44 protein-coding genes (1 of these 44 running past the window's edge) are annotated in these 57,671 nt (G+C 70.5%); 29 read left to right on the forward strand and 15 right to left on the reverse strand.

The window, feature by feature from the left end; genetic code table 11:
- Nucleotides 1–253 precede the first annotated feature (253 nt).
- The 4 genes from ACIA1L_RS26605 (at nt 254) to ACIA1L_RS26620 (ending at nt 5,711) form a co-directional block, all read left to right on the forward strand.
- A complete protein-coding gene (locus ACIA1L_RS26605) occupies nt 254–766 on the forward strand; it encodes a hypothetical protein (protein ID WP_396075680.1) in 513 nt (170 codons plus the stop codon).
- Between the two features lie 197 nt (nt 767–963).
- Nucleotides 964–4,317, forward strand: a complete 3,354-nt coding sequence (locus ACIA1L_RS26610) for an ALF repeat-containing protein (protein WP_396075682.1) — start codon at nt 964–966, stop codon at nt 4,315–4,317.
- A complete protein-coding gene (locus ACIA1L_RS26615) occupies nt 4,314–4,826 on the forward strand; it encodes a hypothetical protein (RefSeq protein WP_396075683.1) in 513 nt (170 codons plus the stop codon). Before ACIA1L_RS26610 ends, ACIA1L_RS26615 begins: the two co-directional genes overlap by 4 nt.
- A gap of 111 nt (nt 4,827–4,937) precedes the next feature.
- Nucleotides 4,938–5,711 (forward strand): alpha/beta hydrolase, encoded by a 774-nt coding sequence (locus ACIA1L_RS26620; protein WP_396075684.1) that lies wholly within the window; start codon nt 4,938–4,940, stop codon nt 5,709–5,711.
- Here the strand turns inward: ACIA1L_RS26620 and ACIA1L_RS26625 are convergent.
- From ACIA1L_RS26625 to ACIA1L_RS26640, 4 genes are all read right to left on the reverse strand, one after another.
- Nucleotides 5,708–7,228 (reverse strand): GAF domain-containing protein, encoded by a 1,521-nt coding sequence (locus ACIA1L_RS26625; RefSeq protein ID WP_396075685.1) that lies wholly within the window; start codon nt 7,226–7,228, stop codon nt 5,708–5,710. The two genes, ACIA1L_RS26620 and ACIA1L_RS26625, sit on opposite strands and share 4 nt — an antisense overlap.
- A gap of 160 nt (nt 7,229–7,388) precedes the next feature.
- Complete coding sequence (locus tag ACIA1L_RS26630) at nt 7,389–8,294, reverse strand: proteasome assembly chaperone family protein (RefSeq protein WP_396075687.1); 906 nt, start codon at nt 8,292–8,294, stop codon at nt 7,389–7,391.
- 89 nt (nt 8,295–8,383) lie between these two features.
- Complete coding sequence (locus ACIA1L_RS26635; protein ID WP_396075688.1) at nt 8,384–10,009, reverse strand: methyl-accepting chemotaxis protein; 1,626 nt, start codon at nt 10,007–10,009, stop codon at nt 8,384–8,386.
- Nucleotides 10,010–10,102: 93 nt separating this feature from the next.
- A complete protein-coding gene (locus tag ACIA1L_RS26640) occupies nt 10,103–12,469 on the reverse strand; it encodes an EAL domain-containing protein (RefSeq protein WP_396075690.1) in 2,367 nt (788 codons plus the stop codon).
- A gap of 188 nt (nt 12,470–12,657) precedes the next feature.
- Between ACIA1L_RS26640 and ACIA1L_RS26645 the strand changes: the two genes are divergently transcribed.
- Both ACIA1L_RS26645 and ACIA1L_RS26650 read left to right on the forward strand, forming a co-directional pair.
- Nucleotides 12,658–13,341: an EcsC family protein gene (locus tag ACIA1L_RS26645; RefSeq protein WP_396075691.1), complete on the forward strand. Its 684-nt coding sequence runs from the start codon at nt 12,658–12,660 to the stop codon at nt 13,339–13,341.
- Between the two features lie 67 nt (nt 13,342–13,408).
- Nucleotides 13,409–14,017, forward strand: a complete 609-nt coding sequence (locus ACIA1L_RS26650) for a hypothetical protein (protein ID WP_396075692.1) — start codon at nt 13,409–13,411, stop codon at nt 14,015–14,017.
- A 6-nt stretch (nt 14,018–14,023) separates the two neighbouring features.
- Here the strand turns inward: ACIA1L_RS26650 and ACIA1L_RS26655 are convergent, their stop codons facing one another.
- Genes ACIA1L_RS26655 through ACIA1L_RS26680 form a run of 6 tightly spaced genes read right to left on the reverse strand, consistent with a single transcriptional unit; the run spans nt 14,024 to nt 19,826 of the window.
- Nucleotides 14,024–14,857, reverse strand: coding sequence for an NAD-dependent epimerase/dehydratase family protein (locus ACIA1L_RS26655; RefSeq protein WP_396075693.1), 834 nt, complete (start codon nt 14,855–14,857; stop codon nt 14,024–14,026).
- Nucleotides 14,854–15,909, reverse strand: a complete 1,056-nt coding sequence (locus tag ACIA1L_RS26660) for a cytochrome P450 (RefSeq protein WP_396075694.1) — start codon at nt 15,907–15,909, stop codon at nt 14,854–14,856. Before ACIA1L_RS26660 ends, ACIA1L_RS26655 begins: the two co-directional genes overlap by 4 nt.
- Nucleotides 15,906–16,640, reverse strand: a complete 735-nt coding sequence (locus tag ACIA1L_RS26665; RefSeq protein WP_396075695.1) for a glycosyltransferase family A protein — start codon at nt 16,638–16,640, stop codon at nt 15,906–15,908. Before ACIA1L_RS26665 ends, ACIA1L_RS26660 begins: the two co-directional genes overlap by 4 nt.
- Entirely contained in the window at nt 16,637–18,088 is a 1,452-nt protein-coding gene (locus tag ACIA1L_RS26670) for a class I adenylate-forming enzyme family protein (RefSeq protein WP_396075696.1), read from the reverse strand. Before ACIA1L_RS26670 ends, ACIA1L_RS26665 begins: the two co-directional genes overlap by 4 nt.
- Nucleotides 18,088–18,819, reverse strand: coding sequence for a glycosyltransferase family 2 protein (locus tag ACIA1L_RS26675; RefSeq protein WP_396075697.1), 732 nt, complete (start codon nt 18,817–18,819; stop codon nt 18,088–18,090). Before ACIA1L_RS26675 ends, ACIA1L_RS26670 begins: the two co-directional genes overlap by 1 nt.
- Nucleotides 18,816–19,826, reverse strand: a complete 1,011-nt coding sequence (locus ACIA1L_RS26680) for a 3-oxoacyl-ACP synthase III family protein (protein ID WP_396075699.1) — start codon at nt 19,824–19,826, stop codon at nt 18,816–18,818. The genes ACIA1L_RS26675 and ACIA1L_RS26680 overlap by 4 nt, the downstream gene beginning before the upstream one ends.
- Before the next feature lie 73 nt (nt 19,827–19,899).
- On the opposite strand from ACIA1L_RS26680, the gene ACIA1L_RS26685 reads away from it, so the two are divergent.
- The 5 genes from ACIA1L_RS26685 to treZ all read left to right on the forward strand — a co-directional run bounded on the left by ACIA1L_RS26685 (nt 19,900) and on the right by treZ (nt 28,312).
- Complete coding sequence (locus tag ACIA1L_RS26685; protein ID WP_396075700.1) at nt 19,900–21,471, forward strand: Na+/H+ antiporter; 1,572 nt, start codon at nt 19,900–19,902, stop codon at nt 21,469–21,471.
- A complete protein-coding gene (locus ACIA1L_RS26690) occupies nt 21,468–21,734 on the forward strand; it encodes a UBP-type zinc finger domain-containing protein (protein WP_396075701.1) in 267 nt (88 codons plus the stop codon). Before ACIA1L_RS26685 ends, ACIA1L_RS26690 begins: the two co-directional genes overlap by 4 nt.
- A gap of 272 nt (nt 21,735–22,006) precedes the next feature.
- Nucleotides 22,007–24,118, forward strand: a complete 2,112-nt coding sequence (gene glgX / locus ACIA1L_RS26695; protein WP_396075702.1) for a glycogen debranching protein GlgX — start codon at nt 22,007–22,009, stop codon at nt 24,116–24,118.
- Nucleotides 24,118–26,403 carry a malto-oligosyltrehalose synthase gene (gene treY / locus ACIA1L_RS26700; RefSeq protein WP_396075703.1) on the forward strand — a complete coding sequence of 762 codons (2,286 nt, stop codon included), beginning with the start codon at nt 24,118–24,120 and terminating at the stop codon, nt 26,401–26,403. The genes glgX and treY overlap by 1 nt, the downstream gene beginning before the upstream one ends.
- A gap of 175 nt (nt 26,404–26,578) precedes the next feature.
- Nucleotides 26,579–28,312 (forward strand): malto-oligosyltrehalose trehalohydrolase, encoded by a 1,734-nt coding sequence (treZ, locus tag ACIA1L_RS26705; RefSeq protein ID WP_396075704.1) that lies wholly within the window; start codon nt 26,579–26,581, stop codon nt 28,310–28,312.
- Nucleotides 28,313–28,375: 63 nt separating this feature from the next.
- Here treZ and ACIA1L_RS26710 read toward each other — a convergent pair whose 3' ends face one another.
- On the reverse strand, nt 28,376–30,781 hold the full coding sequence (locus tag ACIA1L_RS26710; RefSeq protein WP_396075705.1) for a hypothetical protein: 2,406 nt from the start codon (nt 30,779–30,781) through the stop codon (nt 28,376–28,378).
- Nucleotides 30,782–30,926: 145 nt separating this feature from the next.
- Here ACIA1L_RS26710 and yidD point away from each other — a divergent pair, with 145 nt between their 5' ends.
- From yidD to ACIA1L_RS26735, 5 genes are all read left to right on the forward strand, one after another.
- Nucleotides 30,927–31,304, forward strand: coding sequence for a membrane protein insertion efficiency factor YidD (gene yidD / locus ACIA1L_RS26715; protein ID WP_396075707.1), 378 nt, complete (start codon nt 30,927–30,929; stop codon nt 31,302–31,304).
- Between the two features lie 43 nt (nt 31,305–31,347).
- Nucleotides 31,348–32,481, forward strand: a complete 1,134-nt coding sequence (locus ACIA1L_RS26720) for a transporter substrate-binding domain-containing protein (protein ID WP_396075708.1) — start codon at nt 31,348–31,350, stop codon at nt 32,479–32,481.
- Nucleotides 32,478–33,494, forward strand: coding sequence for a hypothetical protein (locus ACIA1L_RS26725; RefSeq protein ID WP_396075709.1), 1,017 nt, complete (start codon nt 32,478–32,480; stop codon nt 33,492–33,494). Before ACIA1L_RS26720 ends, ACIA1L_RS26725 begins: the two co-directional genes overlap by 4 nt.
- Nucleotides 33,495–33,587: 93 nt before the next feature.
- The gene (locus tag ACIA1L_RS26730) at nt 33,588–34,310 is read left to right on the forward strand and encodes a PP2C family protein-serine/threonine phosphatase (protein WP_396075711.1); all 723 of its coding nucleotides are present in this window, start codon (nt 33,588–33,590) and stop codon (nt 34,308–34,310) included.
- Between the two features lie 118 nt (nt 34,311–34,428).
- Nucleotides 34,429–36,807, forward strand: a complete 2,379-nt coding sequence (locus tag ACIA1L_RS26735; protein WP_396075712.1) for a putative bifunctional diguanylate cyclase/phosphodiesterase — start codon at nt 34,429–34,431, stop codon at nt 36,805–36,807.
- A gap of 62 nt (nt 36,808–36,869) precedes the next feature.
- Here ACIA1L_RS26735 and ACIA1L_RS26740 read toward each other — a convergent pair whose 3' ends face one another.
- Entirely contained in the window at nt 36,870–39,515 is a 2,646-nt protein-coding gene (locus tag ACIA1L_RS26740; RefSeq protein ID WP_396075878.1) for an ATP-dependent RNA helicase, read from the reverse strand.
- A 61-nt stretch (nt 39,516–39,576) separates the two neighbouring features.
- Between ACIA1L_RS26740 and uraD the strand changes: the two genes are divergently transcribed.
- The 9 genes from uraD to ACIA1L_RS26785 all read left to right on the forward strand — a co-directional run bounded on the left by uraD (nt 39,577) and on the right by ACIA1L_RS26785 (nt 49,526).
- Nucleotides 39,577–40,068 (forward strand): 2-oxo-4-hydroxy-4-carboxy-5-ureidoimidazoline decarboxylase, encoded by a 492-nt coding sequence (gene uraD, locus ACIA1L_RS26745; RefSeq protein WP_396075713.1) that lies wholly within the window; start codon nt 39,577–39,579, stop codon nt 40,066–40,068.
- Nucleotides 40,055–40,405 carry a hydroxyisourate hydrolase gene (gene uraH / locus ACIA1L_RS26750; RefSeq protein WP_396075714.1) on the forward strand — a complete coding sequence of 117 codons (351 nt, stop codon included), beginning with the start codon at nt 40,055–40,057 and terminating at the stop codon, nt 40,403–40,405. Before uraD ends, uraH begins: the two co-directional genes overlap by 14 nt.
- 3 nt (nt 40,406–40,408) lie before the next feature.
- Nucleotides 40,409–41,269, forward strand: coding sequence for a factor-independent urate hydroxylase (pucL, locus tag ACIA1L_RS26755; protein WP_396075715.1), 861 nt, complete (start codon nt 40,409–40,411; stop codon nt 41,267–41,269).
- 226 nt (nt 41,270–41,495) lie between these two features.
- A complete protein-coding gene (aceB, locus tag ACIA1L_RS26760; protein WP_396075716.1) occupies nt 41,496–43,043 on the forward strand; it encodes a malate synthase A in 1,548 nt (515 codons plus the stop codon).
- A gap of 2 nt (nt 43,044–43,045) precedes the next feature.
- Nucleotides 43,046–44,221 carry a DUF6986 family protein gene (locus tag ACIA1L_RS26765; RefSeq protein ID WP_396075717.1) on the forward strand — a complete coding sequence of 392 codons (1,176 nt, stop codon included), beginning with the start codon at nt 43,046–43,048 and terminating at the stop codon, nt 44,219–44,221.
- Between the two features lie 188 nt (nt 44,222–44,409).
- Nucleotides 44,410–45,723, forward strand: a complete 1,314-nt coding sequence (gene allB, locus ACIA1L_RS26770; RefSeq protein ID WP_396075718.1) for an allantoinase AllB — start codon at nt 44,410–44,412, stop codon at nt 45,721–45,723.
- The gene (gene alc / locus ACIA1L_RS26775) at nt 45,723–46,724 is read left to right on the forward strand and encodes an allantoicase (RefSeq protein WP_396075719.1); all 1,002 of its coding nucleotides are present in this window, start codon (nt 45,723–45,725) and stop codon (nt 46,722–46,724) included. Before allB ends, alc begins: the two co-directional genes overlap by 1 nt.
- 80 nt (nt 46,725–46,804) lie before the next feature.
- Complete coding sequence (locus ACIA1L_RS26780) at nt 46,805–48,136, forward strand: phosphotransferase (protein WP_396075720.1); 1,332 nt, start codon at nt 46,805–46,807, stop codon at nt 48,134–48,136.
- Between the two features lie 262 nt (nt 48,137–48,398).
- Nucleotides 48,399–49,526, forward strand: a complete 1,128-nt coding sequence (locus ACIA1L_RS26785) for a protein-L-isoaspartate O-methyltransferase (RefSeq protein WP_396075721.1) — start codon at nt 48,399–48,401, stop codon at nt 49,524–49,526.
- Between the two features lie 74 nt (nt 49,527–49,600).
- Here the strand turns inward: ACIA1L_RS26785 and ACIA1L_RS26790 are convergent, their stop codons facing one another.
- On the reverse strand, nt 49,601–51,178 hold the full coding sequence (locus tag ACIA1L_RS26790; RefSeq protein WP_396075722.1) for a phospholipase D family protein: 1,578 nt from the start codon (nt 51,176–51,178) through the stop codon (nt 49,601–49,603).
- Between the two features lie 93 nt (nt 51,179–51,271).
- Here ACIA1L_RS26790 and ACIA1L_RS26795 point away from each other — a divergent pair, with 93 nt between their 5' ends.
- From ACIA1L_RS26795 to ACIA1L_RS26805, 3 genes are all read left to right on the forward strand, one after another.
- On the forward strand, nt 51,272–51,397 hold the full coding sequence (locus tag ACIA1L_RS26795) for a hypothetical protein (protein WP_396075723.1): 126 nt from the start codon (nt 51,272–51,274) through the stop codon (nt 51,395–51,397).
- Nucleotides 51,398–51,483: 86 nt separating this feature from the next.
- The gene (locus tag ACIA1L_RS26800; protein ID WP_396075724.1) at nt 51,484–52,692 is read left to right on the forward strand and encodes a hypothetical protein; all 1,209 of its coding nucleotides are present in this window, start codon (nt 51,484–51,486) and stop codon (nt 52,690–52,692) included.
- A gap of 239 nt (nt 52,693–52,931) precedes the next feature.
- Complete coding sequence (locus tag ACIA1L_RS26805) at nt 52,932–54,029, forward strand: glycosyltransferase (RefSeq protein WP_396075726.1); 1,098 nt, start codon at nt 52,932–52,934, stop codon at nt 54,027–54,029.
- A gap of 76 nt (nt 54,030–54,105) precedes the next feature.
- Here the strand turns inward: ACIA1L_RS26805 and ACIA1L_RS26810 are convergent, their stop codons facing one another.
- A complete protein-coding gene (locus ACIA1L_RS26810) occupies nt 54,106–55,077 on the reverse strand; it encodes an LCP family protein (RefSeq protein WP_396075879.1) in 972 nt (323 codons plus the stop codon).
- Nucleotides 55,078–55,883: 806 nt separating this feature from the next.
- Here ACIA1L_RS26810 and ACIA1L_RS26815 point away from each other — a divergent pair.
- The gene (locus ACIA1L_RS26815; RefSeq protein ID WP_396075880.1) at nt 55,884–57,194 is read left to right on the forward strand and encodes a sugar transferase; all 1,311 of its coding nucleotides are present in this window, start codon (nt 55,884–55,886) and stop codon (nt 57,192–57,194) included.
- A gap of 28 nt (nt 57,195–57,222) precedes the next feature.
- Here the strand turns inward: ACIA1L_RS26815 and ACIA1L_RS26820 are convergent, their stop codons facing one another.
- Nucleotides 57,223–57,671: the 3' portion of a MarR family winged helix-turn-helix transcriptional regulator gene (locus ACIA1L_RS26820; protein WP_396075727.1), read on the reverse strand. Its footprint extends 25 nt past the window's final position; 449 of the gene's 474 nt are visible here — the last part of the coding sequence; its start codon lies beyond the right edge, outside the window — the gene reads right to left on this strand; the stop codon is at nt 57,223–57,225.

Here is a 57,671-nt window from a genome sequence, read left to right on the forward strand (position 1 = left end):
CCCCCGGATCATCCGTACGACAGGGGCAGTAAGTCATACCGGACCAGGCGACCGAGCAGTCCCCGGCTGGGGACCTGAAAAAGGTAACGGGGGCGTTGCCGGCGCATCGGGAACTCCGGGGGCCCGCGCTCGCGACGCCATGAGCGGTGCAACGTGGCCCGATGCTGCGGGTACCCGGCGATGGGTGTTCTCCGGTTATCATCTGGCACGGCTCGTCCATGTCGATGGATCAATCAGTACGGGGGAAACACTGGTGCGGAAGACAATCCTGGTGCTTGCGGTAGCCGCGGCAGGGGCTGTGGTGCTGAGCGGATCGGTGGCGGCGCTCGCCGGGGCGGCCGGGCCGGCCGCGGAAGGCGGGACGGCGTCGCTCGTGGAGGACTTCAGTTACCCGGGTGCCGCTGAGGTGGAGGCCGAGCGCAAGATCAAGCTGATCAAGGGTGACGGTCACATCATGCTGGCCGACTGCGGCGCGGACCCTAATCTGCCGCCGGTGGACCTGATTCTGGTGCAGACCTCGAAGCCCGGCAGTCCGGCGGAGACGAACCATTGCTTCAAGGCCACCGGCACCTCGGGTTTCCTCTCGATGGAGGTGGGCGACGTCTACTTCATCCGGGGCGAGGGTGCCCGGACGATCGGGGCGAAGGTCAAGGTCCAGGACGCCACTCCGGTGGAGGAGACCGAGAAGGTCGAGCCGGGTGAATGGCAGCCCGTGGGCATCGGCCAGAGCCGTGGCGCGGCGACCCTGCTGGAGCTGCGCTTCTAGCCGTAGGGCTCGGAGGAATGCTCGCCTGGCCGGCATTGCCGGCCAGGCGTTGCGTCGTGCCCGGGGGAGACGTTCCGCCGGCTCTTCCGGGACTGCGCGGCGCAGAACCGGCCACTTAGGATGTCCGGCACCAGATCGGCGTTCATCAAACGGGGAGACAGATGTTCAGAGCCCGGACAAGCACATTGGCAGCTGCGGTGGCCACCGTCCTCGCGGTCAGCGGGATGCTCGCTCCACCCGCCTCGGCAGCCGAACCGACCGGCGCGGACCGCGCCCGATGCGTCCAACTCCTGCTGACCGGCGGCCCGGCGGTCGCGCGTGCGGCCGAGTTCGCGCTGGTCGGCTCGGACGCCGAGCTGGCCGAATTCCTCACCACCGGTCTTGCCCAGGCGCAGGCCTGGGATGAGCGGGCCCGGCTGGAGGAGCTGCGGGCGCTCAGCGGGCCGGCGACGCGTACGGCCGCGCAGACCGCGCTCGACACCTCACCCGCGGCTGTGCACGCCTTCCTTGCCGGCGGCTATGACGCGCCGCTCGGAAAAGACATCCGCATCCGTACGGCCCAGCTGATGAATGTCGGCGGTGCACAGGTGCGGGCGGCGGCGCAGCAGGCGCTCAACGGCTCGACGGAGGACGTCCTCCAGTTCCTCGCCGTCGGCTGGGACAGCGCCCGATCCCTGGACGACCGGATCCGGGTCGCACAGATCCTGCACGGCGGGGGCCCTGAAGTGCAGGCGGCGGCGCAGCGGGCGTTGAACGGCACGCCGCAGGATCTCCGGGAATTCCTGATCTACGGGCAGGACGTGGCCCGGGCGCGGGATCAGGAGGTCAGCACGCTGGAGAAGCTGGTCGACCGGGCCCGTGAGGCGGGCGACATGGCGCGGGAGGAGACCGAGGCCGCCAAGGTGGCCACCGATCAGGCGGTGGAGGCCGCTCGCCTGGCCAAGGAGGCGGCGGCCCGTGCTGCCGCCGAGACAGCCGCGGCGAAGGGGTCGGCCGCGAAGGCCGCCACCGCCGCCGGCCGCGCCGCCGACTCGGCGCAGCGTGCCGCCGCCGCGGCCAGGACAGCGATCGGGGCGGCCAACGCGGCGTCCAACTCCGCCCGGCTCGCGGCCAACGCCGCGTCCCGGGCCGCCGCGGCCGCTTCCCGCGCCGAGCGGGAAGCCACCTCGGCATACAACGCGGCCGCGGCCGCGGCGGGCGACGCCACCAAGGCGGCCGCCGCCCGGCAGGCGGCCACGGTCGCTCGCGCCGCCGGACAGCAGGCACTCTGGGCGGCCGATGCCGCAGACGCGGCCGGTACCGCGGCCGAGCAGGCCAGCGGGGCGGCTGCGGCCGCGGCGAGCGCCGGTCAGAATGCCGCGGCCGCCGCCGACGCCTCTGCCAACGCCGCAGGCCAGTCCGATGTGGCCTCCGCCGAGGCGGCTCGCGCCCGAGCCGCCGCCGACCTGGCCCGCCGCCAGGCCGCCACGGCCACCCGCGCCGCAGCCACCGCGCAACGGCACGCCGCCGCTTCGGCGACCGCCGCGCGGCAGGCGTACCGGGCGGCCAAGGACGCTGCGGCCCACGCCAATGCCGCGGCGGCCGCCGCCGAGGATGCCGCGGATCACGCCGGCGACTCGGCCGGCGCGGCGAATCGTGCCACCGCTGCCGCGAACGCTGCCACGGTCGCGGCGAACACTGCCACGGAGGCCGCGAAGCAGGCGGCCGCGGTGGAGCAGGCGGCCCGGCAGGCCGACGCCGAGCGTTTGGCCGACTTCCGCCAGCAGGGCATCGACGATGCGACCGCGGCGCGGCGCGCCGAGAACGAGAAGCTGGCCGCAGCGGCGGCGGACGCCACCGAGCAGGCTCGCCTGGATGGCGAGACCCAGCAGTGGCTGGCCGAGGCGAGCGCTTCGGGTGCGAGCGATGAGACCGTGCTCCGCAGCGGCCGGAAAGCCGCGGCCCGGCTGATCCGCACGGGTGGCAGCTGGACCCAGACCGCTGCCGCAACCGCACTCGGCGGCGGAGTGGACGAGATGCGTGCCTTCCTGGCGACCGGGCGGGAGACCGCCGCTCTGGAGGATGACCGCGATCGGGTGATCGTTGCCGCCTCGACCACGACCAAGGACGCCCAGCGCGTCGCCGCCCAGGCGGTGCTGGACAAGCCGCACGCCGAGATCGTCGAGTGGCTCCGTACCCGTACCTATCCGGGGAAGGCCACCGATGACCGGATCCTGATCGCTCAGCTCATGGGCAGCGGGGGATCGGCTACCAAGTCGGCGGCGACGGCCGCACTGAACGGCACCGAAGCCGCCCGGCAGGCGTTCCTGACCACCGGCCGCTATGCGACCGAGGACCAGGACAACCGTGTCAAGATCGCTCAGCTCATCGCGGCGGGCGGCCCCGAGCTGAAGGCTGCCGGCGAGATCGCCCTCTCCGGCCCGCGCGCCGCCGTCCGCTACTTCCTCGATCGAGGTCAGTACGTGGCGGCCCAGCGTGACGCCGATTCCGCCACCCATGTCGCCCGGGTGACCGCGATGGTGCAGGAGGCCGCGAACATCGCCGCCACCGCCCGAAGCGATGCGGCGAAGGCGCAAAAGCTGGCGGCCGAGGCGCGCAAGGCTGCTGCTGAGGCTGCCAAGTACGCCAAACTGGCGGCCGACTCGGCCGACGAGGCGGCCGGCTATGCCCGGCAGGCGCAGAAATCGGCGCAGGATGCCGCGGCCTCCGCGGCCAAGGCGGCGCAGGCAGCCCAGGCGGCCCGCAACGCGGCGGCTGCTGCCAACGCCGCCGCGGCGTCGGCTAGCCGGTCCGCTGACCAGGCCGAGGCATCCGCGGCGCAGGCGAAGAATGCCGCGGACCGGGCGTATGTCTCCATGGTCAGTGCCTACACCTCGGCGCTTGCCGCCGGAATGAGCGCCGTGGCCGCGCGCGCCGAGGCCGATGGCGCGCTGCAACACGCGATCGATCTCAAGCGTCGTGAGGTTGCCGAGGAGCACGGACCGCTGGACGCCTCACCCCCGAACGGCAGGCCGCCGATCCGGTCACAGAACATGTTCAACAACATGCTTGCGAAGAACGCACTTCGGCTGTGGGGCGGCGAGTGTTTCGCCGGCACCAAGCAGATGATCTGCACCGGTGTGAACACGCCCAACGGCCGCCCGATCACGGTCGGCGACTACATGCTCTATCCGGGGAGCCGGGACGAGATGTCCAGTCAGCTCCAGGCGGAGGCCGGCCAGCGCGCGAAGCTTCGGCAGCGCGGCATCCGATCCGACATCTACGGCCCGGACCTGCTGGAACACGAATCCAACCACTCCGATCAGTGGGCCCAGTACCCGTACACGCCGAGCTTCCTGGTCACCTATTTCCACGGTACCCTCACCTCCTACTGGACGACCGGTACGGACGGTGACGGCAACCCGTGGGAGATCCAGGCAAATCCGTACCAGGGCGATTACTGGACGGTGCCGGACGGCGCGACCCCGCCGCCGTTCACCGTGCCTGAGCCGCCTGACATGCTGGACCCGATGCGGTCGTGCTACGTCGGATTCTGGTGCTGGACGAGATGACGCGGACACTCCGGGTGGCCGGGCGGGCGGCCGGCGTGTTGATGGTGCTGGCCGCACTGCCGGGTCTGTCCGCCTGCACCCCCGAGGCGAAACCGCTGACCGCGATCCGGGCGGTCGACGGCGAGCCGGTGATCCTGCTGGCGGGCTGTCCTGACTTCCAGATCGACAGTGTCTCGGTCTACACCGAGAGCGGTGACCCGACCGTGGCGGTCGACGGACCCGATCGGGTTCTGCGGCGTAACGGTGCGCCGCTGCCGGAGAGTCTGTCGCTGTTCGGTGCGTCGCCGGCCGGATGGACGGTGACTGACGAGCGGCTGACCGAACTGGCCGCCGGCAAGTCGTACGGCTTGTCGGCGTTCGGCGACGGCGGCAACGTCGTGCCGGTCACCTTCACCGCGGCGGATCTGGCCGCGCTCGGACCCGGCGACGTGCTGATCGGTAAGACGCCCAGCAGCCACGAGAAGGTGACCGAGAAGGAGTTCCGCAGGCAGGCGACCGAGGCCTGCTGATCGCGCCGGGCCCTGGTCCGGTCTCCCGAGCGCTGCCGGGGTCATCGCCGCTGAACGCCGCGGTGACCCCGGCGGCACGAGGCGCCGTGCCGGAAACCGGATACTGGTGCGATGGCTCTGATCCGTTGTGACTTCCCGTCCGAGGCGCTCGAGCTCGCCACGTCGATGACCGTCCTCCTGCCCCAGCAGGCAAGCTCGCAGATCGGGCTGGACGGCCAGTCGGGCGACGGACCGCCACCCGTCCTCTATTTGCTGCACGGCTTGACCGACGACGACACCGCGTGGACCCGCTACACCTCGCTCGAGCGGTACGCCGCCGCGAGGGGCATCGCAGTGGTCATGCCCCAGGTGCATCGCAGCTTCTACGCCGACGAGCGGTACGGCCTGAAGTTCTGGACGTTCCTCTCCGAGGAGCTGCCCGCGACGGTGGCGCGGTTCTTCCGCGTCTCGGCCCAGCCGGAGGACACCTTCGTGGCCGGCCTGTCGATGGGCGGGTACGGCGCGTTCAAATGGGCGTTGCGGCAGCCGGAGCGGTTCGCGGCGGCGGCGAGCCTGTCCGGTGCGCTGGACCTGGCCTACATCTACGAGTGGGACAAGCGGCCGCACATCACCGAGCTGGTGGCCCGGGTGTTCGGGGACCGGCCGGTGGCGGGCACGGACGACGACCTGCTGCACCTGCTGGCCCAGGCGGGTCCCGAGCTTCCGCGGCTGATGCTGCGCTGTGGCACCGAGGACCTCCTCGTCGCGCAGAACGAGCGGTTCGTCGAGACGTGCCGCAAGCACGCCGTGGAGATCGACGCCGGGTTCGGTCCGGGCGCCCACGAGTGGTCCTATTGGGACGCCCAGATCCAGGCTGTGCTGGATTGGCTGCCGCTGAAACGCTAGGCCTGCAACGCGGACGCCATCTGGGCCTGTTCTTCGAGGACGTCGTTCATCCGGGCTTGGACGGCGTCCATCTGGCCGATGGTTTCGCTGGTGGTGAGGATGCCGGCGGAGACCGTACGCGCGCTGTTCTGGATGCCGTTGATCTGTTCCGACACGCGTTGGGTGGCTTCGGCGGTCTCGCGGGCCAGGTCTTTGACCTCACCGGCGACCACCGCGAAGCCGCGACCGACCTCGCCGGCGCGGGCGGCTTCGATGGTGGCGTTGAGGGCGAGCAGGTTGGTCTGGTCGGCGATGGAGGAGATGATTTTGATGACGTCGCCGATGGCGGTGGAGGCCTGGCCCAGCGCCTCGACCTCCTGGGTCATCTCGGAGGCGCGGGAGACCGCGTCCTGGGCGACCCGGGTGGCGTCGTCGCTGGCGGCGCGCAGCCGGGAGACCGTGTCGAGCAGGTCGCGGGCGTTGGAGGCGGCGATTTCGTTGCCGCGGACGATGTCGAGGCGCTGCGACACGAGCTGGGAGACGTTGCGCAGGGCGTTGGCGCGGGACTCCGACAGCTCGATGTGGTCGGTGGTGAAGAAGTCCATGGTCCCGATGATCCGGCCGTGGCTGATCACGGGGAAGCACACGCCGGAGCGGACGCCGGCACGCGTTGCGGCCGGGGCACGGACGCAGTCGGTCAGTTCGCCGATGTCGCGGACGAAGACGAGGTCCTTGGAGCGCCAGGCCCGGCCGGAGAGGCCGACGCCCTCGGCGAAGGTCGCGGCCAGGGTCACCTTGCGGAACTCCTCGCCGGCCGAGCCGGACTCGACCGCGAACTTGAGGACGTGGTCCTGGTCGTCGATTTCCCAGAACGAGCCGTAGGCCCACTCGAAGGCCGTGCGGACAGAGTCGAGGGCGACTCGCAACGCCGTGGGGACGTCGGTGGCCTCGCCGAGCGCGGTGACCACGTTCGTCACGGCGAGCCGGTCGTCGGCGACCTGGCGCAGCTCAGCGGCGGCCAGGGCGGAGAACCGGGCACGCTCGGCGATGCGAGCGATGGCGGCCCATTTTTCGGTACGCGGCCCGTCGATGTACAGCGGTTCCGCCGAGTAGTACTCGAGGACGGCGATGACCTGGTTGTCGCGGAGGACCGGCGTGACAACGGCGGCTTCCATCGATGCCCGGGATGCCGCTTCGCAGCGCAGGCAGTCTTCGCACTGTTCGAGGTTGCCGACGTAGACCGGCTGTTTGGTGCGCACTGCCCGGCCGACCAGTCCCGCGTCCTGGGGCACCGGCTTGCCGGCGATCACGGCGTCCAGCTCGCGGATGATCGAGCCGGTCTCGTATTCGATGGCGACCTGGCCGTTGCCGCTGGGCAGCCACACCGCGCCGTAGCTGAAGTTGTGGGAGGCGACCGTGCTGTCGACGGTGACCTGCCAGGCGGAGTGCTCGTCGCGGATCGTTTCGAGGTCGGAGATGAGCCGCTCGAGACTTTCGACGTCGCGGGGGACCGGGCGCAGTGCCGCGGAATCTGCCACTGCCGCTGCCCGCGATCGGAATGAGACCACCGGGACACTCCTGTCACTCGTCGCCCGCCTGACTCGTCTCATTCTGGGACAAGTCAGGACCTGGGGGCGGCCGATTGACGGAACCGGACGGGGTGGTGCACAGGTCGCGCGCACCACCCCGGCTGCCGGCCTAGTCGGTGTCGCGGGCCTGCTCGGCGAGGAACCGTTCCAGCTCGGCCCCGAGCTCGTCGGCGCTGGGTAGGTCCCCGCCGGGCTCGGCGAGCAGGTTGCCGGTGCGGCCGCGGACGAACGAGTCGTACTGGCCTTCGAGCGAGGTGACGAGCCGGGTGGCCTGTTCGTCGTCGGCCACCTGCTTGTCGATCTCCGCGCGGATCTCGACGGCCGCCTCGTGCAGCGCCGCGGTCGGCAGCACCAGGCCGGTGGTGGTGGCTACCGACTCGACGAGCAGCTCGGCCGCGGCCGGGTACGACGTCTGGGCCAGGTAGTGCGGGACGTGGGCGGCGTACCCCATGGCGTCGAGGCCGGCTTCGCCGAGCCGGAACTCCAGCAGGTTGCCGACGCTGGCCGGCACCTGCACCCGCTGCAGCCACGACTCGCGTTCGCCGAGCAGGCGCTGGTCGGTGGCGTGCGCGGTGACACTCACCGGGCGGGTGTGCGGCACGGCCATCGGGATCGCGTTGAGGCCGACGGTCAGGCTGACGCCGAAGCGTTCGATGAGCCCGCGGACGGCCTTGATGAACCGTTCCCAGTGCAGGTCGGGCTCGGGGCCGGCGAGCAGCAGGAACGGGGTGCCGGTCAGGTCCTTCAGCAGGTGCAGCGCCAGTGTCGGCTGCTCGTAGCTTTCCCAGTGGTCTTCGACGAAGATCATCGTGGGTCGGCGGGAGCGGTAGTCGAGCAGCTGGTCGATGTCGAACGTCGCGAGCACGCGCCCGTCGAACTGCTCCAGCAGGTGTTCCCGGGAGAGCTGGATGGCGCTTCCCGCGTCGACGAACCCCGTGAGTGCCTGGACGAGAACCACGCCGTCCAGCTCAGGCAGGTCGTCGGCCAACTCGTAGAGCCCGTGTGGGTCGAGCACGCTGCGGACCTCCTCATGTACGTCGCCCGTGGACCCACGGGCGATAGGAGCACAACGCCGTGGTGCCGTCGTTCATTCCCGGCGACGGGTCAGACCCGGAACTGGCCGACCAGGGCCTGCAGCTCCTCGGCAAGCCGGGCCAGTTCGGCGGCGGTCCGCTTGGACTCGGTCACGCCCTCGTTGGTGCTCTGCGCCGCCTCGGCCACGCCGGAGATGGTGCGCGCGATCTCGGTCGATCCGCCGGCCGCCTCGGCCACGCTCCGGCCGATCTCGCTGGTGGTGGCGGTCTGCTCCTCCACCGCGGAGGCGATGGTGTCCGAGTACGAGTTGATCCGCTCGATGACCGAGGAAATCTCGCCGATGGCGTCGACGGCGGCGGACGTGTCGGTCTGGATGGCCTGGATCCGCTGGGAGATCTCCTCGGTGGCCTTGGCGGTCTCCTGCGCGAGGTCCTTGACTTCGCTGGCGACGACGGCGAAGCCCTTGCCCGCCTCGCCGGCCCGGGCGGCTTCGATGGTGGCGTTCAGCGCGAGCAGGTTGGTCTGCTCGGCGATCGAGGTGATCACCTTGACGATGTTGCCGACCTCGGCCGAGGACACGCCCAGCTTGGCGACCGTCGAGTTGGCGGACTGGGCGACCTCCACGGCTCCGCGCGCCACGCCGGCGGCATCGGCGGCACTGCTGGCGATCTCCCGGATCGAGGCGGTCATCTCCTCGCTGGCTGCCGCGACGGTGTCGACGTTGCTGCTCACCGAACCGGCGGCGTCCGACACGAGGTCGGCGCGCGAGCTGGTCTGCTCGGCGTTGACCGCGATGCGACTGCTCACCTCGGCCATCTCCTGCGCGGAGCCGGCCAGGGTGTGGCTGCTGCCGGTGATCCGCGAAATGGTATTCCGCAGTGTCGCGGTGGCCCGGTCCAGCTGGTCGGCCATCCGGCCGATCTCGTCCTTGGCGCGCAGGCCGGCCGACCGGGTCAGGTCGCCTTCCGCAATGCTGTCGATCACTGACGACACGGATCGCACCCGGCCCACGATGTTACGGGCGATGGCGAGGCCGAGCAGCGTCGCCAGCGCGAGACCCACCAGCAGGGTGACGATCACGAACAGGCGAGCCGAACTGTACGTGTCGGCGACGTCTTCGACCTGCTTCTTCGCGTCCGCGTCCTCCATCATCGTCAGCGCTTCGAGCCGCTTCTTGGCCTCCAGGATCGCCGGGGTCAGTTGGGTGTCCCGCGCGGCGACGGTGGCCCGGAAGTCGCCGGCTTCCGCGGTCTTCATGAAGGCGTCCCGAGTGGTCCGGTACTTGTCCCACAGCCCGAGCGCCTGATCTGTCAGGGCGGTGTCCACAGACTTCGCCCGGTACGCGGCGCTGCTGACGGTGATCCGCGCGTCGATGTCCTTGATCATGGCTGCCAGCTCGGGTGCGGGCGTCCACCCGTACGCGAGGACATAGCCGTGCATGGAACCGACGTCGGCGGTGACCTTGTTGAGCTGCTGCAGTCCGCTGTAGCTCTCGCTGTAGAGCTTCTGTCCCGCGTCGTTGACCTGGGAGAGGCGCACCAACGCCGTGACACCCACCGCGGCGGCGACGATCGTCATCGCGGCCACGATGATCAGGATCTTCGAGTGCAGCGACAGGTTGCCCACGACGGTGCGCAGGGGATTGCCACCGGCGGTCCGGCGGGACGACGATGCTGTCTTTCCAGCGGCAGGCATGTGGTGGCGACCTCGCGGTAGTGACGGCCGGGGACGGAGAGGTTCCCCTTTCCCACTATCGGTCTTCGCCAGCCTCCGCTGAGGTCGTATCGATCACATCGGGCTCAGACCGGCCACGACCGGCGCATGCTGCAGGTGCTCGTCCACCTGGGCGGCGGACAGCGGCCGCGAGAAGTGGTATCCCTGTGCGAAGCGGTAGCCGAGCCGGTAGAGCGTGTCGGCCTGCTCAGCCGTCTCCACGCCCTCGGCGATGGCCTGCAGGTGCAGACCGTTGGTGATCTGGATCATCGCGGTGGCGATGACCGCTTCCTCCGAGCGGCCGCCGATGCCGTCGACGAACGACTTGTCGACCTTGAGGGTGTCCGCGGGGCAGGTTCGCAGCAGACCGAGCGAGGAGTGGCCCGTACCGAAGTCGTCGAGCGCGATGCGGACGCCCAGGGTGACCAGGTTCTGCAGGGTGTCGAGCGCGAAACCGCCGTCGAAGACCGCGGTTTCGGTGACCTCGACGACCAGCTTCTCCGGGTCGAAGCCGGTGTCGACCAGTGCCGCACGTACGTCGGCGGCGAAGCTGGGCTCCCGCAGCTGACGGGCCGAGACGTTCACGCCGATCTCGCCCGGTGCCGCGGCGCCGTAGCGTTCCTGCCATTCGGCGGCCTGCTGCAGCGCGGTGCGCAGGATCCAGTCACCGAGCGGCACGATCAAGCCGGTGCGCTCAGCGATCGGGATGAAGATGTCGGGGCCGATGAAGCCGCGTTCCGGGTGCTTCCAGCGAATCAGGGTCTCCAGCGAGGTCCACTCGCCGCCGGGCAGCGCCACGATCGGCTGGTAGACCAGGGTGAAGTCGCCGTTGTCGAGGGCCTTACGCAGGTCGGCGCCGAGCTGGGCGTCGGCCGCCTGGTCCTGCTCGAGGCGGGAGTCGTAGACCGCGTGCCGGCCCTTGCCGCGCTCCTTGGCCGCGTACATGGCGAGGTCGGCGCGGCGCAGCAGTTCCTGCGGGCTGGCGTCCGGCCACACTTCGGCGAGGCCGATGCTCGCCTTGACCAGCAGGTCGTAGCCGAGGGCGTCGACCGGGCGGGTCAACGACTCGGCGATCCGGTCCAGGACCTCGGTCGCCTCGTCACTGCGCAGTCCGTGCAGCAGCAGGCCGAACTCGTCGCCGCCGAGGCGGGCCACCACGTCGTCGACGCGGACCGCCTCGCGCAGCCGGTCGGCGACGACGACGAGCAGGGCGTCACCCACGGCGTGGCCGAGCCGGTCGTTGATGGCCTTGAAGTCGTCCAGGTCGATCAGGGCGAGGCTGAGCGTGTCCGCCTCGGTGCCCGAGCCGTCCGCCGCGGCCAGCGCCTCGCGGGTCCGCTGCTCGAACAGGGTCCGGTTGGCGAGGTCGGTGAGGGCGTCGTGGGTCGCGCGGTGTTCGAGCTGGTCCTGGAAGCTGTTGAGCTCGATCAGGCTGGCGTCGACCCGGCGCAGCAGCCGGCCGTTCTCGGCGAGCGCGTTGATCTGGCGCGCCACCACCAGCGCCGTGAGAACGACGGCGGCCAATGCGACGGTCAGCACCACCTGTCCCGCGCCGCTGCCCACCACCAGCAGCAGTCCGTCGGTGCAGGCGACCGCGACGTAGGTCACGATGCTGAACGAGTCGCCCTGCGGGACCGGCACCTCGAGGTGGGCGGCCCGACGCTGCCGGTCGGCGGCGAACACGACGCACAGCAGCGTCGCCGGAACGAACATCATCGAGCCGCTGACGCCCGGCTGCGGGTCCGCGAAGATCGGGAACAGCGGCCCGCCGGCCGCGCTCACCGCGGCGCCGACCGCCAGCAGCCGCAGCGCGACCCGGTCCAGGCCGCCGAAGCCACTGACCGCCACCTTGACGAAGGCGAGCGAGCCGACCAGGCCGAGGGCGGTCACCGCGATGATGGGTACGGTCGTGCCGTCGCCATCACCCCAGGCGTCGAACACCTGCGTGATGAAGTACCAGGAGAAGATGCCCAGCGTGACTGTGACCGTCGCGGCGTCCAGCAGAAAACGCACGATCACCCGGTCCTCCCGGGCGCGGGTGCTCAGCGGCAACCACAGCAAGGTCCAGAGCAGCACCACCATCGCCAGGGCGTACGCGATCGAGGTCGGTACGTCGTGTTCCTGGTCGATCGTGCCGGGGTGCACCGCGTAGTGCCGAGTGTCGCCAGCCACACCGAGGATCACGAACACGCAGACCACGGCGAGGGAACGCCACACACGAGCGGTGACGGCGCCGAGGCCGGGGGCCTTCGCCGTACGCCAGCAGGCCCAGCCCGCCAGCCCGGTCGCGACGATGGCCGGCGCCCAGCCCCAGGCCGGCGCGCTGAGCGCACCGGCGTAGTTGACGGCGAAGAGCATGATGGAGACCACGAGGACCGCGGCCGCCGTCAGCAGCATCGGAGTCGGCCGCAACCGCTCCACCTGCTGTTCGTCGACCGTCATGCGGCTGTGCCTCCCCGACCATCGGTGCTTCTCAAAATCGCTAATCGGTCGGCGCCCGGGGGGCATGAGCAGAACATCCGGCCGGGAAGCGACGCCACGCGGGGAAACCGCGGGAATATCTGTCGTGCACGTGCAGATGCAAGGCACAATGACCACAGCGCCACCACGGAACCCCGGGGAGAGAATTGGTGAACGAACCCGCCGTACCCACCGCTGCGGCCACGTCCGACGACGGCGGCCTGCCCGGTTCCCTCTGGGCACGGATGAAAGCCGACCCGCAGTTCGCCCCGGAACACCTCGCCCTGGAAGCGGTCCGCCGGCTCGGACCGCAGGCCCGGGCGTGGGCCGAGCGGACCCGAGCCGACCAGCCCGGCATCACCGATGCAGCCCTGGCCGATCAGGCCGCCAAGCGCTTCCTGAATCACGCCCGCATCTCCGGCGCCGTCTCGGGCGCGGCCGGCCTGCCCGGAGCGGTGGCCGACGTGGGGGTTCTAGCCTGGACCCAGGCGCGGATGGTCCTGCACATCGCCGCGGCCTACGGCGTCGACCCGGTCAGCCCGGACCGCGCCACCGACCTGCTGGTTCTGCAGAAAGTGCACAAGGTCGCCGAGACCGCTCGGCTGGCCCTCGGCGTCGCCGCCGGCCGGGAGCGGGCGAGCCGCCTCTTCGCCGGGGCCGCCAACCGGCCGCTCGCCGGCGTCATGCTCAAGCTGGGCGTCAAACTCGCCCAGATGGCCGGCGTACGCGCCGCCAAGCGCATGTTCGCGAAGGTCATCCCCGGCGCGGCGATGATCCTCGGCACCTGGGTCAACTCCACCGCTACCAGAGACCTCGCCAAACGCACCCGGCAGATGTACGCGCCCGAGTCCTAAAGTCGCCACCCCCGCCCACCGATTTGTCCGAGGTATCGCTGGCAGACCGGCTGGGAGGGGAGGACGCGTGAGGCATAGCCGCTACTGGCTGCTGCTCGTGGCGCCCCTCGTGCTCGCCGGTTGCGGAACCCTCGGCGGTTCCGCGACCGGCACCGGCACGACCGAGACCACTGCCGAGACCGTGGCCGAGGGCGCCAACTCGTGGCTGGTGGTCACCCGAGGCAGCCCCACACCCACGCCGCGGCCCAGCAACGGCGTTCCGGCGTACCCGGTGCCGACCGCAACGGGCTTCATCAAACGGCCCACCGCCACGGCATCGGCCAAGCCGGTGGTCACCTGCACGCCGACCACCGTGCACTTCTCCCGGATCGGCGCGTTGGAAGCCGTCGCAGGCGCCACCACCGCGACCGCCACCTGGAACGACGTCAACGGCTACAACCTCGTGGAGTACCGGCTGACCGCGATCAGCCAGGACCCGCTGCCCGGCAAACAGCGCGAGATGGAATGGGTGACGATCAAGCCCAAGGAGAACTGCGGGAAGCTGTCGGCCACGGTGACGAAACTGGACCGCAAGACCGGCTACATCCTCAGCCTCGACGCCGTCGTCAGCCGCAAGAGCGGCGACGGCACCCACGCGGGCACCATCCTGCGATCCTCGGTCATCCGCACCGAGTAACGCCGCTCAGGCCAGGCTCAGGCGCGGTCGATAGCCCTGCGCATCGGCTCTGGTCAGGTCCAGCACCAGGCCCTCGGTGAGCTGGTCCACCGCGTAGCGGGTCACCGACGGCACGATGGCGGACAAACCCCGGACCAACCGTACGGGTACGTGGCGGACCGGCACCCCGAGCACCCGACTCAGCACCGCGTCGCGTCGGTAGGTCACCGCATCGGCAATGTTGTAGGCACCCGCCGGCCAGGCCAGCGCGGACAGGCACGCCTCGGCGAGGTTCTCCACCGCCGTGAGACTCATCGTCACATCAGCGCCGGGCAGCCAGGCGTACCCACCGCGGACGACGCGACGCAGGCGCGGCACCAGATGCCGGTCGCCCGCACCGTAGACGGCGCGCGGCCTGAGGACGACGCTGCCCGCGGCGAGGGCGAGACGTTCACCAGCGGCTTTGGTACGGCCGTACGCCCCCCGCTGGCCCTCGGTCGGATGGTCCTCGCGCACCGGCCCGGCGTAGGGGCCCGGCTGGTAGACGCTGGCACTGCTCACCCACACGACCGGCCTGCCCCGGGCTGCCGCCAGCAACCGGGCCGTACCGTCGACGTTGACCGCGCGGAAGGCCGCCTCCGCGTGGCGTCCCGGGGGCGGATCCCCGACCGCGGCCGCCAGGTGCACGACCGCGTCGGCGCCGGCCAGGTCGGGCAGTTCGCACGCGGCGTCCCACTGGACGTGCTCGCCCACCGGTCCCGGCCGCCGTCCGACGCACACCACCTCATGCCCCGCCGCCGCCGCAAGCCGGGCCACTGCCGCCCCGCAAAACCCGGAAGCCCCGGTCACCGCAAGCCTCATGACGCCCGCACCACCAGAGACCGCCAGGAGGGCAGGGCAGCGCGACGGTCGACGCGTGAGCGCACCACGACCGGTCGCAACGGTGCCAACGCCCGCAGCACATCGCCGAGCTGGGTACGGGCTAGTCGAGCGCCCGGGCAGGCGTGCGGCCCGACGCCGAACGCCAGCTGCGCCACCTGCGGGGGAGCGGGCCGCCGCGGATCGGGATCGTGCCGGTGCGCATCGAGCGCGTGGCGGGCGACCAGCAGCATCCGGTCCCCGGACCGCACCGGGCAGCCGGTGGGCAACTCGCCCGGCGCCGCCGCGACCCGGGGCAGCAGGGGCGTCGGGGCGGTCACCCGCAGCAGTTCGTCGGTCAGGGCCGGGCTGTCCGCGTACGCCCACAGGTTTGCGTCGCAGGCCCAGGCCACGGCGCGCGGCACCGCGGCGACCGTCGTGGTGATCGCGGCGACCGCGAGCATGGCATCCCGCGGGACCGCCCCCGGGCCGAGCAGTGCCATCAGTCGATCCGCAGCGGCTTGCGCGGCCCGGTCGGCGCTGCGACGCCGGAGGCCGGGCAGATGAACCCGGGCCGCCGTCGCTGCGGCGTCCTGAGCCGCGGCGGCGAGCAGCCGACCGTCGATGGTGAGGTCGAGCAGCGCGGCAGCCGTGGTCCCCGCCAGTTCGGCGGCGAGCGGCACCAGATCGAGCCCGCTGATGGCCTGCGCATTGATGCGCTCGTCCAGGAGGCGGGTCCAGACCGGCCGCAGCCGGGCGACTCCGGCGGCGCTCAGCGTGTCCGCCGTGTCGCGGCGGGCCTGGCGGTGTGCGGAGCCCTGCTGGTCGAAGAGCAGGTCGCCGCCGGACAGCCGGCCCGCCGCGCCGCCGGTGGTGCCCGGCGCGGAGCGGTCCAGCGGCACTGCCGTCAGGGCGGCGGTGAACGCGGCCCGGTCGTGCACGAGCAGCGTGCCACCCAGCCGTCGGACCGGCCGCCCACGGGTGGCCGTGAGCAGCGCGAACAGCAGCGGGTGACTGCCGAGATAGACCCGGCGGTCCCGGGTACGGGCGTTCATCGCACGTGCACCTCGTCGCCGGTCGGCCGGTAGCGTCGGTCCCAGTGCCACAGCAGCGTGCGGCGCGGACCCCAGCCGCGGAGCCGCCGCAGGCTCGACTCGACGATCAGCTGCTCGGCGCGGACGATCCGGGCGCTGTGCTGCCGGGCCCGGTTGAGCAGCGTCACGTCTTCGGCGCCGTCCTCGAGGGCCTCGCGTGGGGTGCCGCCGCAGCGGGCGTACAGGTCGGCGGTGATCGCCAGATTGTGGCCGTGGATCAGTACGAAGGGCGCCTGCGCGGTCGGGGAGCGGTGCTGCCACCGGGCGAGTTGTGCGGCGCCGCGCACCACGGCCGGATAGATCACCCGCTGTGCCCAGGTCGGTTGTTCATCGCGACGGGGCACGCTGCGGCCGCAGGCCACATCCACCCGGTCCAGCAGGGCGCGGCCGGTCGCGACCCAGGTCGGTGCGGGCAGGCAGTCGGCGTCCGTACGCAGCAACTTCGTGGCGCCTTCCGCGCTGGCGTACCGAAATCCGGTGTCGGCGGCGGTCCCCGCGCCCGGCCGCGGCTCGACGAGCACCCGGACGTCCCCGGGGAAGTCAGCTGCCAGCGCTGCCGTGGCGTCGGTGGAGGCGTTGTCGACCACGACCAGGGTGAAGTCGCGATCGGACTGGGCGGCGAGGGCGGCGAGTGCCCCGGGCAGCAGCCGTGCCTCGTTGTAGGCGGGAACCACCACCGCGAGGTCCCTCATGAGCCGGCTGCCAACCGGGCGGCGGCGGCCCGGTCCGGCTTGCGGGAGCGGCCGGACAGCGGGACGTCGGCGAGCACCACGGCGTCGGGCCGCGCGGCGCCCATCCGGGCGAGCGGTTCGCGCAGAGCGGCCCGGACAGCGTCGGGGGACGTCCCGGCTGACGGCTGGACCACTGCGACCACCCGCTCGTCGCCATCGGCGGCCGGCACGCCCACGATCACGGCCAGCTCCACGCCGGGCACGTGCAGCGCTGGCTCGTACAGTCCGGGATAGATGTTCTCGGCGCCCCGCAGGATCATGTCCTTGCAGCGCCCGCCGAGCACCACCTGGCCGTTCTCGACCCGGCCGACATCGCCCGTGGCGATCCACCCGCCCGGCTCGGCGCCGAGATACCGGTGCGCGGCGTTCGGCCCGGCGAGCAGCAGTTGGCCCCGGTCGTCGGTCCGTGCCCGGACGCCGGAGACGAGCGCACCCACCAGGTCGCCGCCGCCGGTGTACGCCGCCTTCGCGTTACCCTCCACCGCGGCGGCGGGGAATACTTCGGTAAGCGCGTAAATGCCCCACGCCTCGTCCGCACCCGCCCGCCGCACCCGGGCGAGCAGGTCGGCACTGACCGGAGCCGAGCCACTGTAGACCCGGCCGGTGCACCGCATTCCGGCCGCGAGAGCGGCACGCAGGTGGGGCGGCGTCAGATAGGTGGCCTGCGGTGCGAGCCGGGCGGACTGCCGGGCCAACGCGGCGGGACGCCGGGCCGGCAACGCCACCGGGGCATTTGCGGCGAGCGCCGGGACCAGCACGAAGAACGTGCCGCCCAGCACCGGCCGGTCCGGCGCGACGCGGACCAGGTCGTGCACGATCCGCAGTCCCGCGCTCAGCCCGGCCCGGGTGTGCACGACGGCCCGCGGACTGCTGGTCGTGCCCGACGTGAAGATCACTACGGCGTCGCCGTCAGCGTCATAGGCGCGGGGAACCGGCCCGGACCCGGGGTCGAGGGACTGAGCGCTCCCCGGCAGCCGCCGCCCGATCGTGACCACCGGGGCCAGGGCCGCAAGGTCGGGCAGCGCCAGCCGAGCTCGGTGGGCCAGCGGCGCCGCCCACCCCGCGACCGCCTGCGCCGCCGCGTCGGCAAGGACCAGCCGCGGCTCGGCCAGTGCGAGCCGGGCCAGCACGACATCCGGCCCGGCAGTCGGGTCCAGGACCGCGATCCGCAAGCCCAGGCGGTAGGCCGCCAGCAGGACGGCGAGCGAACGCGGCCCCGGGCGAACGGCCACGCCGATCGTGTCCCCGGCGGTCAGCCCGCGGGCGTGCAGAGCCACCGCATAGCCCTTGCTCAGCCGACTCAGCTCGGCGCGGGTCGCCCGCACCACCGGGCGCCCGCCGAGCCGGCAGCCCAGCAGGGCCGGGCGTGGGTCGTCGTCGCGCAGACTCGCGAGCAGGTCGTCGAGCATCAGCGCGGGTCCGTCGTGCGCGAGCCGCTGCCGCGGTCCAGGTACCACTTGGCGGTGCCCAGGATTCCGTACGCCGACAGCCGCCGCGTCGAGTTCTCCACGACCATCGCCCGGCTGTGCCGGATCGCCGCGGTGGTCCGGCGTACCCGATTGAGGAACGTCCGGTCCGTGGGCGACGGCCGCCGGGGCATCCCCCCACAGGCCAGGTACAACGCCGAGGTGATCGCCATGTTGTTGCCCGCATGCATCCGGTACGGCGCCAGATACCCCGCCTTCCGGTGCGCGGGCCGCAGCCGTCCGAACCCGGCCGCAATCGCCACCAAAGCCCGGAACACGGCGCGCCCGACCGGCCCGTGCTCGTCGCGCCGCGCGGTGATCCGGCCGCACATGAGCCCCGCGCCGCCGGTCAGCCCGGCCCGCGCCGCCGCCAGCCAACCCGGCCGGGGCACACAGTCCGCGTCCGTCCGCGCCAGCAGCGTGGCACCCTGCGCGATGGCATGCCGGAACCCGGTGTCCACCGCGCAGCCGACGCCCTTCTCCGGCTCGACCAGGACGTGCACGGGGAACGGCGCCGGAAACGACCGGGCGATGTCCGCCGTACCGTCGGTGGAATTGTTGTCCACCACCAGCAGCGTGAAATCCGTGTCGGTCTGTGCGGCCAGGGCGTCGAGGGTCTGCCGGATCCGCGCCGCCTCCTCGTACGCGGGCACGATCACCCAGAGCGCGGTCACGACACCTCCCAGACCATGGTCATCAGGCTGACGCCGCCACCCAGCCCGACCAGCAGCACCCGGTCGCCGGGCCGCAGCCGGTCACGCACCCGGGCCAACTGCACACCCAGCGAGGCGCTGGCCATGTTGCCCAGCTCGGGCACGGTCACCTCCAGCTTCTCGGCCGGCACCCCCGCCACCTCGGCGAACCGGCGCAGATAGGGCACGGTCACCTGATGCACCAGCACCTTGGCGTAGTCGTCCCACCCGAGCCCCGTGCGGTACGCGACCCGCTCCAGCAGCCCCGGCCCGATCTTCTCGAACACCGTGCGCAGCTTGTGCCCGTCGCCGGTGAAGTAGGTGTGCTCGTCTCCACGCGGATGCCGCGACCCGCCGCCGAAGATCCCGCCGACCGCCCAGTGCTCGGAGTGCGTCTCGCTGTCGACGTCCAGGATGCCCCCGGCGGCGACCGGCTCGACCAGCACCGCCGCACCCGCATCGCCGAACGTGTAGCCGGCGAGTGCCGACCGGGCCTGTGCCATCCCGTCCAGCGTCGGGCGCATCGCCCGGGTGGGCGTCTCGCCGGTGACGACCAGCGCCCGCTGGGCCCGGCCCGCCAGGATCATCGAGCGGGCCAGGTCGATGCCGTTCAGGAAGCTGTTGCACGCGTTCGTCACGTCCAGGGCGTGCGCCCGACTGCCCAGCGCCGCCTGCACCACATGTGCGGTGGCCGGCTCCACCATGTCCCGGCTGGCCGAGGCAAACAACAGCAGGTCGACGTCGAGCGCGTCGCACCCGGCCCGCTCCAGCACCCGGCGCGCCGCACGGACGGCCAGATCGGAGGCGTATTCGTCGTCGGCGGCGATCCGGCGCCGCGCGATGCCGGTCGCCTGGACGAACATTCCGGCCGGCAACGGCAACCCGCTCGCGGCGGCAACGCGTTGCTGCAGGTCGGCGGTGGTCACCTCCCGGTCGGGCAGGGCACTGGCCGCGGCGGTGATGCCCACCCGGGCAACGGTCGAGGTCATGCCGTCCAGCCTCCAACATCGCCGGGCGTACGGCCTGAGTAGGCCGGCTCAGTCTTTCTCTAAGCTTCCGGGCATGGAACCCATCGTCGACACCGTCGTGATCGTGGCGATCTGCGTGCTCGGCGCGGCCCTCGCCCGGCGCCTCGGCTTCATCGCCCCGCTGGTGCTGCTGGTGGCCGGTCTGGGCCTGTCCTTCGTGCCGGGCCTCCCCGAGGTCCACGTCGAACCCGAGCTGGTGCTGATCGGCATCCTCCCCCCGCTGCTGTACGTGGCCGCGTTGCAGACGAACCTCGTCGCTTTCCGTCGGGCGCTGCGACCCATCCTGCTCCTGGCAGTCGGGCTGGTCGTCTTCACCGGGTTCCTCACCGGCTTCGTGCTGCACGCCCTGCTGCCGGAAGTGCCGCTCGCGGCCTGCGTCGCCCTCGGTGCGGTGGTCGCCCCACCAGACGCGGTCTCGGCGACGGCGATCGCCCGGCGCATCGGCCTGCCCCGCCGCGTCGTGGTCATCCTCGAGGGCGAAAGCCTCCTCAACGACGCCACCGCCCTGGTCATGGTCCGGATCGCCGCCGGGGCGCTCGCCGGCTCGGCGGTCGGCTTCTGGGAGATCACCGGCGAGATCGCCCTGAAAGCGGGCGGCGGTGTCCTGCTCGGTCTGCTCTTCGCGCTGGGCGCGGCTTGGCTGCACAAGAAGATCGTCGACCCGCTGCTGGACGACGCGGTCTCCCTGCTCACCCCGTTCGTGGTGGTGATCGTCGCCGAAGAGGTGCACTCGTCCAGCGTCGTCGCCGTCGTGGTGGCCGGCCTCTACCTCGGGCACCGGATCCCGTACCTGCTGTCGCCCACGTCGCGGCTGCAGATGGACGCGGTCTGGCGGCTGATCACGTTCCTGCTCGAAGGAGTGGTGTTCCTCCTCGTCGGGCTGCAACTGCGCGAGCTGATCGGCCACCTCGAAACCGACCTGGCGACCACCGTACGGGTCACCGGCTTCGTCTTCCTCACCCTGGTGGTGTCCCGCTTCGTGTGGATGTACCCGGCCACCTACCTGGCCCGGCTCGTCCCCCGCATCCGGGCCCGCGAAGAACGCCCCCCGGCCGCCGTCCCCACCGTCGTCGCCTGGGCCGGCATGCGCGGCGTCGTCACCCTCGCCGCCGTGCTCACCCTCCCCGAGGTCGACGAGGTGCCCGGCGGCTACCCCCGCGACCTGTTCGTCTTCGTCGCCTTCGCGATCATCGTGCTGACCCTGCTCGTCCAAGGCACCACCCTGCCCTTCGTCGCCCGCCGCCTCGGCGTGTACGAGGACACCAGCGCCGCCGACGCGCTCGCCGAAGCCAACGTTCAACACGCCGCCAGCCGCGCCGCCCGCGAACGGCTGGAAGAACACGCGGGCGGCGCCCCCGACTCGGTGGTGGACCGGCTCCGCGCACTCACCGACAGCCGGGCCAACGTGGCCTGGGAACGCCTCGGCAACCAGGAACAGGAAACCCCCTCGGCCGCGTACAGCCGCCTCCGCCGCGAGATGATCACCGCGGAGCGGCACGTCTTCAAGATCGCCCGCAACGAGGGCCGCATCTCCGAAGAGGTCCTCAACCGCGCCCAGCGCGAGCTCGACCTGGAAGAATCCCAGCTCACCCGGAGTGACGATTGATCTGCGAACACCTCAAGGAAGCCACCGAACCGATCCCGGCCACCCCGTACGACGCGGGCTGCCCGGAATGCGTACCGGCCGGCTTCGACGACTGGGTCCACGTCCGCCTCTGCCTGCAATGCGGGTACGTCGGCTGCTGCGACTCCTCCCCCCGGAAGCACATGTCCCGACACCACGAGGAGACCGGGCACCCGGTGATGCGCTCCTACGAACCGGGCGAGACGTGGCGCTGGTGTTTCGTCCACGAAGTCCTCGGCGCCTGACCTGCGCCTGACCGTCAGCTCCTCGCTCGGCTCCGAACCCAGATCGACCCGAACGCCGGCCTTGTCCAGGAAGGAACGTGGCGGGGGTGGCGGAGTCTAGGTATCTGGGTGTAACCGGACAGTCGCGCAGACGACATCTGGTTGCTCGGGGAGAATGGCCGCAGACGTGGCCGTACAGGATTGAACCGCGCTTCGGCTGGGCATACGTGGCCCGCCCCGGTGTGGTGCCCTCGCGGCCGCGGGCACCGACGGGTCGAGGGTGGGAGCAGCACATGCAGGTGTGGCCGGGGCACCGGTATCCGCTGGGCGCGACGTACGACGGGACGGGCACCAACTTCGCGATCTTCTCGGAGGTTGCCGAGGCCGTGGAGCTGTGCCTGTTCGACGCGTCGGGCAATGAGCGCAAGGTGCAGTTGCACGAGCAGGACGCGTTCGTGTGGCACGCCTACCTGCCCGGGATCGAGCCGGGTCAGCGGTACGGCTACCGGGTGTACGGGCCGTACGACCCGTCGCGGGGGCTGCGCTGCAATCCGCACAAGTTGCTGCTGGACCCGTATGCGCGGGCCGTGGACTCCGACATCAGGTGGGATCCGAGCCTGTACGCGTACGACTTCGAGAACCCGGATCAGATGTCCGATCTCGACTCGGCGCCGCACATGGCGAAGGGTGTGGTCGTCAATCCGTACTTCGACTGGGGTAACGACCGGCGGCCGGACATTCCGTACCACCATTCGGTGATCTACGAGGCGCACGTCAAGGGTCTGACGGAGCGGCATCCGGATGTGCCGAAGGACATGCGCGGCACCTATGCGGCGATCGGGCATCCGGCGATCATCGAGCACTTGGCGAAGCTGGGCGTCACCGCGCTGGAGCTGATGCCGGTGCACCAGTTCGTGCACGACAACCGGCTCGACGACCTGGGGCTGCGGAACTACTGGGGCTACAACACGCTGGGGTTCTTCGCGCCGTACCACGGGTATTCGGCGATGGGCTCGCTCGGCCAGCAGACCCAGGAGTTCCGGGGGATGGTGAAGGCGCTGCACGCGGCGGGCATGGAAGTCATCCTCGACGTGGTCTACAACCACACCGCCGAGGGCAATCACCTCGGTCCGACGATGAGCTTGAAGGGCATCGACAACCGGACCTACTACCGGCTGGTCGACAACCAACCGCATTTCTACATGGATTACACGGGTACGGGTAACAGCCTCAACGTGCGCAGCCCGCAGAGCCTCCAGCTGATCATGGACTCGTTGCGCTACTGGGTGACCGACATGCACGTCGACGGGTTCCGGTTCGATCTGGCGTCCACGCTGGCCCGGGAGTTCTACGACGTGGACCGGCTGTCCACCTTCTTCGAGGTCGTGCAGCAGGACCCGGTGGTGGGCCAGGTGAAGCTGATCGCCGAGCCGTGGGACGTGGGGCCGGGCGGCTACCAGGTGGGCAATTTCCCGCCGAACTGGACGGAGTGGAACGGCAAGTACCGGGACACCGTCCGCGACTTCTGGCGGGGGGAGCCGGCGACGCTGGCCGAGTTCGCGAGCCGGATCACCGGGTCGGCCGACCTGTATCAGGACGACGGGCGCAAGCCGTTCCACTCGATCAACTTCGTGACCGCGCACGACGGGTTCACGCTCAACGACCTGGTCTCCTACAACGACAAGCACAACGAGGCGAACGGCGAGGAGAACCGGGACGGGGAGAGTCACAACCGGTCCTGGAACTGCGGCACCGAGGGTCCGACCGAGGACGCGCACGTGTTGCAGCTGCGGGCCAAGCAGCGGCGCAACTTCCTGGCGACGCTGATGCTCAGCCAGGGCGTGCCGATGATCTCGCACGGTGACGAGTTGGGCCGCACCCAGCAGGGCAACAACAACGCGTACTGCCAGGACAGCGCGCTGGCCTGGATCGACTGGGACAACGCCGACGAGACGCTGTTGGAGTTCACCCGCAAGCTGACCGCGTTCCGGCACCGGCACCAGGTGTTCCAGCGGCGCCGCTTCTTCACCGGTCTGCCGGTGACCGCCCGCGGCGGCGGCGACCCGCTGCCGGACCTGGAGTGGTTCACCCCGGACGGCCGGCAGATGGCCGGCGACGACTGGGGCAACGACTTCGGCCGGGCGGTCGCCCTGTTCGTCAACGGCGAGGGCATCCGCGAGCGCGGCCAGTACGGCCAGCGTCACGTCGACAGCTCGTTCCTGCTCTTCTTCAACGCCCACGACGCGCCGATCGAGTTCTCCACGCCGCCCGCCGAGTACGGCGAGAAGTGGGAGAAGGTCATCGAGACGGCCGAGCCTTCGCCCGACAGCCCGAAGGTTGTCGAGGCGGGCAACACGATCCTCGTTCCGGACCGCTCGCTCATCGTGTTGGACAGGACGGTGTAATGCCCCCCACGGACCACCCCACCGGGACCTACCGCGTGCAGATCCGGCCCGAGTTCGGCTTCAAGGACACCGCGGAACTCACCGACTACCTCGCCGACCTGGGCGTCAGTCATCTCTACACGGCGCCGATACTCACCGCCGGTCCCGGCTCCGAGCACGGCTACGACGTCGTCGACCACGCTCAGGTCAGTCCGGCGCTCGGCGGGGAGGCGGGCCGGCAGGCGCTTCGGAAAGCCCTGGACGCGGCCGGGCTGGGCCTGGTCGTCGACATCGTCCCCAACCACGCGGGAGTCGGTGCACCGATCGCCAACCCGTCGTGGTGGGACGTGCTGAAGAGCGGCGAGTCGTCACCGTACGCACACTGGTATGACGTCGATTGGTCCCGCGGCCGGCTGCTCATCCCGGTGTTGGCCGACGACCCGACCGCGCTGGACGACCTGCGGGTCGCGGACGGCGAGCTGCGCTACTTTGACAAGCGCTTCCCGATCGCGGACGGCACGGGCGAGGGTTCGCCGCAGGAGGTGCACGACCGGCAGCATTACGAGCTGGTCAACTGGACGCGGGGCGACGCCGAGCTGACCTACCGGCGCTTCTTCGCGATCGTGGACCTCGCCGGGCTGCGGGTCGAAGATCCGGACGTCTTCGACGCGACCCACCAGGAGATCCTGCGTTGGTACGCCGAAGGCGCCGTCCAAGGCATTCGCGTCGACCACCCGGACGGCCTCCGCGACCCGGGCGAGTATCTGCGCCGGCTGCACGAGGCCGCCCCGGACGCCTGGCTGGTCGTGGAGAAGATCCTCGAACCGGGGGAGCAGCTGCCCGACTGGCCGGTCGCGGGCACCACCGGATACGACGCGCTGGCCGAAGTCTGCGGCGTGTTCGTCGACCCGGCCACCGAGCGGTTCTTCGACACGCTCGACCACCACCTCACCGGCGGCGAGACGACCTGGCAGAACCTGGTCCACGAGACCAAGTACACCCTCGCGACCACCCAGCTCGCCGCCGAGTTGGCCCGGATGGCCCGGCTCGCGCCGGAGATCGAGGGTGCCGGTCCGGCGCTGGCCGAGCTGGCCGCCTGCTTCCCGGTCTACCGCTCGTACCTGCCGGGCGGGTCACGGCACCTGGCCGCGGCGCGGGCCGAGGCAGGCCGCCGCAAACCCGGCCTGATCGCCACCTTCGACCGGCTGCTCGCCCGGCTGCGCAACCCCGACGACGAGTTGGCGCAGCGCTTCCAGCAGTACACCGGTGCCGTGATGGCCAAAGGCGTCGAGGACACCGCGTTCTACCGCTGGACCCGGTTCACCGCCCGCAACGAGGTCGGCAATGATCCGGCCAAGTTCGGGGTGAGCCTGGACGAGTTCCACGGCTTCGCCGAGGACCGGCAGCGGCACTGGCCGGAGGGGATGACCACGCTCTCCACGCACGACACCAAGCGCAGCGAGGACGTTCGGGCGCGGCTAGCCGTGCTCGCCGAGCTGCCCGGGGACTGGACCGAGGTGGTCCGCCGCTGGGTCCGCGTCGCGCCGCTGCCCGATCCCGCGCTGGCCCACCTGATCTGGCAGGCCGCGGTCGGCGCCTGGCCGATCGACCGGGAACGACTGCAGGCGTACGCGCTGAAAGCCGCCCGGGAAGGCGGCGTCGGCACGAGCTGGACCCGGCAGAACGCGGAGTTCGAGACCGCACTGCGGGGCATGGTCGACCGGATGTACGACGACCCGGCCCTGCACGCAGAGATCGACGACTTCGCCCGCTCGCTCACCGCCCCCGGCTGGTCGAACTCGCTCGGCCAGAAAGTCGTGCAGCTCGCCATGCCCGGCGTTCCGGACGTCTACCAGGGCACCGAGCTGTGGGACTATTCGCTGGTCGACCCGGACAACCGGCGGCCGGTCGACTTTGGTCGCCGCCGGGAGCTGCTGGCCCGGCTCGACGACGGCTGGCAGCCGCCGGTCGACGCTGACGGCGCGGCCAAGCTGCTGGTCACCAGCCGGACGCTGCGCCTGCGGCGGCAGCGGCCCGAGCTCTTCACCCGCTACCAGCCCGTGTACGCCGAAGGACGGGTCGCCGACCACGTGCTCGCCTTCGACCGCGGCGGTGTCGTAGTGGTCGCCACCCGGCTGCCGGTGGGATTGTCACGGCACGGTGGCTGGCATGACACCACTCTGTCACTCGACGGCCACACCTGGACAGAAGTCTTTACCAGCACCAGCTACGGCGGCAACCGCCTCTCGGTGGCTGATCTGCTGCATACGTACCCGGTGGCTTTGCTGGTGAAGGAGAAGCCGTGATCGACTGCACCGCAGCGAAGCAAGGGCCGGGAGAGCACGGCCGGGAGACTCGAGCCGTGATCGACTGCACCGCAGCGAAGCAAGGGCCAGGAGAGCACGGCCGGGAGACTCGAGCCGTGATCGACTGCACCGCAGCGAAGCAAGGGCCAGGAGAGCACGGCCGGGAGACTCGAGCATGACGCTTTTCGAAGTGTGGGTGCCGGAGAAAACCGTCAAACTGCGCCTCGGCGGGGCCGAGCGGGACATGGAACGCGGCGAGGACGGCTGGTGGCGCCTGGACGTGCCGGAGGCCGCTCCCGGCACCGACTATGCGTACGTTCTGACAGAACATGACAGCCCGCTTCCCGACCCGCGGTCCAGGTGGCAGCCTGAGGGCGTGCACGGCCCCAGCCGGGTGTACGACCACGCGGCCTTCGCCTGGACGGACAGCGCCTGGACCGGGCGTCAGCTCCCGGGCTCCGTCCTCTACGAACTGCACGTCGGCACCTTCACCCCGCAAGGCACGTTCGATGCTGCCGTCGAACGCCTGGACCACCTCGTCGAGCTCGGCGTCGACCTGGTGGAACTGCTGCCTGTCAACGCCTTCAACGGCGAGTACAACTGGGGCTACGACGGCGTCTGCTGGTTCGCGCCGCATGAGGCGTACGGCGGGCCGGACGGGCTGAAGCGGTTCGTCGACGCGGCGCACGCCAAGGGTCTCGGCGTGGTGCTGGACGTCGTCTACAACCACTTCGGACCCAGCGGCGCGTACGCGCCCATGTTCGCGCCGTATCTCAGTGCGGCGGGCGCCAACCCGTGGGGCGCCTCGGTCAACCTGGACGGGCCGTTCTCCGACGAAGTGCGCCGCTACATCGTGGACAGTGTGCTGTCGTGGCTGCGGGACTACCACGTCGATGGGCTGCGGCTCGACGCCGTGCATGCCCTGGTCGACCACAACGCGATCCACCTGCTGGAACAGATGGCTGCCGAGGTGGAGAGCCTGTCGGTGCACCTGGGCCGACCGCTGTCGCTGATCGCCGAGTCCGACCTCAACGACCCGACGCTCATCACGCCGCGGGAGGCGGGCGGGCGCGGGTTGCAGGCCCAGTGGGACGACGACGTGCACCACGCGCTGCACACGTTGCTCACCGGCGAGCGGCAGGGCTACTACGGCGACTTCGGCTCACTGGACTGTCTGGAAGCGGTGCTGACCGGGGCGTTCTTCCACGCGAACACGTGGTCGAGCTTCCGCCGCCGGCAGCACGGGCGGCCAGTCGACCGGGCTCGGACGCCGGGACATCGCTTCGTCGCGTACCTGCAGAACCATGACCAGATCGGCAACCGTGCGGTCGGCGACCGGCTGTCGACGCTGCTGTCGCCGGGGTTGTTGAAGGTCGGCGCGACCTTGCTGCTGACCTCGCCGTTCACGCCCATGCTGTTCATGGGCGAGGAATGGGCGGCGAGCAACCCGTGGCAGTTCTTCACCAGCCACCCCGAGCCGGAGCTGGCGGCGGCGGTGCAGACCGGGCGGCGCCGCGAGTTCGCCGAGCACGGCTGGGCCGAGGCCGAGGTGCCCGACCCGCAGGACCCGGCGACCTTCGAGCGCTCGAAGCTGGACTGGTCAGAACGCACCGAGCCGGGCCACGCGGAAATCCTGGACCTGCACAAGCGCCTCATCGCGCTGCGCCGCGAGCACGCTGACCTGTCCGATCCACGGCTCGACCGGGTCGAGGTGTGGCACGGCGACCAACACCTGGTAATGCGCCGGGGCCGCTGCATCGTGGCCGTCAACCTGGCGCCGGTGCCGCAGACGGTCAGCCTGCGCGCGGTGCCCAGCAAGGTGCTGCTCGCCACCGAGCCCGGCGTAGTCCTGCAACGCGACCGGGTGGAGCTGCCGCCCGAGACGGCCGTGGTCGTCTACGCCCGCTGACCCACGGAGACATCCCCGCCGAACCGACCGGTTCGGCGGGGACTCGTCCGCGTTACCGCTGGATCAGCGGTTGACGACCGTGCTGGCCGTGGTGGAGTTGTCCTGCGCGGTGTAGGCCACCACGTGGTAGACGGACGTGCCCGCGGGCGGGTTCGCCTCGCTCCACTGCTCGGTCCGCGCACCGGCGACCAAGCCGATCCGGTCCACCAGGTGCTTCTCGCCGGCGACCGTGCCCTCGATCAGGTACCAGGCCTGCACCGACACCGCGTCGGCCGGAGCCGTGTAGATGTAGTTGCTGGTCATCCAGCCGGTAGTGGCGTCCACGGTGGCCCGGTTGCTGGTCGCCAGGTTGGTGACCTTGCCCGCGGCGTTGGTGAACTTCAGGCCGGCGCGCACCCAGCGGCCCGCGCCCTGCGCCTGCGCCGAGATGACCGAGGTGTAGACCTGGCCCGGCGTGGCGGCCATCTTCTTGCCGATGATGCTGACCTCGCCGGTGCCGCTGGAGGTCAGCGACATCGCGCCCGTGCCGACCGCGCCGGTATCGACCCGGGCCAGCGTGGTGCGGCTGCCCGCGGTCCAGCCCGCGGTGCCCGCGGCCGGGTTCTCGAAGCTGGACTCGTCGGCGGTGAGCAGGTTGCCCGGGACGGCGGCACTGCCGACCGGCATGTCTCCGACGACCTCGCCGTTGCGGAAGATCTTGTAACCGGCGACCGGGCGGCCGTCCAGCGGGTAGCTCTCCTCCCAGCTCAGGTTGCCCGAGGTGGCGGTGAGGTTCACCGGCGGGTCCGGGGTCAGGGCCACCTTGTGCAGCGGCGCCGCGATCAGGTTGGCGGTGGTGTTGGTCTCGCCGGCCGGGCCGGTGAGCACGGTGCCCGTGGGCGTGGTGGGGCCGCGGCGGGCGCCCAGGTTGACGCCGTACCAGGTGGTCTTCTTGGCCGGGTCGTCGGCGATCGTGTTGCCGTAGATCTTGTCGCCGGAGCCGATGGACAGGGAGATGCCGGAGGTGTCGACGATGCCCGCGCCGGTGTCGTACGCGGTGGAGCCGCCCCAGCCGGAGTTGCTCACGGTGTTGCCGGTGATCGTGTCGGCGGCGTTCTTGGCGTAGGTCTGGCTGCCGATCACCATGATGCCGCTCCGGCCGCTGTACTGCACGACGTTGTCGCGGATGACGTTGTTGCCGCCCGGACGGACCCAGTGGTCGTCTTTCAGGTCCTCCGGCCGCTCCCAAGTGTTGAGGATGGCGCCACCGGTGCCGTCGGCGTCCTTGTAGTCGTCGTAGGCGATGACGATGCCCGCGAAGCCGGCGTAGTTGATCTGGTTGCCCGACACCACGGTGTTCCGCGGGTTGGTGATGTCCTTGTTCTCCCCCACGTGGGTGTAGCCGCTGTTGCTCTTGAGGGTGATCTGGGCGCCGTGCAGCAGGTTGTCGCTGACCGTGGCGTCGACCAGGCCCTCGAGGTACATGTTGCCGTACAGCGAGTTGCTGCCCCGGGCGGTGGCGATCGTGCCGTCCGAGCGCACCGTGTTGTTGCGTACGGTGGTCCGGATCGCGTTGGTGAAGTCGAAGCTGTTGCCGCGGATGGTCTTGTCGAACTGGTTGTACTCGACGACGACGTTGTCGTTGCGGCTGCCGCCACCCACGTTGTCCTCGTCGCCGGACTCGGCGCCACCCCAGTTGTCGAAGCGGTTGTCGACGATCCGGACGTCCTTGGCGCCGTCGCCGATCCACACCTTGAAGTACTCCAGGTTGGTGAACCGCACCTGGCGGACCGTCCACCGGTCGCTGACCGCGATGCCACCCCCGGCGTTGGTGCCGACGGTCGAGCTCCGGAAGTCACAGTTCTGACCCGGGCGGCCCGGCATGTCCTGCGGGACCGGGGCGCCCGCGCCCTCCCGGCAGTTGCCGTTCACGGTGAGGTCCGAGACGAGGTTGCTGCTGCCCTTGAGCTTGGTGCCGTAGTCCCAGCTGATCAGGTAGCCGTAGTTGAAGATCGACGCGTTCGCCGTGATCATCGACACGGTGGTGGCGGTGATGCCCCGGCCGCGCAGGTTGACGTTCGGCGGCAGCTTCAGCGGCTCGCTCAGCTTGTAGGTGCCCGAGTCCAGCAGCACGGTCGCCGGGACGGCCGGGGTCACGACCTCACCGGCCGCGTCCAGCACTGCCGGTACGACCTTGGCCTTGGCCTGGTTCACCAGGGCCTCGAGCGTCGAGTGGTCGTCGCTGCCGGAGGGTGCCGCAGCGCGGATACATGCGGGGTCGGCGAGGCACTCGGCCAGCGTCATCGCCGCCGGAGCGACAGTTGCCGCCAGCGAGTACACCGGCGGCGTCGGCGCGGCGGCCTGCGCGGGTGAACCCACGAACATTGGCACGGAGATCAGTGGGAGTAGAGCGGCAGCGGCGATGCGCGTGGCGGCCGTAATGCGGGAGTGATCGCGGGCGAACGGGACGCGTCCGGCGAAGTCGGTCATTCGTACTCTTCCGTCAGGGGCAGCAGCGCGAGGACCCGGCTGCTCTGGCGGCGCAACCCATCGGCAACCGACTCGGCAATCCTGAGAACTTCCTGGGACGGCGTGTTGCCCGCCGAGGTCGCGGGCGTCAGTCACCATGGTCGTCATGTGGGGGGCGAAGCGGCGCCGCAAACGGCGCAAGAAGAATTCCGGCGACTGCGGGGACTGTGACTGCGACGTCTGCGACATTCCGGGCTGTGACTTCGGCCTGCTGAGTACGAGCATGCTGGCCTTCGCGCGCCTCGGTGGCGGGCGGCGCGGGCCGGGCTCCGGCACCGACCGGGCCGTGACGGCGGCCATTCGCGGATATCGGAAGGTGTCCCCGCGGCTGCCCACCCGCTGCCGGTTCACGCCGTCGTGCAGCGCCTACGGGCTCGAGGCCGTGCAGCGCTACGGCACCCGCCGTGGCCTGCGCCTCACCGCTGCCCGGCTGCGCCGTTGTCGCCCCGGCGTCACGTTCGGTACCGCGGATCCCGTTCCGTGACCTTCGTCCGGGACGATGGTCGCTTCGGTACGGGGGGAGCGCGGTGGCGATCAGGGACGGCGAACGGGCACCGGTCCGCAAGATCGTGGTACGCCGTCCGCCGCGGCAACGGGGGCTGCCTCAGCGCGGCGGCGGCGCCCGGCAACGGCGTGGCGACCGGGCGCTGACCGGGCTGCGCCGCGGCTTCGCCCGACCGGAGATCACGGTCCGCAGTTTCGGCGCATCCCTGGCCCCCTGGCGGCTGTGTGCCGTCGGCGTGGTCCTGACCCTGGTGCTCGGGTTCTCCTGGGTCCGGCTGTTCCACATGGGGCCGCCGTCTGTGGAGGACCTGCGCCGGGCGGCCGGCGTCGACGAGTGGCGCACCTTGGCGATCGGCGTCAAGGACGATCAGCCCGGCGTCGCCTACCGGGATCCCGCAGACGGCCGGTGGAGCGGGTTCGACATCGACATCGCGTACCTGATTGCCGAAGATCTCGGTTTCCGCCGTGACGACGTGCGCTTCTTCGGCATCGAAAGCGAGGACCGAGCCCGGATGGAGGGCACCGACCTGAACGACAACCCGGTGCCGGTGAAGATGGTCATCGCGAGCTACAGCATCACGGCCGATCGTGAGGACATGCCGAACGTCATGTTCTCGGCGTCCTACCTGCACACCGAGCAGTCGGTCATCACCCTGCGGGGGCACAAGCAGGTCGCCAGCCTCGAAGAGTTCAAGGGCAAGAAGGTCTGCACGCTGTCCGCCTCCACCAGCGCCGTCACCGCGTCTTCGTCCGGCGCCACCCTCGTCCGCCGCAACCGGGCCTCGGAATGCTTCGCGGAACTGAACGGCGGGAAGGTCGACGCGGTCAGCACCGACGCCGCCATCCTCGGCGGTTACAAGGCCCGCGAGCCCGACCGCTACGACCACTGGGACCTCGGCGACGACAAGACCGAGGCCTGGGGTGTCAGCGTCGGCGACAACGAAGCGCTGCGCGACCTGGTCGACCTCAGCCTCTACCGCTCCTACACCGATCCCAAGGACGCCCGCTGGGAACGTGCCTACGAGCAGCACATCGCGCCCGAGATCCGCGCCAACGTCGAGCCGGGCGGGGCACCCGTGCCGCTGGCCCGCCCGCAGCAGCCGCTAGCCCGTCGCCCCGACGTCCGCGAGCTGCCCTGGGAAGAGATCGCCCGGTGACCGTCCGCAGTGTCGAACGTCCCCGGCTGCGTCGCGCCCAGCTGAACTGGCTGTTCACCGCGCTGCCCGCGTTCCCGCTGGTGCTGCTCGTGCTGCGGCTCTGGTATCTGAGCCGGCAGGACCTCCCCACGATGCTGCTGCTGGTGCAGTACATCAGCCCGCTGGGCATGCTCAGTGCCCTGGTGGTCACCCTGATCTGGACGCTGCCGGCGGTGGTGCTCGTGGTGCGTACCCTGGGCGGGATCTTGCTGGTCAGCACCCCGGACGTGGAGGAGGCAGCCCGCCGGTCCCTGCTCGCGCTCACCGCCCTGCGCATGCCCGACTGGGTGGTGGTGCTCGCCGTGGCCCTGGCCGGGTTCACGTGGGAGATGCGGATGCTGCCCACGCTGCTCATGCTCGTCGTCGCCATCCTCGGGCTGACCGCGGTGCAGCGCTACCCCCACGAGCGCCGAATGCTCGTCGTTGCCACGCTGGTCGTTCCGGTCGTGCTCGGTATTCTGGAGCTCATCTGGCTGCGGCCCGGCATCAGCGCAGCCCTCGCCACGTCAGACACCGGCACGGCGGTTCTGCTCGTCACCCCACCGCTGCTGGGCTGGCTGCTCACCGGGCCGGTGCCGGCGCGCGCTGCCCGACTCGTCACCCACTGGCCGGCTGTCGCCGCGGCGCTCATCGCCCCCTTCGTCATCGGCGTGGTCTTCCTCCGGGCACCGGTCCTGCCCAACAGCGCCGTGGAGGTCCGTGCTGCGGACGAGCCGACCCGGGTGCTCCGGGGTCAGCTCATCACCGTCGATGACACCGCAACGACGATCCTGGGCCGCGGCGGCGACGTCGTCTTCGTCCCCAACGATCAGGTCCGCTCCAAGACGCTGTGCCCGGAACCGGTCCGTATCCAGCACAGCCGGCTCACCGTCCGCGGCTGGCCGGTGGACGAGTCGGCGCTCGAATGGGCCGCACCCACCAGGCCGGTCGCCGACGTCGACCCGCGCTGCCTCGGCCGCCCGCTCGAGCCGTAAGGCCTGCCCCTTTCCGCAGTTCGCGGACGGTTGTCGCGGCGCGCCGCCGACCGCGTGCAGACAGGGTGGACCCGACCTGGCAGGCTGCACGCCATGACCTTGCACCTGCGGTGGGCGGCCGTCACCGACAAAGGCCACGTGCGAAGCAGCAATCAGGACTGCTATTACGCCGGTGACCGGCTCCTGGTCGTCGCGGACGGCATGGGCGGAATGGCCGCCGGTGACGTGGCGAGCCGGATCGCCGTCGAGGCCATGCTGTCGCTCGACGTGGGCATCGACAACGAGCACCAGATGGACGCGCTCCACAAGGCCCTCGAGGTCGCCAACGGGCGGATCGCCGAGACCGTGGCAGCCGACGTCGCGCTGCAGGGCATGGGCACCACGCTGACCGCCGTGATCTTCTCCGGCGATCGCGCGGCCATGGCCCACGTCGGCGACAGCCGGGCCTACCTGCTGCGCGACGGCCGGCTCAACCAGCTCACCAAAGACGACACGTACGTGCAGATGCTCGTCGACCAGGGGCTGATCCGGCCGGAGGAGGCGGACAACCATCCCCGCCGCGCGGTGGTCACCCAGGCACTCCAGGGCGAACCGGTCAGCCCGGCGTACGTGATCGTCGAGCCGGAACCCGGCGACCGGTGGCTGCTGTGCAGCGACGGCCTCACCGTGGTCGTGCCCACCGCCCAGATCGAGGCCGAAATGCTCGCCAGCGAGGCGCCCCAGGCCTGCGCCGAGCGCCTCCTCGACCTCGCCCTGCACGGCGGTGGCCCCGACAACATCACGGTGATTGTCGCCGATCTGACAGTCGGTCCCTGACTGTCGACGGCCCTTCCCGGCCGCGAGCCTCGTGCAAGCGGCCGGCGCTGCGGTACGTTACTCGCGGCCAGTGACCGGTCGTCACTGGTTCGTTCCTCACGGGCGCTGCGGGTGGTGTATGACAACGGGACGGCTGCCGGCGCGGTTGCCCGTGACGCTGCTCGCTATCGCCGCCGTCACCATCCTCGGCACCTACGCCATCCCGGCCGGCTCCGCCCAGCGCCTCTACAACGACGTCGCCCAATGCGCCGCCGGCGCGATCGCCACCGTCGTCTGCTTCGCGGCGGCCCGCGACCACTCCGGCGCCCGCGCCCGCTGGCGAGTGCTCCTCGGTGCCGGCCTCGCCGCCTGGACACTGGTCCGGCTGTGCTGGACGGTGCGCGACCTGCTCGACCCGGACCGGCCACCCACCCTCGCCGGCACCGTCGCCGACATCGGCCCGCTGGCCCTGCCCATCCTCGCCTTCGTCTCGCTCGTCGCCGGCTCGCTGGCGCTGCCCCGGCCCGTGCAAGCCTCCATGCGCCGCGACCGCACCGTCCTCGTCATCGACAGCGTGCTCATCGGCGGCTCCCTGCTCGCCGTGCTCCGCCCCGCACTGCCGGAAAGCCTGCTAGCCGCCGCCAACCACGACCCTTGGGCCGCCGGATTCGCGGCAGCGTACCCGGTAGCCGACCTACTCCTCGTCGTCATGGGCCTGCTGTTGCTCGTCAGCCGGCCGTCGTCACGACCCGGCCGGGGACCGCTGCGACTCATGGTCGCGGCCATGCTCGCCCTCGGCTACTCCGACACCCTGCGGCTGCTCCACCTCGGCGACCAGGCGCTCACCCCGCTCGAATCCGCCGGCTGGCTCCTTGGCCCCGCGCTGCTGGCACTCGCGGCCGTCAGCAACCGGGGCGTCGATGGGCTCACCGTCGCCGAACGGATCGACGGAGAGTGGCTGCACCTCCTGCTGCCGTACGTGCCCGTCGTCGCCACCGGCGTTTTTCTCGCCGTCCGCACCGGCAGCGGCGGACAGCTCACCTCCTCCGAGGCGTACCTGGGGTGGCTCGTGCTGGGGTTGGTGGTGGCCCGGCAGATGTTCACCATCGTGGACAACACGGTGCTGCTCGTCCGGGTCTCCGAGGGGCAACGCGAGCTGCACCATCAGGCGTACCACGACCCGCTGACCGGGCTCGCCAACCGGGCGCTGTTTCGGGAGCGGCTGGTGCTCGCCCTTGATGCGTACCACCAACGTCGAGTGCCGCTCGCGCTCATCTTCGCCGACCTCGATGACTTCAAGCTCATCAACGACGGCTTCGGTCACGCCGTGGGGGACAAGCTGCTGCGGCTCATCGCCGACCGCCTCGCCGCCGCGGTGGGCCCGGGCGACCTGGTGGCGCGGCTCGGCGGCGACGAATTCGCGGTGCTGCTGGAACGGCCCGATGGTGAAGCCGAGGCCACCGGCCAGCGGATCCTGACGGCGTTGCGCGAGCCGTATGTGATCGACGGCCACACTGTCGGCATCAGCGCCAGCCTCGGCCTGGTCCTGCCTGAGCCCGCTTCCCCGCCGTCCCTGGGGGAGTCGGCTCGGGTCGACGAGGAATTGACCGCTGACGTCCTGCTGCGTCGGGCCGACGCGGCGATGTATGTCAGTAAGCGCCGCGGCAAGAACGCGATGGCTCGCTACTCGGCGGGCGCCAACGGCAGTCCGAATCCGGACCTGCCGGCGCTGCTGGCCCGCGCGGTCATCGTCCCGCCAGACTTCGGATTCGAGGTGTACTACCAGCCGATCGTGCGCTTCGCAGACGGCGCGGTCGTGGCCGTCGAGGCGCTGGCGCGTTGGACGGACCCCGTCGCCGGGCCGGTCGACCCGGATGTGTTCGTCACGGTTGCCGAACGCACCGGACTGGTCGCGGCCATCGACGACTTCGTGCTCGACCGCGCCTGCGCGGAGGCGGGCGCACTTGCCGCCGCGTACGGCCGCCCGGTCGACGTGCACGTGAACGTGTCCGCGGCGCGGCTGGGTCGCCAGGGACTGGAAGATGCGGTGCTGTTCGCGCTGCGCCGGCACGGCGTCCCGGCCGCCCGGCTGGTCGTGGAGATTACCGAGACCCGCCGCATCCCCGACCTGCCCCGCGCGGTCGAGATGCTGCACCGCCTGCGCGAGTACGGCGTCCGGGTCGCCCTCGACGACTTCGGCAGCGGTTACAACGCGCTCGCGCAGTTGCACTCGCTGCCGGTCGACATCGTGAAGCTCGACTCCACTCTGACCGATGTGGACGTCAGCCCGGACCGCGCAGGTGCCCTGTGCCGGTCAGTCCTGCGCATCTGCGCGGACCTGAACGTGACGGTGGTCGCCGAAGGTGTGGAAACGCCGGAACGCTCCCAAGCCCTCGCCGCGTTGGGCTGCGACCTCGGCCAGGGCTATCTCTTCGGCCAGCCCACCCCCGCCCACCGCCTGACCGCCACCATCCCGACCCAAGCCGACCCCTCCTCGGCCGCACACCTAGCCTCCTAGGACGCTTGAGGGGTGGTGCCTTGCGCCTCTGTGGTCCAGCTAGACGTCCTTGGGGTGGTGCCTTACGACCTTCGGGGGTTAGCTCGGCGAGTCGGCGTGGCGGCCGTCGGATCCTCCGGCCACGGATGGCGCGGATAGCGGCCTCGCATCTCCGCACGGACACCGGGGTAGGCATTGCGCCAGAACGAAGCCAGATCGCTCGTCACCGCCAGCGGACGACCCGCCGGCGACAGCAGATGCAGCACTACCGGCACACCGCCCACCCGCGGAGTGTCCAGCCAGCCAAACGTCTCTTGCAGCTTCACGGCCAGGACGGGCGCCGTCGGATCCGAGTAGTCGACTCGGATCGCAGATCCGCTCGGCACCAGCAGACGCTCGGGCACAAGCTCGTCGAGGCGCCCGGCCACCGTCCACGGCACCATCCGGCGCAACGCCCCGGCTACATCGATCCGGGTCAGATCCGCCCGACGCCGGGCCGTACCCACGTCGAGCCAGTCGGTGGTGGCGAGCGCCTGGTCGGACACATCGGGCCAGAGTGCGCCCAGGGTCGCGTACGCAAAGGACAACCGTGCCCGCAGCTCGACCGCGGCCCGCGACCAGGTCAGCAGGCCCAGCCCCGCGCGGGCCAGTCCGTCGCGCAACGCGGCCTCGACCAGCGCCGGATCCGGGTCGTCGATCCGACGCTCGGTCAACACGATCGCGCCGAGCCGCTCCACCCGCCGTGCCACCACGTCACCGTCGACCCAGCCGATCTCGGTCTCCGGCCCCGCCAACGTCCCGGCCGCAATTCGGGCAGTCGCCTCATCGAGCGGGGCAGCGCTGCGGATGCGCGCGGTCCGGGCTCCTGGCGTGCGGTCAGCATCCGCGATGGCGATCCACGTCGTTCCCGCCAGCCCACTGCCGCCGCTCAACTCCGCGGCGGTCCCGCCGGCCATCAGGTACGCGCGGGAGCCCGCTTCCCGCACCCGCGCAACCCGTTCGGGGTGCGCAAGCCCGATGATCAGCCCGGCTGCGATGTCGTCGCTCCACTGCTCGCTGGACGAGTCATCGCCGGTCCTTCGTGCGGCCTCGGTGCTGCGGTTTCGGTGCGTGGATCCGCTCGAGCCGGGCCTTCTGGTGGCGTCGGCGTGGCTGGTGGGCTGGTTCGGGTCGGGCCAGGCTGTCTGGTCGTCGGCTTGACCGAGTGGGTCGCGGTCGAGGGCTGCGGTCAGGCGACGGACCTCTGCTGTCCAGGCGCCATCCCGGTTAGCGCGGGCCAGGCGCCAGGCGGCGACCACATCGTCCGCGGTGCGGTCCGCGTCGAGGAGCGCCACAATCTCGGCCGCGCGTCTTGCGCCCACGAGCGGTGCGCCGTCGAGCAACGCCCGGGCCAGGCGTGGGTGCAGGCCGGCGTCCGAGAGACGACGTCCACGTGTGGTTATCCGGCCGTCCGGATCGGTCGCGCCGAGGACGCTGAGGGTGTTCATCGCCGCCCGCAGCGGACCGGGGGGTGGCTGGTCGGGCAAGGCAAGTCCGCTGCCGTCCGGGTGCCCCCACCGGGCGAGGTCCAGGGCGAAGCTGGTCAGATCGGCCGCCGCTACCTCCGGTTCCGGCTGGGGCGGGAGCCGGTCGTGTTGCGCCTCTGACCAGCAGCGATACACGCGACCGGGGGCTTCCCGCCCGGCCCGCCCGGCTCGTTGCGTGGCCGCTGCCCGGGACACCGGCACGGTCACCAAGGCGCCGAGGCCGCGGGCGTGGTCCATCCGCGGTACCCGGCTCAGGCCGGCGTCGACGACAGCGCGGACGCCGGGAACGGTCAGGCTGCTCTCCGCCACCGCCGTTGCCAGCACAACTCGCCGGCCCGTACCCGGTCGCAGAGCCGCGTCCTGAGCCGCACCGCTCTGCCGGCCATGCAGTGCCACCACATCGGCGCCGATTCCGTGCAGCTTGCTCGTGACCGTCTGGATCTCGCGGGCGCCCGGCAGGAACACGAGGACATCGCCGTCGCTGTCCGTCAGGGCCCGGCGGACCGTGGCCGCCACCTGGTCGAGCAGCCGCGGATCGACCCGTAGCCCGAGCGGCGGGGCGACCTGTTGCGACGGCGGGCACCACCGCACCTCGACCGGGTGCAGCGCGGCGGCGGCGGTCACGATCGGCGCCGCTGTCGGACCAGCCTCCGTGCTTCGACCGAGGAGTTCGGCGAAGCGGTCGGCTTCGGCGGTTGCTGAGGTAGCCAGGACGAACAGGTCAGGCCGGAGCGCGGCGCGGACTTCGATGAGGAAGGCCAGGGCGAGGTCGGAGTCGAGGTGGCGTTCGTGGCATTCGTCGAGGACGACCACGGCCGTGTCAGACAGCTCGGGGTCGCGGTGCAACCGCCGAACCAGAACGCCGGTGGTCACCACCTCGATGCGAGTGCGCGCCGACACCCGGCGGTCACCCCGCACGGTGTAGCCGACCCGTCCGCCTACCTCCTCGCCGAGCAGGGCAGCCATCCGCCGGGCCGCGGCGCGCGCGGCTACCCGCCGCGGCTCGGCCACCACCACCCGCCCACCGTTCTCCGACGTCAGATTCCCGTGTCCCCACGCGGCGGCCAGGGCGAGGGGGACGACAGTGGTCTTACCTGTCCCGGGTGGGGCGACCAGAACCGCCGTGCCTGCGGTGCCGAGGGCGTCAATGACCTCGGCAAGGACCGCGCGAATGGGGAGATCCGGGAGGGCGTCGGGGGCGATCAGCACCGGACAAGTCTCGCCTACGCCGTGCCGGAAGCGGGCAACGTGGTAAATACATCAGGTGGAGGCGTTCAACTCACTGCCGCAGGCCGCGCTCGAAGCGGATCTGCTCGCCGTCTGCGCCGCGCCCGGATGGGTGGCGGCGGTCGCGGCCGGCCGACCGTACGCGTCAAAGAACGAGGTGTTGGCGACGGCGGACGCCGCAGCTCGCGCACTGAGCTGGGCTGACGTCCGGGCGGGGCTGTCCGCGCATCCGCGGATCGGGGAGCGCGCGCAGGGCGACTCGAAGGAAGCCGCCTGGTCGCGTCGGGAGCAGTCCATGGCGGCCAGCAGCGGTCCCTCGCCGGAGCTCGTGGCGGCGAATCGGGCGTACGAAGAAAAGTTTGGTCAGGTGTTCTTGATCTTCGCTTCCGGCAAGTCGCAGGACGAGATTCTGGCGGCAGCGCGGGAACGGCTGCGCCACGACGAGGAGACCGAGCGTCCGATCGTTGCCGAGGAGCTGCGCAAGATCGCGATGCTGCGGCTGGAGAGGTTGCTGGATGGGCTCGGCTGACGGTTTCGTCGCGAAGATCTCGACGCACGTCCTGGACACGGTCACCGGCGACCCGGCGCGTGCGGTTGCGGTCCGGCTGGAACGCCGAGACGACGGCGGGTGGCGGCTGCTCGCCGAGGGGCGTACGGATGCTGACGGCCGGTGGAAACCGCAGCTGCCGGCGGACGACTGGGTTTCCGGGGGCTTTCGCCTGGTCTTCGAGGTCGAGCCCTACCTGGGTGGCGAGGTGTTCTTTCCGGAGATCACGATCGCCTTTCATGTGCACGACACGCAGCGGCACTACCACGTGCCGTTGCTGCTGAGCCGTTACGGCTATACCACCTATCGAGGGAGCTGACGCGTGGCGATCGTGCTGGGACCGAACCGATATGGCAAGGCGGAGACCCGGCTCGTGCACGTCACGCGGGACGGCGACACGCATGGACTGTCCGACCTGAACGTCAGCGTCGCGCTCGCCGGCGATCTGGCAGCCACGCACCTCACCGGCGACAACGCGGGCGTTCTGCCGACCGACACCATGAAGAACACGGTGTACGCGTTTGCCCGTGAGCACGGCGTCGGTCAGCCGGAGGCGTTCGCGTTGCGGCTGGGCCGGCATTTCGTCGCCACTCAGCCGCAGGTCCACCAAGCCCGGATCAGCATCGAGGCGTACAGCTGGGAGCGGCTGGGTCCGCACTCGTTCCGGCGCAAGGGCGACTTCACCCGGCTGTGCGTGGTCACGGTCGGCGAGGGCGTCACGCAGGTCGTGTCCGGGTTGAAGGATTTCGTGGTGCTGAACTCCACGGCCTCGGAGTTCCACGGCTTCCCGCGCGATCGTTACACGACGTTGCCGGAGGCGACCGACCGGATCCTGGCCACGGCCGTCGATGCCCGCTGGCGGCACCTCTCGGATGTGGCGGCCTGGGGCGAGTCGTTCGAGAAGGCCAAGGACGCGCTGGTGAACGCGTTTGTGAACACCTACAGCTATTCGTTGCAGCAGACGCTGTTCTCGATGGGCGCGCGGGTGCTGGACAGTCGGCCGGAGATCGCCGAGATCCGGCTTGCGCTGCCGAACAAGCATCATTACCTGGTCGATCTGTCGCCGTTCGACCTGGAGAATCCGGGTGAGGTGTTCATCGCGGGTGACCGCCCCTACGGGCTGATCGAGGGCACGGTGACGCGCGACGACGTCCCGCCGGCCGCCGCCGATTGGTACCTCTGAGCCGTTTCGTGGGTGCATGCTGCCGTTGTACCCGAACGCGTTCGGTGGGGCGGGAGTTATCCACAGCCGGCGATTTCTCACGGTGGCGTTGTCCACAGCCCGGGCACAAACAACGGTCAAGACCGATACGGTACGGGGGTCAGGCGCCGCGTCGTCCGGTGTCCGATCACCGTGTCATCAGCACGTCGAGCTCGACCTCGGCGTGCGCTGAAGGGAGTTCCCGCCCGTGACCGAGATCCTCTCCGCTGAGGCCGTGGCGTTCGTCGAGGACCTGAATCGTAGGTTCCGGCCGCGCCGGGACGAGCTGCTCGCCCGCCGGGCCCAGCGTCGGGCCGAGATCGCCGCCGGCGGGTCGCTGGGCTTCCTGCCCGAGACCGCCGAGATTCGTGCCGGCGACTGGACGGTGCCGGCAGCGCCCGCCGACCTCACCGACCGGCGGGTGGAGATCACGGGTCCGACCGAGCGCAAGATGACCATCAACGCGCTCAACTCCGGCGCCAAGGTGTGGCTCGCTGACCTCGAGGATGCGAACACCCCGCACTGGGCCAACGTCGTGGACGGTCAGCAGAACCTCTACGACGCCATCCGGCGCACGATCCGCCTCGAGACCGAGAAGAAGACCTACGAGCTGGGTGACGGGCCGTATCCCACGATCGTCATGCGCCCGCGTGGGTGGCACCTCGACGAGCGGCACCTGCAGGTCGACGGCGAGCCGGCGGTCGGTGCCCTGGTGGACTTCGGGCTCTACTTCTTCCACAACGCCGCCGAGCTGATCGCGCGCGGGTCCGGGCCGTACTTCTACCTGCCCAAGATGGAGTCGCATCACGAGGCTGCCCTCTGGAACGATGTCTTCACCCACGCGCAGGAGGCGCTCGGCATTCCGGTCGGCACCATCCGGGCCACGGTGCTGATCGAGACGATCCCCGCCGCGTTCGAGATGGACGAGATTCTGCACGCGCTGCGCCCGCACATCTCCGGGCTCAACGCCGGCCGTTGGGACTACCTCTTCAGCATCATCAAGTATTTCCGGGACAACCCGGCGATGGTGCTGCCCGACCGGGCCTCGGTGACGATGACGGCGCCGTTCATGCGGGCCTATTCGGAGTTGCTGGTGGCGACGTGCCACAAGCGGGGCGCGTTCGCGATGGGTGGCATGGCGGCCTTCATCCCCAGCCGCAAGGACCCGAAGGTCAACGAGATTGCGCTGGTTAAGGTGCGCGAGGACAAGGAGCGCGAGGCCGGCGACGGCTTCGACGGCTCCTGGGTCGCTCACCCCGACCTCGTGCCGGTGTGCCGGGAGATTTTCGACCGGGTGCTGGGCGACCGGCCCAACCAGCTCGACAAGCAGCGCCCTGACGTGTCGGTCGAGGCGGCCGACCTGCTCACCGTGGCAGGGACGCCGGGCGCGGTGACCGAGGCGGGCTTGCGGGGCAACGTGTCCGTCGCCCTGCAATACCTGGAGGCGTGGCTGCGCGGCAACGGCGCTGTCGGCATCAACAACCTCATGGAGGACGCGGCCACCGCCGAGATCTCCCGCTCGCAGGTGTGGCAGTGGATCCACAACAACGTCCGGCTCGACGACGGCACGCCGATCACCGCGGACCTGGTCGGCCGGATCGAGGACGAGGAGCTGGTGAAGATCCGGCAGGCGCTCGGCGACGAAGCGTGGACGGCGAGCCGGTTCGACGACGCCCGCAAGCTGTTCGAGCGGGTGGCCCTCGCCGACGACTTCGCCGACTTCCTCACCACCGCCGCGTACGACTCCATCGACTGACCGTGCGGCTCAGCCACGACGACTACGTCGCGCTGGACGCCCGGCTCGCCACCCACGATGCGTTCCTGCTGGAGCGCTATCCGGGGGAGCGGGCCGGGCGCCAGCCGGTGCACACGGTCTACGTTCCCGCCGATCGGATCGCCGGCTTCCGAGACTGGGGTTCGCAGGCGCTGGCCGCACTCGACGAACACCCACCGCTGCCGTTCCCGGCCGCGCTGGAGGAGCGGGTTCGGGCCAAGCTGGCCGCCGAGCCGATCGAGGACCTGCGCGTCGACTTCGAGGATGGCTACGGCGTTCGCGACGACGAGCAGGAAGACGCCGCCGTCAAGCAGGCCGCCGCGGTGCTCCTCGACGGGCCACGTCCGCCGTTCACCGGCATCCGGATCAAGTCGCTGGAAGCTCCAACCCGACGCCGGGCGCTGCGCACGCTCGACCTGTGGCTCGCGCACTACTCAGAGCCGTTCGTGGTCACGCTGCCCAAGGTCAGCGGTCTTGACCAGGTCGACGCAATGGTCACCCTGTGCGAACGGCTGGAGGACGCATACGGGCTGTCGGCGGGCACCCTCCGCTTCGAGATTCAGGTCGAGCTGCCAGCGGCCGTGGTGGGCGCCGACGGTACGGCGACGGTGGCCCGCCTGCTGACGGCAGCCGCTGGTCGCTGCACGGGCCTGCACTACGGCACGTACGACTACAGCGCAGCGGCGGGCGTCGCCGCGGCCTACCAAGCGATGGACCACCCCGTCGCCGACTACGCCAAGGCCGTCATGCAGGCCGCCGCCGCCGGCACCGGGGTCCGCCTCTCGGACGGCTCGACCAACATCCTGCCGGTCGGCTCGGCCGTGGCGGTCCACGAGGCCTGGACATTGCACTGTCGCCTGGTCCGCCGGTCCCTGGAACGCGGCTTCTATCAAGGCTGGGACCTGCATCCGGCACAGCTGCCGACGCGTTTCGCCGCCACCTACGCCTTCTTCGCCGATGGCATGGACGCGGCGATCACCCGGCTGCGCCGCTACCTTGATCGCCAGGCTGGCGGCGTCCTGGACGAGCCGGCTACCGCCCGGGCACTCGCCGGTTATCTGTTGCGCGGGCTGGACTGCGGCGCGCTCGAACCAGACGCGGTCGGTTTCGCCCGCACCGAACTCGCGGCACTCGCCCTCCCACCGACCGATCGCCGCTGAGGCACCGCTGCCTGCCGCCGATCGCCACTGGGCGCGGCGGATCGCGCTGAGCGGGCCCGTCCGGGCCGCTGGGGAGTCTGCGGGCCGATGGGCGGGCAGTCTGCGTGACCGCCGTCGACTGCAGGCGGGGAAAGGCCTTCGCTGGATGTAGTCGCACGACGACTCAGGGCGGCGGTTAGGCTCGGGCCATGGTCGATCTCGTGCTGCGGTCCCGCCGCGCCGTCACACCCGACGGGGAACGTCCCGCCGCCGTGTGGGTCAGCGACGGGCGAATCGAGGCCGTCGAGGCGTACGACTCGCGGGTGGCTGCGGTGGAGGACATCGACCTCGGCGACCTCGCGCTGCTGCCAGGCCTGGTCGACACCCACGTGCACGTGAACGAGCCCGGCCGTACGGAGTGGGAAGGTTTCGCCACCGCCACCCGGGCTGCTGCGGCGGGTGGGGTCACCACCATCGTTGACATGCCGCTGAACAGCCTGCCGCCAACGGTCGACACCGATGCCCTGGCCGTCAAGAAGGAGGCCGCGGCGGGCCGCATCCACGTGGATGTGGGTTTCTGGGGCGGCGCGATTCCCGGCAACGCACCTGACCTGCCTGCCTTGCACGCTGCAGGGGTGTTCGGCTTCAAGGCGTTCCTCGCCGACTCCGGGGTGCCGGAGTTTCCGCCGCTGAACCCGGACCAGCTCGCCGAGGCGCTGGACACGGTGCCGGCCCTGTTCGTGGTGCATGCGGAGGATCCCGACGAGCTGCGCGTGGCGGCTTCGTCGCCTGCCTACGCTGACTTCCTCGCTTCCCGACCGTCGGCGGCCGAGCACGCCGCCGTCGCCACGGCGATTGAGGCTGCCCGCGCGGCTGATGCTCGCGTACACATTCTGCATTTGTCCGCGGCGACGGCGCTGCCGCTGATCGCCGCGGCCCGGGCCGATGGGCTGCGGATCACCGCGGAGACCTGCCCGCATTATCTGACTCTCGACGCCGGCGAGATTCCGGCCGGGGCGACCGAATTCAAGTGCTGCCCGCCGATCCGCGACGCCGCCAACCGGGAGCAGTTATGGGCGGCGCTGGCTGACGGGCTCATCACCTGTGTCGTCAGTGACCATTCGCCTTGCACGCCTGACCTCAAGCGGCAGGACACCGGAGACTTCGCCGCGGCCTGGGGCGGCATCGCCTCGGTGCAGCTCGGTCTGCCGGTCATCTGGACTGCTGCGCAGGCGCGCGGGCACACCCTCGCCGACGTCACCGGCTGGTTGGCCCGCAAACCGGCCGACCTGGTCGGGTTGTCCGGCAAGGGCCGGATCGCCGCCGGCGCCGATGCCGACCTTGTCGCCTTCGACTCCGGCGCCACCTTCGTGGTGGATCCGGCTCGGCTGCACCACCGCAACTCCGTCACGCCGTACGCGGGAAAGACCCTGACCGGCGTCGTCCGCACGACCTGGCTGCGTGGCCGGGCGGTGACCGGCGACGACCCGCAGGGCCGTTTCCTCACCCGGGAGGTCTCCTGATGGAAGAGTTCACCCGCCTGCCCGACCTTGCGTCGCGCCTCTTCGGTGGCGGGGTGGTGTTCGCCAACGACGAGTTCTTCGCCGCCGCCGACCATCTGGTCGACCCGGCGGCCCCGGTGTTCGCGCCGCAGACGTTCGGGCAGAAGGGCCAGGTGTACGACGGCTGGGAGACTCGCCGCCGCCGTGAACCCGGCCATGATGTGGCGATCGTGCGGCTGGGAGCGCCCGGCGTGATCCACGGCGTCGACGTCGACACGGCGTTCTTCACCGGCAACTTTCCGCCGTACGCCTCGGTGGACGGCTGCGCGATGGACGGCTATCCGGATGCGGCGCAGTTGGCCGAGGCGAGCTGGGTGCCGCTGGTGCCGCGGTCGCCGCTTGCCGGGGACAGCCAGAACCTGTTCGCGGTGGATTCGCGGGAACGTTTCACCCACGTGCGCCTCACTATCTACCCCGACGGTGGGGTGGCCCGTCTGCGCGTGCATGGCGAGGTGGTGCCGGATCCGCGGCTGCTGCCCGGCGTGATCGACGTGGCCGCGGCCGAGTACGGCGCCCGGGTCGCGAGTTGCAGCAACATGTTCTACGGCCATCCGCAGAATTTGATCAACCCGGGTCTCGCCCGGTCGATGGGTGACGGGTGGGAGACGTCTCGTCGCCGCGACGACGGCAACGACTGGGTGTTGGTGCAGCTCGCCGCGCCGGCTGTCGTCGAGCTTGCCGAGCTGGATACCAGCCACTTCAAGGGAAATGCCCCGGGTAGCGCGACGCTGCGGGCCATTGATGCCCGGACCGGTCTGCTGGATGATCCGGACGACTGGTTCGAGTTGCTGCCGCAGATCCGGTTGAGTCCGGATACCCGGCATCGCTTTCCGACCTCGGTGGTGCCGGTGGCGACCCATGTCCGGCTCGACATCTTCCCGGACGGCGGCATGGCCCGGCTGCGGCTCTTCGGCCGGCCGGACGCCGCCACGCTTCGCGCCCGCTACGAGGCCGTCACCTGATGACGCCCTGACCTCCGCGGGGTCATCCACAATCCACAGGGGTGGGCCGAACGGGGCCGCTGAGCGCTACGGTCTCTCGCGTGAGCCGGATAGTGACTCTTGTTCTCGTCGACGCGACGGGCGGCGTGCTGGGTGCGTTGCCGCCCTTCGATGTCGAGCTGCCGTGGTGGCAGGAAACCGCTGATGTAGTGGCGGCAGCCCGGGAACGCTACGGGGTTGAGGTGACGGTGCTGCGGCTGCTGGCGGCCGGTCGTCCAGCACCTCCCGGCGGGCCGGTCACCTACCTCGCTCAAGTCGCCGGAGCGAAGCAGGTCGCCGAAGCGAAGCAGGTCGCCGAGGCAATACAGGTCGCCGAAGCGAAGCAGGTCGCCGAAGCGAAGCAGGTCGCCGAGGCAATACAGGTCGCCGAAGCGAAGCAGGTCGCCGAGGCAAGACGGGTCGCCGAGGCGAAACAGGTCGGCGAGGCGAGAGGGGCGCCCTTGGCCCCTGACGAGGTCAGCGCCGGGCCGTCGCCGTTGCGGGCGCCCTGGGCAGCCGTCGGTGGGCCGGCGGCTTCTCTGTGCTGGGCCCGGGACTGCCTGGGCCGTGCCGAGGTCACCGTGACCCAGCAGCGGACGTGGAACCTGTCGGGAATCTGGCGCTTTGCTGTCGGCGGTGAGCCGGTGGCTTGGCTAAAGCAGGTGCCATCGTTCTTTGCCCATGAGGCGCCGCTGCTCAGGCTGGTTGCCAGCGTAGCGCCGCGGCTTGTGCCGACCGTTCTTGCTGCTGATGCTGACGGCCGGATCCTGCTCGCACACGTGCCGGGGGAGGACCGCTACGGTGCGGGCGGTGCCTTCTGCGCTGAGGTGGCCCGTGACTTTCATCCGGTGCAGGCGCACTTCGTGGACCGGACCGAGGAGTTGCTGGCGCTGGGTGTGCCCGATCGGCGTGCGGACCACGATCGGATCGTTGCGGTGGCGGCGCCGTGGCGTGACGCCATCGCTGGTCTGGACGAATTGGTGGCGGAGCTGCCGGCGCGGCTGGCCGCCATCGAGGCCTGCGGCCTGCCGAACACGCTCGTCCACGGCGACCTGCATCCCGGCAACGTGCGCGAGTCTGCGCGGGGAAGGGTCATCCTCGACTGGGGTGACGCGGGCGTGGGGAATCCGGCAACCGACATCTTGCGGCTCACCGAGGGCCTTGACGAACACCGCGCGGCGAGGCTCATCGGCGAGTGGGCTGGCTGGTGGCGGGAGTTGGTTCCCGAGTGTGATCCGCTGACAGTGGTGGCGCTGCTGCGTCCGGTGGCGGCGTTGCGGGCGGCAGTGACCTATCAGGACTTTCTCGATCACATAGAGGAGAGCGAATGGCCGTATCATCGCGCGGACGTCCCGGATCGCCTGCACGCGGCCGTCGCCGTCGCCCAGTCCTGACGCTGCACCTTCCGCGCCGTCGCCCAGTCCTGACGCTGCACCTTCCGCGCCGTCGCCCAGTCCTGACGCTGCACCTTCCGCGCCGCCGCCCAGTCCTGACGCCGCAGCTTCCGCGCCGCCGCCCAGTCCTGACGCCGCAGCTTCCGCGCCGCCGCCCAGTCCTGACGCTGCACCTTCCGCGCCGTCAGCTGGCGGAGGAGAGGGCGCGAACGGCGCCGGGCGGGGAGGGGCGTCGGGGACCAGAGCGTCCTACGGTGGGCAGATGACCGATTTGCGCCGCCGGTATGTCGAGCGGATTCGCCGCGATGGCGCGCCGCTGAGCCCGCAACTGTCCGAGGCCTTCGCGTCGGTGCCCCGGGAGCTGTTTGTGACCGAGGGCTTTCAGCGGCGGGATGGCACCTGGGCGCGGCCGGGAAGTGCGGGGTTCCTCGAGCGGGTGTACAGCAACGATGTGTTGGTGACCAAGGTGGACGGCGGGGTGCCAGTTAGTTCCTCCAGTCAGCCGTCTCTCATGGCGATCATGCTGGCCGCCCTGGCTGTCCAGCCGGGGGACCGCGTCCTGGAAATCGGCGCCGGCACCGGCTACAACGCTGCTTTGCTGACCGCGCTCGGTGCCCGGGTCACCACGGTCGACGTGCAGGACGATGTCGTTGCCCGGGCCCGTGCAGCCCTTCAGCGGGCCGGTGTCGAAGGAGTCCGGGTCGTCGCGGGCGACGGTTATGCGGGTGTCCCGAACGAGCACTTCGACCGGGTGATCGTCACGGTCGGGGTGGCCGGCTTGTCTCCGCACTGGCTGGCTCAGGCCGAGTCCCCACGCCCAGGTCCGATTGTCGTGCCGGTGGAGCACGCCGGCACCCATCCCGTACTCGCCGTCCACTGTGCAGCTTCTGGCTCCGATGTGGCCGGGCCGGGCGTGGTTACCGGTCGGGTCGTCTGTTCTTCGGGTTTCATGACGGCGGCCGGTCCGCTGACTGCCCGGCATCCCGGCGCCCATCCGCACCCTGTCCCGGCGACCGCCCTCACCGCGTTTCGTCCGGCCGCACCGAGCCGCTGGGAACACTCGCTGGACTCGCTGGCATACCGGGATCTCTGGTATGCGGCCGGTGTCTGGAGCACCCGGGCCACCCACGCGGCGGTGCCGGGCCGGGACGGCAGCACCCTGATCCTGCTGGATGAGGAGGGCACCGGCGGCGCAGCGATCCTGCCCGACGGCATGGTCCTCGCTGGCGGAGCGCAGGAACGCGAGTATGCGGCAGCGGCAGCCGGGATCGTGGATCGGTGGGAGGCGGCGAGCCGGCCACCGATGCAGGCCTGGCGCATCACCTTGGCCCGGACCGGCGACTCCGCCACCCCCATCTGGTGCCCCACTGCCTGGGATCTGGTGGATTAGTGGCTGTCCTGCCGATCATGGTGACGCTGGGCCCGGCGTAGGCAGTCAAGATCGGTAGGACAAGCCCTCGGTGCTCACCACGTGCCGGCGCGGCGGTCGCGCCACGGGCGGCCGTCCGGGTCGTAGACCATGCGGTAGGCGGGGACCGCCCAGAGCCGCTGGTGCCACGGGAGTCGCTTCGTCTCGTGCGGCACGAGGCGCCCGGGCGGGCGTGGACCGCGGCGGCCACCGCGGTGCCAGTCGCGGAGTGCGTCGGCGGTTGCGCGCACTGTGCGTACGGTGGCATCGGGGTCGATCAGGTCTTGGTCGTCGGTGCGGTCCAGATGCTCGCGCAGCAGCGCGAGTCGCAGGTCGCGGGCGTAGGTCCGCGCGCCGTCGCCCAGCCCGGCCGGATCCGTGGGTGTCCGCTCGTCACGGGTGCGGTCCAGCACCGTGCACGACAACTCGCTGTCGTGGGTCCACGAACGCCGGTTGAAGTTGTCGCTGCCGATGCTCGCCCACACGTCGTCGACGACGCACACCTTGGCATGCACGTAGACCGGGGTGCCCGCGTGGTTCTCGACGTCGAAGACGTGCACCCGCTCGGGCGCCGCCTTGTGGCAGAGCGAGATCGCCTCCGCGCGGCCCACCTGGTTGGGCGGCAGGGCGAAACGTCCGTCCACGTCCGGATGCCTCGGCACGACCGCGATGAGGTGCAGCTGAGGATTGTCGTTGAGGGCGTCGGCGAAGAGCTGCGCGACTTCCTTCGACCACAGGTACTGGTCTTCGAGGTAGATCAGGCGTCGCGCCCGTTTAATGGCTTTCGTGTAGCCGCGGGCGACGCTGCGTTCGCCGAGCTTGGCGAAACCGTAGGGCGGACGCATCGCCGGGTAGGTCCGCAGCACCTGGACGTCGTGTGGTCCGCACTCGCCGGGATCGGGCGGCTGTGGCGGCAGCCGGTCGGCGCGCAGGTCAGCGTGCCGGAGCGTGTCGGCGAGGGTGCTGATCGGGCCGTGTTGATCCAGTGGCACCGGATCGGTCCAGCGTTCCCGAAACGCCAGATCCAACGCGCCCACTACCGGACCGCGCAGAGCGAGTTGGACGTCGTGCCAGGGCGGATGGGTGCCGTACGCGGAAGCCATGCCGACCGCCTGCGGATCGCCGTGGTGGTCGGCGGTGTCGCGGCGACTGTGGCAGAGATCGATGCCGCCGGCGAACGCCACATCGCGTTCGGGTGCCCCGGGATGTCGCAGCACCACCAGCTTCTGGTGGTGCGAGCCGCCTCGGCGGACGCGCTGATCCAGCAGCACCTCGCCGCCCGCTGCCGCCACGTCCTCACTCAGCGTCCGGTTCTCTTCCTCGCTGTAGGCGAGTTTGTCGAGGTGGGAACGCCAAAGGAGGCCCTTGACCACTACCCCGCGCCGGGCGGCGTCGGCGAAGAGCTCGGCGATGGCCGGCCCCTTCTCCCGCATGCGCTCGTCCGGGTCGCCGCGCCAATCGGTGAAGAACAAGTGGTCGCCTTCGCGCAGCGCCTCGACCTCGGTCACCAACCGGTCGAAGTACGTTTCGCCGTGAATGAGGGGCTCGGCGGTGTTTCCCGGCGACCAGGTGGGTATCCGGGAGTCAGGGTTGCCGCGTTCGTCCGCGGTCAGGAACCAGTCCTGGTGTGACACGGGCAGCCCTTCCGAGGTCGACGACGCCCTCACGGTAGGCCGCTTGACCGTCGCGCGCACCCTGAGCCGCAGCTACCCCCACGAAGGATTCCGATGAGCAGTGAACCTCTGGCCCCGACCGCTGTTCCCGCCGACGCCGCCGCTGAGCGAGGCCTGCTCATCGCCATGGTGATCATGGTGTTGCTCGGCGTGGGTGGCATGGTGTTGATGTCCGGCTGACCGCCCGGCAGGCCGGTCCGCACTGCCGTCTATTCGTGACGGAGGCGGGCAGCGCCGACGCCGACCACTCATCCATACTCGTCGTCATGACGGGGCAGCCGGCGTTCCACAGCGCCATCATCGAGGTTCTTCCGGCCGAGGCCGCCACGGGCGTGACCAAGGCCGTCTGGACGCCGGCTGGCGGTCCGTTGATGGTCGTGGTCCCGCCCGGCACGGTGGATGGCTCGGTGGTGTGGGTTCCCACGCCGGCCGGCACGGTCGCGGTGACCATCCGGGTGCCCAGCTACCCGGTGGGACCCGCGCTGGTGCCCGCCGGCCCGCCGATCGGCTCGGGCCTGCCACCGGATCCTGTCCGCGCCCGCCGCCGCAACGCGCTCATCGGTTCGTCGTTGGTCGTCGTCCTGGTGCTGGGCTGCTGCGGCATCGTCCGCGCCTTGGGATCCGACAAGGCGGCCAAGCGTGACGAGGTCGTGGCGGCGGCCCCGACGACCGCAGCGCCGGCGACCCCTAACCAGTACGCCCAGCTGCTCGCCGCCTCGGACAGCGCGCTCAAGGTGCCGTTCACCGCGCTGAACACCGGCGATGCTGCGGCTTTCGCGAAGGCCGCGCCCCCGGCGGCTACCGTGATCCGTGCCGAGGCGGGCAAGCTCCGTGCTGCCGTGCCCCCGGCCGGCGCGGAGTCGGCGCATGCTCAGCTCACCCGTCAATTGGCTAGTCTCGGGGACCTGGTCGACGAAGCGGCGAGCGCCCGGCGCGACTGCCCCGCAGCCTCGCCGTACGCCTCGGTGTTGCAGTCCGGCTGGGCCGATGGCGTTCGCGAGGAATCACGACGGCTCGGGGCGACGAACCCCACCTTCAGGTTCGGCACTTTCCTGCCGGCCGCCCCGAAAGAACAAAACCGGCGGCTGAAATCGGGCACCTTCGTCGTTCGCTCTGGCGGCGGTGGTCTAGGTCACTTGAAAATCAAGAACGGTGCTGCTGATACGGCCGTCTCCTTGGTTCCGGGCAAAGGCAAGAAGCCCAAGCCGGTTTTGACCGTGTACGTCCGGAGCGGCGGCACCTACACGGCCACGGGAATCGCCGACGGCACGTACCGCATCTACACAGCGTCGGGTAAGGATTGGAACGCGAGCCGGAAAGGGTTTACCCGCAACTGCACCTACAGCAAGTTCGATGACACGTTCGCCTTTACGACAACGTCCACATCTTCCTCGATCTGGACAATTACTCTCACTCCGGTCGTTGGCGGCAACGCGTCCACCAGCAATGTCGACCCGAACGCCTTCCCCAACTGAGCCGCGTTCCGGGCGCCGAGAGACCGGTGGCGCTCTGACGGTATTCTTCGCGCCCAGATCGACATTCGGCCCGCGGCTCGGTCGCGCCCCGTCGATTGGCAAGATGATCTCGCGCGGTCCCGATATCCGCGCAGGGTTGAGACAGCGCGTCATCGGCAGGACGCCGCGCCGCCGATGGCACCAGACATAGGGGAGAACATGACGATCGCCGTGCGACGTCGGGCGGCCGGTGGTCGGCAATGACCACTTTGCTAGCCGATCGTAAGGTCGCCGTGGTGCACGAGTGGTTCGGAGCGACTGGCGGCTCCGAGGCCGTCTTCCTCGCTATCGCGGACCTGCTTCCCCAAGCAGAACGACTGGTCCTCTGGACCGACGAAGGTGTGCCGGCCGAGGAGCTGGGCCTGCACGAGTCGTGGTTGGCGCGTACGCCGCTGCGCCGCAGCAAGGCGCTGTCGCTGCCGGCGATGCCCCTGGTCTGGCGGACGCTGACCGACCAGAAGTTCGACGTGGTGGTGTCGTCCAGCCACGCCTTCGCGCACACCGTCAAGCTCGGTCGTCCCGAGCACACCCGGCACCTGAGCTACATCCACTCGCCCGCCCGCTACGTGTGGAGCCCGGACTTCGACGGCCGCGGCTCGCATCCGGCGCTGAAGCTGCCGCGCAAACTCTTGCAGGCGACCGATGTGCGGCTGAGTCGGCACGTGCACGCGTACGCGGCGAACTCCCGCGAGGTGCAGGGTCGGATCAAGCGGTTCTGGAATCGCGACGCCACGGTGATCAACCCGCCGGTCGAGGTCGACTATTTCTCGTCCGCGCCGGTGGAGCAGCAGCACCAGTCTCGGGATTACCTTCTCGGGATCGGGCGCTGGATTCCGTACAAGAACTTCGACCTGATGATCGCTATCGCGGACGCCGCCGGCCTGCCGCTGGTGATTGCGGGTTCCGGCCCGGAAGAGGAGCGATTGCGCCAGCTTGCGGCGCAGGCCCGGGTGCCGATCACGTTCGAGGTGCGCCCGGAGCGCGACCGGCTTCGTGAGTTGTACTGGGGGGCGCGGGCGCTGCTGTTCCCGGCGCACGAGGACTTCGGCATGATTCCGGTCGAGGCGCAGGCTTGCGCTACTCCGGTGATCGGGCTGAGCCGGGGTGGTTTGCTGGAGACGGTGGTCGATGGCGAGACCGGCTTCCTCGTCGACTCGCTGGAGCCCGCGCCGTACGCGCAGGCGATCGGCCGGCTCGGCGAGCTGTCGCAGGAGCGGATCCGCAAGCAGGCCGCGGAGTTCTCGGCTGACCGCTTCGCGGCCCGGATGAGCAGCTGGATCAGCGACTCCGCCGGCTGACCACCGGATTGGCGCAGGAAAACGCCGGCTGGGGCGAAAGCCCCAGCCGGCGTTTTCTGCTGCCCGACGTGTTCGGCTACTTCTTCTTGCTGGCCTCGGCGGCGGCGGCGATCGCCTTGGCATCGTCCTTGCGGACGGCGTCGAACAATGCCTTCGCTTTCTTCTCGTCCGGCAGGACGACACTCTGGTCGCCGATCATGCCGGTGCCCTTGTAGGGGGAGGTGAAGAACTGGAGCTTGTCGCTGCGCATGTGACGCAGGTCCATGGCCGTGCTGATCAGGTTCAGGTTTTCGTCGACGCTCACCGTGTCGGTGGTGGCGTTCAGGAAGGAGTTCAACTTGGACGGGCTGGTCACCGTGCCGCCGGAGACGGCCTTGTTCAGGATGGCCTTGATGACCTGCTGCTGGTTCTCGATGCGGCTGAAGTCGCCTTTGCCACCCGGATTGTCGTACCGCTCGCGGGAGTAGTCCAGCGCGGCGGCGCCGTCCATGGTCTGCTTGCCGGCTGCGAAGTGCCGAATGCCGTTGGCGTTGAGGGAGTGCCTCGAGGTGAAGGCCGTCGGGACGTCGATCTCCACACCGCCGAGGGCGTCGACGATCTCCTTGAAGCCGCCGAAGTCGATCATCGCGACGTGGTCGATGCGCACCCCGGTGTAGCCCTCGACCGTCTGCACCATCAGCGGGGCGCCGCCCCAGGCGTACGCGGCGTTGATCTTCGCGTTGACGCCGCCGCTGGCGCCGTCCTTCGACTTGGGGACCGGCACCCAGGTGTCGCGCGGGATGGAGATGAGCTGGGCCGCCGACATGTCCTTGTTCAGGTGCATGACGATGATGGTGTCGGTGCGCGAGCCGCCCTTGTTGCTGGGATCGCGGGTGTCGCTGCCGAGGAGCAGGAAGTTCTTTGCGTCTTCGGCGCCGGCGTCCTTCTTGGGCCGGGACGCTTCGGGCACCGAGTCGAACGCGTCGACCCGCTTCACGTCGCCCTCGATGTCGCGCAGGTACAGGCCGACGCCGACGAGACCGATGCCGGCGAGGATGACGGGCACCATCAGCACAATGAGCGCGATGCGCCACTTGCGCTTGCGGGCAGCCTTCGCGGCGTCCGGCTGGTGCGGCCCGCCGGGCTCGCCGGTCGCCGGAAATATTTCAGTGGCGGCATCGTTGTGCATCGGCTGTCGGGTCAGCATGGCGACGATCGTACTCATGAACGCAACCGCAGCTCACATTCGTTGTGGGCAAACCTGGGGGGACTCGCGGGGTTGACGGCGGTGAGACCGGGCGAATCGCGGCATAAGCGAGCACTGAGCGATGATCGATCTCACCTTACTGTCCGCATCGGTCGGGGCCGATCTCGGTGGCGGCGGCCGGTCGGCGTCACTCGATGTGACGATCCGCTTCCGGACATTGACCGCCTATATCCGCGCACATCGACCGCGAGCTGGCGCCTATTCACGAAACCCTTTACGATTCCGCACTGATCGTGGCGGTCGAGGCCGCGTTCACGGCACGGGGGATCTGAATGGTGCATATTGGTCCAACCTCAGCGGATCGGCAGACGGTGGCACACTCCGCAGACAACAGCGGTGAGCTGCCGGTCATCGGCATGAGCGGGCGGACGTCGACCGAGTCGTCCGACCGGCAAGCGCCGTCCCCGGACAACCGGCTGTCGCAGGCCATTCCTGCCCAGCGCAGTCCGGCTGAGCGTGCGCCGCGCGGCAACGCCGCGGTGAAGCCCGCGGCGGAACCCGAGACCGAGACTCAGTCGGAGTCGGAGTTCGGGCCGGTCGGCTCAACTGTGGTCCTGCCCTACCTCGGCACGTCGACGGCCAAGCGGACCCAGTGGCTGCGGGCCTGGATGCTGGCCCTGCCGGCGGACTTCGTGGCCGTGGCCGCGCCGATTCTCTGGAGCCAGCAGTATTGGCGGGCCCACCTGGCGACCGCTGTGCTGACGGTGACGTTCTTCGCCTTCGGCGGTCTCTACCGCGCGCGCCGGCATCTGAGCGCATTGGACGAACTGCCCAGCGTCTACGGCCGGATGCTGACGGCCACAGCCGCCGTGGCGATGATCATGGCCGTCCGGCATGACTCTCTCGAATACATCGACGGCTTCCTGCGCCTAGCCGCGGTCTCGGCGATCCTGTTGCTGCCGGCCCGCGCGGTGAGCCGCATGGTGACCCTGACGGCTCGGCGGCGTCGGTGGGTGGAGCACGGCACTCTCATTGTCGGCGGTGGCCCGGTCGCGATCGAGTTGGCTCGGCTGCTGCGTCGCTATCCGCAGTACGGGCTGCGCTTCGCCGGTTTCGTGGATGTGAACGCGGCCGAGCACAACCGCAAGGAGAGCATGCCCCTGGTGGGCAACGTCGAGGATCTCGGCCGGCTGATCCGCAACACGGACTGCGACGTCGTGATCATCGCGGACGTGGACTGCCCGGATGAGCGCCTGCTGCGCACGGTGATGGCGCCGGATCTGCAGGACTGCGATCTGTGGATGGTCCCGCGCCTACGCGAGTTCCCCCAGCAGTCCGGCGCCCCCGACCAGATCGGCGCCATTCCGATCATCCATCTGCGCCGCCCGGTGCTCACGGGTCCGAAGTGGGCGATCAAGCGGACCTCGGACGTGATCGCGTCCGGCCTCGCGCTGCTGCTGCTCAGCCCGATCCTGGCGGTGTGCGCGCTGGCCACCTTCCTGGAGGGCGGCCGCGGCATCATCTTCCGTCAGCAGCGGATCGGCCGATATGGCGAGCCGTTCGATGTGCTGAAGTTCCGCTCCATGCGACCGGCCAACGAGAACGAGTCGCAGACCCAGTGGAACATCGGACACGACCCGCGCGTCGGCCCGATCGGCCGCTTCATGCGGCGTACCTCGCTGGACGAGTTGCCTCAGCTCTGGAACATCCTGCGCGGGGACATGAGCATCGTCGGTCCGCGGCCGGAGCGGCCGTACTTCGTCGACCGCTTTTCCGCGGACTATCCGGAGTATGCGATGCGCCACCGGGTGCCGGTGGGTTTGACCGGCCTCGCCCAGGTCAGTGGTCTGCGCGGCGACACCCCGATCTCCGACCGGGCCCGGTTCGACAACTACTACATCGAGAACTGGTCGCTGTGGCTCGATGTCAAGGTCATCCTGCGGACCATCGCCGAGGTGTTCCGGGGTGGCGGCCGCTGAGCGATCGCCGAGCGGTGGAACGTCCTGGTTAGACGGTGGCCGGTCGTGGCCGCGCGGGTCGCAGGCGAGCGCCCAGCCGGGTGAAGACCCGGGCCAGGACGGCCACTTCGGCGTCGTCGAGGTCGTCCATGAGGCAGTCTCGGACGGTCGCCCGGTGCAGGGGAGCGGCGGCGACCAGTGCGGCCATACCCGCATCGGTGAGCACTGCTTCCTGGCCGCGTCCGTCCCGCGGGCAGCTCTGCTTGCGCACCAGGCCGCGTTTGATCATGGACGTGATCTGATAGGTGACCCGACTCGGTGTGAAGACCAGCTGGCTGGCGAGTTCGCCCATGCGCAGCCGATGGTCCGGCGCCTCGGAAAGAACCACCATGACGTGATAGTCGGACATGCTCAGCCCGGTCTTGGCGCGAAGGTCGCCGTCGAGATGGGTCTGCAACGCCCAGCTGCTCTCGACATACGCCCGCCAGCATTCCTGCT

The sequence above is a fragment of the Actinoplanes sp. NPDC051859 genome, assembly GCF_044452725.1.
GTDB lineage: Bacteria > Actinomycetota > Actinomycetes > Mycobacteriales > Micromonosporaceae > Actinoplanes.

Coding starts and splice junctions, on each gene's coding strand:
- ACIA1L_RS26615 (WP_396075683.1), top strand. CDS start 4,314: ATGACGCGGACACTCCGGGTGGCCGGGCGGGCGGCCGGCGTGTTGATG.
- ACIA1L_RS26620 (WP_396075684.1), top strand. CDS start 4,938: ATGGCTCTGATCCGTTGTGACTTCCCGTCCGAGGCGCTCGAGCTCGCC.
- ACIA1L_RS26635 (WP_396075688.1), bottom strand. CDS start 10,009: ATGCCTGCCGCTGGAAAGACAGCATCGTCGTCCCGCCGGACCGCCGGT.
- ACIA1L_RS26640 (WP_396075690.1), bottom strand. CDS start 12,469: ATGACGGTCGACGAACAGCAGGTGGAGCGGTTGCGGCCGACTCCGATG.
- ACIA1L_RS26655 (WP_396075693.1), bottom strand. CDS start 14,857: ATGAGGCTTGCGGTGACCGGGGCTTCCGGGTTTTGCGGGGCGGCAGTG.
- ACIA1L_RS26660 (WP_396075694.1), bottom strand. CDS start 15,909: ATGAACGCCCGTACCCGGGACCGCCGGGTCTATCTCGGCAGTCACCCG.
- ACIA1L_RS26665 (WP_396075695.1), bottom strand. CDS start 16,640: ATGAGGGACCTCGCGGTGGTGGTTCCCGCCTACAACGAGGCACGGCTG.
- ACIA1L_RS26670 (WP_396075696.1), bottom strand. CDS start 18,088: ATGCTCGACGACCTGCTCGCGAGTCTGCGCGACGACGACCCACGCCCG.
- ACIA1L_RS26680 (WP_396075699.1), bottom strand. CDS start 19,826: ATGACCTCGACCGTTGCCCGGGTGGGCATCACCGCCGCGGCCAGTGCC.
- ACIA1L_RS26685 (WP_396075700.1), top strand. CDS start 19,900: ATGGAACCCATCGTCGACACCGTCGTGATCGTGGCGATCTGCGTGCTC.
- glgX (WP_396075702.1), top strand. CDS start 22,007: ATGCAGGTGTGGCCGGGGCACCGGTATCCGCTGGGCGCGACGTACGAC.
- treY (WP_396075703.1), top strand. CDS start 24,118: ATGCCCCCCACGGACCACCCCACCGGGACCTACCGCGTGCAGATCCGG.
- treZ (WP_396075704.1), top strand. CDS start 26,579: ATGACGCTTTTCGAAGTGTGGGTGCCGGAGAAAACCGTCAAACTGCGC.
- ACIA1L_RS26710 (WP_396075705.1), bottom strand. CDS start 30,781: ATGACCGACTTCGCCGGACGCGTCCCGTTCGCCCGCGATCACTCCCGC.
- yidD (WP_396075707.1), top strand. CDS start 30,927: ATGTGGGGGGCGAAGCGGCGCCGCAAACGGCGCAAGAAGAATTCCGGC.
- ACIA1L_RS26730 (WP_396075711.1), top strand. CDS start 33,588: ATGACCTTGCACCTGCGGTGGGCGGCCGTCACCGACAAAGGCCACGTG.
- ACIA1L_RS26735 (WP_396075712.1), top strand. CDS start 34,429: ATGACAACGGGACGGCTGCCGGCGCGGTTGCCCGTGACGCTGCTCGCT.
- uraH (WP_396075714.1), top strand. CDS start 40,055: ATGGGCTCGGCTGACGGTTTCGTCGCGAAGATCTCGACGCACGTCCTG.
- allB (WP_396075718.1), top strand. CDS start 44,410: ATGGTCGATCTCGTGCTGCGGTCCCGCCGCGCCGTCACACCCGACGGG.
- alc (WP_396075719.1), top strand. CDS start 45,723: ATGGAAGAGTTCACCCGCCTGCCCGACCTTGCGTCGCGCCTCTTCGGT.
- ACIA1L_RS26785 (WP_396075721.1), top strand. CDS start 48,399: ATGACCGATTTGCGCCGCCGGTATGTCGAGCGGATTCGCCGCGATGGC.
- ACIA1L_RS26795 (WP_396075723.1), top strand. CDS start 51,272: ATGAGCAGTGAACCTCTGGCCCCGACCGCTGTTCCCGCCGACGCCGCC.
- ACIA1L_RS26800 (WP_396075724.1), top strand. CDS start 51,484: ATGACGGGGCAGCCGGCGTTCCACAGCGCCATCATCGAGGTTCTTCCG.
- ACIA1L_RS26805 (WP_396075726.1), top strand. CDS start 52,932: ATGACCACTTTGCTAGCCGATCGTAAGGTCGCCGTGGTGCACGAGTGG.
- ACIA1L_RS26810 (WP_396075879.1), bottom strand. CDS start 55,077: ATGGTGCCCGTCATCCTCGCCGGCATCGGTCTCGTCGGCGTCGGCCTG.
- ACIA1L_RS26815 (WP_396075880.1), top strand. CDS start 55,884: ATGCTGGCCCTGCCGGCGGACTTCGTGGCCGTGGCCGCGCCGATTCTC.